The following is a 57,671-nucleotide window of genomic DNA, read 5'->3' on the forward strand; positions in this document are numbered from 1 at the left end:
CAAACAATTTATATTAATGAAAATTAATATCCGAAGATTTCTTCAAGTGTCACTTCTTTGAATTCTCCCATTTTATTAATAGAATCCATATTCAGATTTTCTTTTTTCCCGATGATAGCAGTATTATATTTCAACGGTTTAATATCTGAATTGTAAAAGCCTGTCAGCTGTGGCAAACTTAAATTCTGAATCTCTGCATACACATCCTTTCTGATATCATAGTCAACACCCAGTTTTTTCAATGCCAGTTGGTTGTAGAAAATATTTGTCCTGTTAACTCTGTTAGAAGCAATCTGCTTTAAAGCCGAACCTTTAGAATTCTCAAACTGTGCAGGAATTTGTGGAAAATCTGCCATCAGATCATTCATCGCATTTACAGCAAGAGGCAATTTATTAGCCTGGGTTCCTATATAATTGGTCACATAATTGGGGTGATCCTTTTCAGAAGCATTAGCGTAAGAAACATAAGCAGAATAAGCCAGTGATTTACTTTCTCTGATCTCCTGAAAAACAATAGAAGACAGACCACGGCCAAAATACTCATTGAATACATTGGCTTTACCGAAGTTTGAAAGGTTAACATTGCTGCCTTTAGCCACTTTAGCCATTTCCATCTGCACCATATCATAACCCGTAAAATATACTTTCCCTTCCGTTGCAGGCTCTGCATATATTTTCGCTATTACAGGTTGTAGTTTTGTAGTGGCAACAAAAGGTTTTACTGCTTTTTCAAGACCTTTCTGATTTTCTCCATAAAGGAAAATCTCGTAAGGATATTGGTTTAACGTTTTTATTTTAGACATGAGTTCGTTGACATTGATACTTTCCATACGCTGTCTGGAAATAATATCCGTCAATCTTGAATCCTTCCCATATTTCGCATAATTGGAAAGTGCGGCCATAATTCTTCCTTTATCCTTTTTCGCTACCTCTCTTGATTCAAGGATTGTTTTTACTGTCTGATCATAGATGGCTTGATCAGCTTTCACATTCGTCATCCAGTGATTCAACAATTCAACTCCTTTTTTCATATTGTTTTCAAGTCCGCTCAGAGAGATAATGGTCTGATCGTTTGAAGTTCTGAAGCTGTTTGAGATTCCCAGTTTGTAGAATTCTTCTTTCAGCTGTTCCGGAGTATACTTATCGGTTCCTAAATACTGTAAAACGCTTACCCCTAAGCTTAGCTCTTTATCATTATCGGTTCCGAAAGGAAAGATATAATTCACCTGAGCAACTTTGTTGTATTTGTTTTCAACGAAACTCACCTTCTTGTCTTTTATTTCAGAAGTTGTTATTGCTGTTTTATAATCAATAAACTGAGGTTTGATGTCTCCCGCTTTTGTGCCTAAAATATCTTTAAGGAAGGGAGATTGAGCTTCTCTGTTAAGTTTAATTGGGGTGATTGCAGGATTTTGTACACGTACTAATTTATCATTCACTCCTTTTTCTTTATAGACCACAACATAATTATCTTTAAAAAACTCATTCGCAAATTTTACGATGTCTGCTTTGGTGATTTTTTCGTAATCATTGATCTCATCCAATTCCTGCTGCCAGGTTCTTTCGTTGATGTAAGCACCATATAAAGTAGTCGCAAGGCCGTCCGCTGTTTCCCAGCCTTTCATACGCTGAACTTTCATATCATTAACAATTGCATGCAGCATCCAATCCGGGAACTGACCTTTTTTAACTAAATCGATCTGTCCAAGCAGTAATTTTTTAGCCTCATCAAAGCTTTGTCCCTCTTTCGGTACAACGTATAGGGTAAATGCTCCATAAGTTTTGTAAGGAGATTCATAAGCTCCTGCGCTTAGGACTTTCTGCTTTTGGCTGATATTTAAATCAATTAAACCTGCATCTCCGCTGTTGCTTAAGATTTCACCAACCATGCTTGCGAGTCTTGCGTCTTTTGTTCCGTACGAATCAGATCTCCAAGCCATCGTCATTCTTGGTGCAGACGGACTTTTCACAGTTCTTGTCACTACCTGAGTCATCGGCTCTTCAGAAACCATTTTCTTCACCGGAAGTTCTTTGTATTTGAACGACCCGAAATATTGGTCAACTAATTTTATCGTTTTATCGAAATCTAAATCTCCAACCAATACGACCGCCATATTATTAGGCACATAATAAGTGTCAAAATATTTGTGAATTGCCACCATTGACGGGCTCTTCAGGTGTTCTGAAGTACCGATTGTTGTCTGCTGTCCGTTCGGATGTTTTGGAAAAAGCGCTTCCATTAAAGCATAATTTACCAAACGCCCGTCGTTATCCTGCGCTCTGTTGTATTCTTCATAAACCGCCTCCAATTCTGTGTGGAAAAGTCTCAGAACCAATTCAGAGAAACGTTCTTTTTCTACTTTCAGCCATTTTTCCAATTCATTAGCCGGAATATTGTTTTTGTAAACCGTTTCGTCTAACCAGGTGTGAGCGTTGGTTCCTGTTGCTCCTAAAGATGAAATTGCTTTGTCATATTCATTAGCTATGGCAAATTTTGAAGCTTCCTGAGAAACCTCATCTATTTTTTTGTAAAGTGCTTTCTTCTTTTCAGGATCTTTCTCCGCTTTGTGCTGCTCATATAGATCAGAAATCTGCTGCAGCAAAACTTTTTCTTTGGCCCAATCCTGAGTTCCCAAATGAGAAGTTCCTTTGAAGACCATGTGCTCAAGATAATGGGCCAATCCTGTATTATCACTCGGATCGTTGTTTGAGCCAGTTCTTACAGGCACATACGTCTGGATTCTGGGAGCATCATCGTTCTTTGCGAGATACACTTTTAATCCGTTTTTTAAAGCATAGACTCTCACTCCTGTCTGATCATTTTTCACAGTTTCGTACGTATAACCCTGACCGTCAGTCACTGTCTGCGTATCAAATTTCTGTGCCACTGCATTGATCATAAAAAAGAATGAAAGAGAAATAAAAACTTTCTTCATAGTAGTATTATATAATTATGTTAAATAGGTAGGATTATAAAGACGTTTGTTACAGTCCATTAATATTATATTAAATCTAACAGAAGATCCAACGAACTGACAAGCTTTTTCTTTAGCGACAATAATTTTTTACATTTTTTCCTCACAGATATCTTATAGAAAAATACAAAAGTCGCATTTTCAAACAATCAAAATTCCAATGAAATTATTTTCACTCTCTCCGCAGACACGACAGATGAAGTTGAGGAATGGGCAAAACCGGTGAGACAAACTGGCGGAAAAACAGAGTCTGGACTAAAAAAATTTGGCGATAACCGTTATGGTTTTGTATTTTCAGATCCAGATATTCATACGTTTAACGTATTTATGATGTGATGAATAAAATTCACAATGATTCAGATAGAATTCTATTGAATTTTAAACAATTACGGCCTTTACATTTCATTATCCTATGTCCTGCATTTTTATTATTTTAGCGCATTGAAAAATCAGCTACAACAGATGCATAAAATATCATCTGTTTATTTTAACATCAATCTTTTCGGGTGAAAAAACAAGACATTCCACAAGACGAAAGTAATCTTCAATCAGCAAATATGACCGAAATGTTATATGTAACTGATGAAAATAACAATTACACCACTGCTCAAAGTATCGGGTGGGAAGCTAAAAAAGCTGCCCTTGACGAGTCCATGGAGCTCATCAATGAAAGAATTGAGGAGGCAAAACAAAACGTCGCCAACAACACTGTGAGTCCTATCATGTATTTCATGGAACTGAATAAGATGGATTTACAGGTTCTCGCAGCCTATGTTGGAAAATGGCAATGGACAGTCAAAAGACACGCAAGACCGAAAATATTTAAAAAACTCAGCGATTCCACTTTGAAAAGATATGCCGACACATTCGGAATTTCGGTAGATGAACTCAAAAACTTCGACGGTAAATAATGAAGATCAACTTTGAACACCACCAGACAGCCCACTGCGAAAACGGTGTTGCCTCCAATCTACTTCTCAACAGAGGTTTAAAACTCAGCGAACCAATGATTTTCGGAATCGGTTCCGGATTATTTTTCGTGTACCTGCCTTTTTTGAAAGTGAATTTTGCACCGGGGTTCAGTTATCGTCCGATGCCTGGAGCTATTTTCAGCAAAGCCGCAAAAAGACTGGGAATAAAAATAAAAAGAGTTAAATTTTCAAATCCTAAAGATGCTCAGGCTGCTTTGGAAAAAAATTTAGAACAGAATATCCCTACAGGCCTGCAGGTAGGTGTCTTTAACCTGACGTATTTTCCTGAAGAATACAAATTTCATTTCAATGCCCACAATCTTGTGGTGTACGGTAAAGAAGACGGAAAATTCCTAATCAGCGATCCGGTAATGGATTTTGCAACAACATTGACTGAAGCTGAACTCGAAAAAGTACGTTATGCTAAAGGTGCACTTGCCCCGAAAGGTCACATGTATTTCCCGATTCACATTCCGGAAAAGGTTAATCTGGAAGAAGCTATTAAAAAAGGAATCAAAGACACCTGCAAAAATATGCTTGCTCCCGTTCCGATTATCGGTGTGAAAGCAATGCGTTGGGTAGCAAAAAGCATCCCTAAATGGGCTGAGAAAAAAGGCACGAAAGTAACCAATCATTACCTTGGACAACTGATCAGAATGCAGGAAGAAATCGGAACCGGCGGAGGCGGATTCAGGTTTATTTACGGAGCTTTTTTACAGGAAGCAGCGGTTATTCTTAAAAATGATGAATTAAAGGAATTATCTAAAGAAATTACTGCAATCGGTGACCTTTGGAGAGATTTTGCAGTAGATATTGCAAGAGTCTACAAAAACAGAAATTCTAAAAGCGACATTTACAATCAGCTTTCAAAATCAATGTTGCATATCGCTGATTTGGAGGAGGCTTTTTATAAAAAACTGAGAAAAGCGATATAGTTTGGAGAATATCATCGAAATAAAAAATCTCTACAAGAAATACAAGAACTCGGAAGACTTTTCGGTTAATGATATTTCTTTGAACATCGGTAAAAACGAAATCTACGGAATTCTCGGCCCTAACGGAGCGGGAAAAACCACGTTGATTTCTATGCTTTCAGGTTTGATTAAACCGACCTCAGGAAGTTTCACCATCAATGGTTTGTCGCCAAAAAAAGACAGTTCAAAAATCAAACAAATTATCGGTGTCGTTCCTCAGGAATATGCACTCTACCCGACTTTGACCGCAAAGGAGAACCTTTTGTTCTTTGGAAGTTTATATGGTTTGAAGAAAGATTATCTTCATAAAGCAATTGACGAAGCTTTGGAATTGATGGGCTTGACAAAATTTGCCAATAAAAAAGTCGACCAGTTTTCAGGCGGAATGAAACGCCGTTGTAACCTGATTGCCGGGACTCTTCACAATCCGAAAGTTCTGTTTCTGGACGAGCCGACCGTTGGCGTTGATGTTCAGTCGAAAAAAGCGATTATCGACTATCTTTTAGATTTAAATAAAAAAGGAACGTGCATTATTTACACCTCGCATCATTTATCTGAAGCTGAAGAATTCTGCACAAAAATCGCTATCATCGACCACGGAAAAATTCATGCGACAGGAACACCCGAAGAATTGGTGGAAAGAGTTGCGAATGCGGAAAACCTTGAAGATGTTTTTATTTCATTAACCGGAAAAGAATTGAGAGATGTTGTATAAATTGTGGAGAAGTTTCATTAAAGAAATTCAGTTATTGAAACGTGATTCAGGCGGGATTGTCATTATTTTCCTGATGCCGCTGCTGTTGATTATTACCATCACTTTAATTCAGGATTCGACCTTTAAAAATCTGGAAGGATCTAAAATCCCGATTATTTTCATTGATAATGATCAATCTGAAGTTTCAAAAGTCATCAAAAAAGAACTGGAAACCAGCAAAACATTTGAACTCGTTACTGATTACACCGAGAAATCAGCTGAGCAAGCGGTATTCACGGGAGATTATCAACTGGCCATCGTCATACCTGAAAATTTATCGAAAGATTTAAATTCAAATATAGATTCGAAAGTTCAGACCATTATAAGTTCGTTCGGTTTGGAAACTGATTCGGCTTCCACTAAAACTGTGGCTTCAAAAACTAAAGACATTCATCTCTATTTCGATCCTGCAACCAACGCAGGTTTCAAAAATTCTGTAATGAATGCCATTAATAAAATGGTCTTTGAAATCGAGAATAAAAAAATATACAAAGCCTTCCAGGATCAACTTGGAACAACGGAAGATCTTGAAAATAAAAGTTTGATTACCTTCAAAGAAATCACACCAAACCAAGGTAAAAAAGAAGAGATGCCGAATTCGGTACAGCACAACGTTCCTGCCTGGGCACTGTTTGCTATTTTCTTTATCGTTGTTCCATTGTCAATAAATCTGGTAAAAGAAAAAAGTCAGGGAACGAGTGTAAGAGTTCGGGTAAGTCCAACGCCCTATTATATTCATATTTTAGGGAAAACATTCACCTATCTTATCATTTGTGTCATTCAGTTTCTGTTGATGGTGGCTGTAGGCATCTGGCTCTTCCCGCTGATGGATTTGCCTCAGTTTGATGTTTCAGGAAAAATGTTCCACCTCCTGATTGTTACAATATTTGCAGGATTGGCAGCAATTGGATTTGGAGTTTTAATCGGAACGGTCTCTGATACTCAGGAGCAGTCAGCACCTTTTGGAGCGACTTCAGTGGTGGTTTTGGCAGCGATTGGCGGAATCTGGGTCCCTGTCTTCCTGATGCCTGAATTTATGCAGAAAATTGCGCAGTTTTCTCCCATGAATTGGGGACTAAACGCATACTATGATATTATTCTAAGAAACAGTGACATCGACGGAATTGCGAAGGAACTGATTTTTTTATTTTTATTTTATATCGCAATGGTAACGATCTCTCTGCTCTACGAAAGAAAACAAAATAGCGTATAATTTGTTTAAGGATTAGGAACAGATAGATTTCTAATTTGTGACCTTTGTGAATACCTTTGTGCACTTTGTGGTTTTTTAAACACTAAGAACACTAAGAACACTAAGATTTTTCACTAAGAGCACAATAATAATGAACCCATTAATAGTATGATTTTAATTGGTGATCTTTGTGATTACCTTTGTGCACTTTGTGGTTTTTTAAACACTAAGAACACTAGGGTTTTTCACTAAGAGCACAATGATGAACCCATTAATTCATTAACAAAATGATTTTAACTGGTGTACTTTGTGAATACCTTGGTGCACATTGTGGTTTTTTAAAAACTAAGAACACTAAGATTTTTCACCAAGAGCACAATGATGAACCCATTATTTCATTAACAAAATGATTTTAATTGGTATACTTTGTGAATAACCTTGGTGCTCTTTGTGGTAAAAAGTTAAGCATTATAGAAAAATAATTTCTAAAAAACACAAATAATATGAATGAGAATGAAATTTCAAAGATTGTATTTGATGCAGGATTGAAAGTTCATCGTCAGCTTGGAGCAGGGCTTTTGGAAAGCGCTTATGAAGAATGTCTGTATTTTGAACTAAAAAAATCCGGATTATTTATAGAAAAACAGAAGCCAATGCCACTAATCTACGATGATGTAAAACTTGATATTGGTTATAGACTCGATCTTTTGATTGAAAGAAAAGTTGTTATTGAAGTAAAATCAGTCGAATCTTTAAATGATATTCATATCGCTCAGGTTTTAACATATTTAAAATTAAGTAATTGCAAATTGGGTTTGCTTATCAATTTTAACTCGGTTTTATTTAAGAATGGAGTTAAGAGATTGATTAACGGAACAATTTGATTTGACATATCAAGAAGTAATTAAAAAAAACTCTCTTTAGTGAAAACTCCTGTTCTCATTGTGTTTTTTTTAAACACTAAGAACACCAAGATTTTTCACTAAGAGCACAATGATAAACTAATTATTTCATTAATAAAATGATTTTAATTGGTGTACTTTGTGAATACCTTTGTGCACATTGTGGTAAAAAAAGAAAATAAAATGCAGTCTAAAAAAAATTTAACCTGTACCGAAGAAATACGTGTACGATTTAACGAAACAGACCCGCTGGGAATTGTTTGGCACGGACATTATATCGTTTATTTTGAAGATGGGAGGGAAGCTTTTGGCCGGCAACACGGTCTAACCTACCTCGACGTTCAGAAAGCCGGGTTTGTAACCCCAATTGTAAAGAGTACGTGTGAACATTTTCTTCCGCTGAAATATGGGGAAACAATTAACATTGTAACAACTTTCGTGAATTCTGTTTCGGCGAAACTGATTTATAAATACGAGATTTTCAATCAGCAAAATCAATTGGTTTGCAGTGGGGAAACCATTCAGGTTTTCCTGGATTCTGACAATAAATTATGCCTGTATAATCCTGAGTTTTTTCAGGCTTGGAAAGATGCGATGGGATTATAGTTGGCTTTTTGCTTTTCAAGAAAGATTCAAAAATTTCAGCAATTAATGAACAAAGAAATTTACATTACAGATTACAGCTGCGTCACGCCTTTGGGTTTTGATGTGGAATCAAACTGGAAAGCTCTTCTGGAGGGAAAATCAGGTGTTGCTTTACATAAAATCACTGAAAATCACGAACCTTTTTTTATTTCTAAAATTGATTGTGAAAAACTGGAAGAAGAATTCAACAGACACTTTAACAATCAGAACTTCACGAGACTTGAAAAAATGTTTTTGCTGAGCTTGAAACCTCTGGTGGAAAGACATCATATTTCAGACAAAACGGCTTTTATTTTATCAACAACGAAAGGAAATATCAGTTTATTAAAAAACGAAACTACTTTACCGGAAGGGGTCTACCTTTCAAAATTAGCTCAAAAACTCGCGGATTTTTTTGGATTTAAAACCAAACCGATTGTCGTTTCCAATGCTTGTGTTTCCGGAGTCATGGCGATTTCAGTTGCGAAAAATATGATTCAGACAGGAAAATACAAAGATGCTTTTATCGTTGCCGGAGACGGAATTTCTGAGTTTGTGATTTCTGGTTTTAATTCTTTTCAGGCCATAGGAAGCGAACCGTGTAAACCTTATGACAAAAGCCGTAATGGAATAAATTTAGGCGAAGCGACCGCTGCAGCGTACATCACTTCAGAATTAGATCATAACGAAAAATTTAAGTTTAAAGTCCTGGGTGATTCTGCAATCAATGATGCCAATCACATTTCCGGACCATCTAGAACCGGCGACGGATTATTTACCAGCGTTCAAAATGCAATGAAAGAAGCAAAAGTTTCAGCAGAGCAGATCGATTTTATTTCCGCCCACGGAACGGCAACACTTTATAACGATGAGATGGAAGCCATTGCTTTCAACCGAATGAATCTACAAAATGTTCCTCTGAACAGCATGAAAGGTTACTACGGACATTGTTTGGGGGCTTCAGGACTTTTGGAAAGCATTATTTCTATGGAATCTGCTTTGAACAATACGTTAATTCCATCCAAAAACTTTGAAGAAATGGGCATTTCTCAGGATTTAAATATTATTAAAGAAAATCAGTCGGCAGAAATTAAGTATATTTTGAAAACCGCTTCGGGTTTTGGTGGTTGTAATGCAGCTATTGTTTTGGAAAAAGCATAGAATAATTTTGTAATTTTGATAGAGTTAAAGTTTTAGGAAATGAAATCTACTTTAGAAATAAGAAAAAGAATTCACGACTACATAAATATTGCAGATGAGAGAATCCTTCGTATTTTAAATGGAATTATCAATGCTGAAGAGCAGGAAGATAATTATCCTGCAATTCCAGATTGGCATTATGATGAAATAAATGAAAGACGAGAAAAATTCTTAAGCGGAGAAAGCAAATTTTACACTTGGGAGGAAGTCAAAGAGAAAGCAAAATCAGCTTTGAAATGACTTATGAGTTAGTGTTACAGGAAGATGCACAAAAAAGTTTGGAAGAAAAATTTATGTAACATATGGAAGAATATTTACGTAGAATTCAAAACAATCCAAAACATTTTCAGCTTAAGAAAAATTACAGAGCAGCTTTCATTCAAAAATTTCCTTTCTTCGTAGTTTATGAAATTATTGATTATAAAATCATCATACTCTCTGTTTTCAACACATATCAAAACCCAAAAAAAGCCTTAAAATTTTTGAAAAACCTCAATGAAGAAAACAGACATTTGCACCATAGAAAACTCAAAAATAACGGTCAACAAACAAATTATTTTTGAAGCTGAAACTGAAAATTTCGCAAATTTCGCAAAAGAAGCTTATAAAAGTTTAGAACTGAATTATTCTAAATTTCATAAAATGGATCATCTGAGCAAACTGGCTTTTCTTGCTTCCGAAATGATTCTAAAAAACGATGATCACAGTAAAACCGCATTGGTTTTTGCCAATAAATCGTCAAGTCTTGACACCGATTTCAAATACCAGGAAAGCATCAATTCTGAAGAAAATTATTTTCCCAGTCCCGCCGTTTTTGTATATACCTTGCCAAACATCTGCGTCGGTGAAATCAGCATTAAACATAAGATGCAGACGGAAAATGCATTTTTTGTTCTGAATGAATTCGATGAAGATTTTCTAAACACTTATGCGGCACAGATTCTGCAGTCAGGAAAAGCTGAAAAAGTCTTATGCGGATGGGTCGAACTATATCAGGAAAGTTATAAAGCTTTTGTATATTTGCTGACTTTGTAACATAATAATATAACAGTGTGAAATATGGAGGTATGATAATGTAACAATTTTAAAAAGTATAACAATACAGCTATTAAGTTTCAGCTGTTTTTGGTAACCATAAGCCATAGTAAATTGATCATTAATACATTTTCACATTGTTAAACTGACACCTATTGATACATTGGTACATTGAAACATCGAAAAACCGATACATAGATAAATATAAAAAAATGGAAGATTTAAAATTAGAATTAAAAAACAAAATCATAGAAGTTCTTAATCTTGAAGACGTTGCAGTAGAAGAAATCAAAGACACAGACCCTCTTTTCGGTGGTGGTCTTGGTTTGGATTCTATTGATGCGCTTGAATTGATTGTTCTTCTTGACAAAGATTACGGAATCAAATTATCTGACCCTAAAAAAGGAAAAGAAATCTTCCAGTCCATCGAAGTTATGGCAAAATATATTGAGGAAAACAGAACAAAATAAAGTTAATTTACCAATATAACAATGTTACAGTCTGGCAATAATCGGTAAACTTCTACATTGCAACATTACTAAATTGATACATTGCTACATTGTTAAATTGATACATTATTATCATTGTTACATTTATAAAAGATGAGTCAAAAAATTGCCATCACAGGAATAGGTATCATTTCCTCCATTGGTAACAATGTTGAGGAAAATTTTATTTCTTTGACATCCGGTAAGCACGGCATCTCAGATATTCAACTGTTTGATACCCGTCATGCAGGGAGCATCAAGACAGGTGAGATAAAACTTTCCAATGAAGAACTGGCGCAACAGCTTCAGCTTCCTGAAGACAACAATGCGACCAGAACTGCCTTATTGGGAATGGTTGCTGCAAGAGAAGCCGTAGCAAGTGCAGGAATTTCGGATATTAACGAATATAAAACGGGACTCATTTCTTCCACGAGCGTAGGTGGAATGGATATCACCGAAAAATTTTTCTATACTTACGAAGATTTTCCTGAAAAGCAAAAATATATTGATGTTCACGATGCCGGAAATTCATCGCTTGCCATTGCAGACCTGCTTGGTCTTAAAGGAATGGTCTCTACGATCAGCACAGCATGTTCTTCAGCAGCCAATGCCATTATGATGGGGGCAAAACTCATTAAAAACGGTATTTTAGACCGTGTTATCGTTGGTGGGACTGATTCCCTTTCAAAATTCACTTTGAATGGGTTCAATACACTGATGATTCTCACCGACTCATATAATACCCCCTTTGACAACGACAGAAAAGGCCTGAACCTTGGGGAAGCTGCTGCTTTCCTTGTTCTGGAATCTGATGAGATCGTTAAAAAACAAAACAAAAGGGTTCTTGCTTACCTTTCCGGTTACGGCAATGCCAATGATGCGCATCATCAGACTGCTTCGTCAGAAAACGGACAGGGTGCCTATCTCGCAATGGAAAAGGCTCTTAAAATTTCAGGTCTGGACAAAAAACAGATCGATTACATTAATGTTCACGGAACTGCTACCCCTAATAATGATTTATCAGAAGGTATTGCAATGATCAGAATATTTGGAGAAAACGAAGTTCCGGACTTCAGCTCCACGAAAGCGTTTACCGGTCATACCCTGGCGGCGGCGGCAGGAATTGAAGCGGTTTATTCGATTTTAGCCATGCAGAACAATGTGATTTTTCCAAATTTAAATTTCAGAACAAAAATGGAAGAATTTGATTTGACTCCGGTCACTGAACTGAAAGAGAAGAATATCAGTCACGTTCTTTCCAATTCGTTCGGATTTGGAGGAAACTGTTCAACCTTAATTTTTTCTAAATAATGAGTGTTGTTTACATCAACAGTGCAACCTGCATCTCTGTTCAGGACACTTTAAATGAAAATTTCTTTGGAAATCTTAAATCTCAGAATTCAGTTCAGGTATTGAAAGCGATCGAACCTAATTACAGAGAGTACATTCCACCGGCCATGAGCAGAAGAATGTCTAAGACTGTAAAAATGAGTTCGGTAGCTTCTACAAAAGCATTACAGGAGGCTGGGATTGAGAAACCTGATGCCATTATTGTAGGAACCGGCATGGGATGTTCTCAGGATTCTGAAAAATTCCTGAAAAATGTTTTGGAAAATAATGAGGAATTTCTGACACCCACATTTTTTATTCAGTCAACACATAACACGGTTGCGGGACAAATTGCTTTGGGCTTGCAGTGTCATGGATATAATTTCACCTATGTCAACCGTTCATCTTCATTGGAATTTTCAATGCTGGATGCCAAACTTCAGATTCTTGACGGTGAAGCGGAGAACGTTTTGGTTGGTTCCACAGATGAACAGACCGAGAGAACAATGCAACTGTACAAACTGAACAATTCTATTAAGAAAAAAGAAAATCTGCCTGTTGATTATTTAAATTCAGAAACCGAGGGTGTTATTTGGGGCGAAGGCTCTGGCTTTTTTGTATTGGGAAAAGAGAAAACAGCAAACTCTTACGCTCAATTGAAAGATATCCAAATTATTAATACATTAGATTTAAATGAAACTCAACAATTCATTGAGGATTTTTTAGCTAAAAATAATTTAAAAAATGGAGATATTGATGCTGTTATTTTAGGTTTCAGCGGAGATGCAGATTCTGATGTTTACTATCAAAAAGTGTCTGAAATATTTCCAGACTCCTCATTACTCTATTACAAACATTTAAGTGGAGAATTCAATACTGCAAGCAGTTTTTCGACTTTTATGGCGTGTCACATCCTGAAATCCCAACAGATCCCGGAAGTAATGATGATTAATTCTGTAAAAAAAGAAAATATTTCAAATGTCCTCCTGTACAATCATCTGGGAGGTAATGATCATAGTTTGGTTTTACTGAAAAAAGCTTGATTTTAAATAAAAACTCCATAAGAAAGATGAAACATTATCCATTTATTATCTTTTTTCTTTTTTTAAACCTTTTGATTTTTGCATTTCAGGGAACAATTTGGGTTTACTTGTTTTGCTTTGTTTTGTTTTCAGGGGTTATCGTCTGGGGCTCATTTGATATTCAACTGGGATACTTTGTCAATAGTTTTACCCATAAACGAACAAAAATCAAAGAAGTGGCTCTCACTTTTGACGACGGACCTACAGAATTTACGCCTAAATTTTTAGATATTTTAAAAGAAAACGATACAAAAGCGACATTTTTCTGCATTGGAAAACAGATTGAAAAATATCCCGAAATATTTCAGAGAATTATCGCAGAAGGTCACACGGTTGCAAATCACACCTATTCCCATTCTAACAGTACAGGGTTTTTACCGGCTTCAAAAATGACCGGAGAGATTGAAAAGTGCGACGAAGTTATTTCTAAATACGGAAATATAAAGACTGATCTTTACCGACCGCCATTTGGAGTCACCAACCCCAATATTGCGAAAGCCATCAGAAAAACAAATAAAAAAAGTATTGGCTGGAACGTTCGTTCACTGGATACTGTGATAACTGATGAAACGAAAATACTAAAAAGAATAATGAGAGGCCTGAAAAAAGGAAGCATTATCCTGCTTCACGACACGTCAGATAAAACGCATCGGGTTTTGGTCGAATTATTGTTATTTTTGGAACGTGAAAAATATTCAACTTTCACTATTGATTCAATGATTAAATCTAAAAGTAATGATTAGAAATATAGCACTGGGAACTCTTTTATTGATTTCAAATTTGCTTTTTGCGCAAAATACAGCAATGACAAACGCTGAGGCAAAAACATTCGTAACTAAAGTATCGTCTGAAACACAGCAGATCAAAACTTTGCAAAGTGATTTTGTTCAGACCAAAAAAATGGATTTTCTGGATAAAAACATTGTAACCCAGGGGAAGATGTCTCTGAAATCGCCAACCACGCTGAGTTGGAAATATACAAAACCTTATCAGTACAGCATTATTTTTAAAGACAATAAAATTTTCATTAACGATCAGGGAAAAAAATCTTCGGTCGATGCGAAAAGTAAAACATTTGAAAAAATCAATAAACTGATTGTGGGAAGTTCAAACGGAAAAATGTTTAGTGATCCTGAATTTTCTGTTATTTATTTAAAAAATACAAACTCAAATATTGCGAAATTCACCCCTAAGTCTACACAGTTACTGAAATACATCAAGCAGATCGAGCTGTATTTTCCTAAAAATCAATCAACTGTATCACAGGTCAATATGACAGAGGCTTCAGGTGATACTACCAATATTGTTTTCAAAAATACAAAAATCAATGCGCCGATCCCTGCTTCTGAGTTTTCTTTATAGTTCACTTTTTTTGCATGTTATGTCATGTACATCTTATCAACTCAAAGATGTAACATCTGTTTCAAAGATTCAGAAGACTGCTGAGAATCTGTACTTTTCATCCAAAGCAGATTATGTCTATAAATGCCAGATGGACATTTATAAAAATCATATCAGTGGAATTGTAATTATCAAAAAAATCAATGATACGACCCACAGGGTGGTTATGACTTCCGATTTTGGCAATAAAATGATTGACTTTGAAATTTCTGAGAATGATTTCAAACTTCATTATGTTTTGGCAGATCTGGATAAAAAAATGGTTATTAATTTTCTGAAAAACGATTTTCAGGAACTGCTGAAGCAAAAATATCCGGTAAGTGAAAGTTTTGAAAATAATGATTCTGTTATCCATCTTTCAGATAACGGCAAGAAGAGATATTACCTGTTTTTTGATAAAGAAACAGGAACGCTCAGTCAGATCATCTATACGCTGAACAATAAAGAAAAAATTGATTTTAGTTTTGAGGCAAAAAAACATACTTTTGCAGAGACCGTAAATCTACAGCACAAAGATTTTAAGATCAACATCAAACTATTTCAAATTACTGAAACTGAATAAATCATGCAAACGATCCTTACCGATTTTTATACTTTAGAAAACTGCGAAAAAACAGAGAACGGAGGTTTTATCGCAAAAATACGTCTCAATAAAGATCATGACATATTTAAAGGTCATTTTCCCGGAAACCCGGTGACTCCTGGAGTCTGTATGATGCAGATGGTAAAAGAACTGACAGAAGAAGTGACCGGTAAGAGATTATTTTTAAAATCAGCCTCCAACGTAAAATTTATGGCTATTATCAATCCTTTTGAAACGCCGGAGCTATCTCTGAAACTGGAGCTTAACGAAACGGAAAATGAAATCAAGGTAAAAAATACGACCTATTTTGGCGAGACAATTGCATTGAAAATGTCAGTTAATTATACTAAAATATGAAACTTTTATTATCACTCCTGACCGTTCTATCTTTATTTTTCCAAGGTGATCTTGAAACTTTGAGAAGCAGCTATTCAAAAGCAAATCAATCGGTTGAAGGTGCAAAAAACTTTATTGCATCAGCAGAAAAGAAAACATCTTCCGACCCTGTCATCAGCGCTTACAAAGCAGCAGCAGAGATTCTTGAAGCTAAAGTTACTACCGAGAAAAACAAAAGAAAATCATTTGTGAAATCCGGGGCAACACATCTTGAAAGCATCATAAAAAACAATCCAAATAATACAGAACTGAGGGTAATCAGAATGAGTGTTCAGGAAAACATTCCTAAAATTGTAGGATATTCAAAAAATCTGAAAGAAGACAAAGTTTTTATCCTCACCAATTATTCCAAACAGAATCCGGCACTGAAAACGTACATTAAAAAATTTGCCATGCAGTCTAAAACCATGACGGCAGCAGAAAAAAACAGTCTGAAATAAATGATGATTCTCTCAGAAGTTCAAAATGCAATTGAGCAAAAGAAAATCTGTGTACTTATTCCCACCTACAACAATGAAAAGACACTCAGAAGAGTTATTGACGGTGTCGGTGAATATACCCAAAACATTATTATTATCAATGACGGGTCTACTGACTCTACTGACGCTATTTTAGCAGCCTACCCTCAACTGACCATCATCAGTCTTCCTCACAACAAAGGTAAAGGAAACGGCCTGAAAACCGGATTCAGAAAAGCAAAGGAACTTGGCTATGACCATGCCATTACCATCGATTCTGACGGACAGCATTATCCTGATGACATCCCGGTTTTTGTAGATGCCTTATCAGAAGAAAAAGAAGACGTCCTTCTGATTGGCAACCGGAATATGTCTCAGGAAGGAATTCCGAAAAAAAGCAGTTTTGGAAACCGTTTTTCTAACTTCTGGTTTTGGTTTGAAACTGGAATTAAGCTTGAAGATACTCAATCCGGGTACCGTCTCTATCCACTACATAAAATACCAAAGAAATATTTTACCCCAAAATTTGAATTTGAAATTGAGATCATTGTAAGAACAGCCTGGAAACACATTCCTGTAAAAAATGTTCCTGTCAGAGTGCTTTATGATCCAACAGAAAGGGTTTCTCATTTCAGACCTTTCAAAGATTTCACGAGAATCAGTATTCTAAATACAATCCTGGTGCTGATTACTTTACTCTACATCGTCCCCAGAAATTTCATCCGTAATTTCAGAAAGAAGAGTTTTAAAAGATTTATTAAAGAAGATGTTCTGGAAAGCGATGGAAATAACCGCACCAAAGCATTTTCGATTGCTCTTGGAGTTTTTGTAGGCTTTTCGCCTTTCTGGGGATTTCACACATTGCTTGTTATTTCTCTGTCAGTTCTGTTCAAACTGAATAAAGTTTTGGCTTTTGTGGCTTCAAATGTCAGCCTGCCTCCTTTTATCCCATTTATTATTGCAGCATCCCTGTTCCTAGGATCCCCTTTTATTGCCGGACACGGAGATATTTTCAGCCAGGAATTCAATTTTGATCTGATTAGAAACAATCTTTTTCAGTATGTTATCGGAAGTTTGATTTTAGCCAGCACAATGTCTGTACTATCCGGTGTTGCAACATTTTTATTTTTAAATAAAGTAAGTCCTGATCAAAATTGATTTTTAGGTTCAACAACGAAGCGGACTGATTGATCATCTCAATTTCTTCAAAGTTTTCTTAAGATATTTCTCAATATTCTCTCTGTCCGGGACTGTTGTAATTTCCTTCGTCAAAGCTTTTAGAAATTCATTTTTTGCTTTGGAATATTCTTTCCGTTTAAAAAAATATTTCCCGGACTGATAATAGACCAGCCAGAAATCAGGGTTTAAAGATTGATAATGCGGAAGAAAGTCATCTGCCAAGATGGCGGAATCATCGTCAATAACTCTCTGTATATATTCATTGGCAGCCTTAAATTCTTCATACCCTTTAAACGCTTCAGATTCACTGAAAGGATCTTTGGGAATGTTGAATTCTGATCTTGAAAAACTGCCGTCTTTCAGTCTTTGATCCGAAAAAATTTCATTCAGGTCATAGCAGACAAATTCACCCAGTTGATAAGGATTTGAAGAAACCCAAACCCGTTTTTTTTCAGGCGAAAAGATAACTGCATGATGAGCCAGGAGCTGATTGATTGCTTTTTCGTTACCTAACCCTATACTCTTGTTTTCTATACCCGATCGATCTCTCAGAATAGCAGCCATTTTTTCAGGATTGAGTTTTTTATTTTCTGCTAAAAGTTCCTGAAGTTTTTCATAGCGGTATTCTGAATGGCTTTCTGCGATATGCTTTTGATTTCTTTCATCCCCTTTATAAGCGTCAGATTGAAAATGATTAGTACAGATCACCCTGCCTGAATTGGGAGCATCATAAACACCGAAATTATTTGGTGAAACCTCAATAATGACCGCTTTATGATCCTTTGCGCTTCCTATCAGAATGGATTCAGAGACAAAAACCTTTCGCTTTTTCGCAATAGTTATGGCCTCATCAACCGTTGAAGCATACTGCAAAATCTCTCTTGTAACAAGGGAAATCGGAGTTTTTGCAGTCAGAGGAATTTTAGATTTTCCGGCATTGATCGTTACCGAAAGTCCTTCTTTATTCATCCCGGAAACGACTCCAATCATGCCCGGCCAGCTGACTGACAGGTACGGAATACCGCTTTCGGGTTCTACAAATTCTATTAATTTATTTCTTGCAAAATCTTCACCGACAGAAAAGTCAAAATTTCTTCCGATTAATAAATCCCCATCTTCTGTATTTTCGTTCCAGACTGCCAGCGAACTGCAGCCGACAACCATAAGATCCTGCATCGCATGGCCTATATCATGGGCACCATGGAGATACATACTTCTGCGGAATTTCGGCGCAATAAAATCATAAGCATCCGAAGAATACCGAGACATTCCGTATAATTCTGCCTGAAAATCATTATTCACATTCAGATACATTTTACGGTTGTACCATTTCAGAAAACCGCGCAGAAGATTCTGCCTGAATTTTGACGGAACAAAACCTTCTACTTTTGAGAAGAAAATTTCTTCCTGCTTCTGCATCAGATCCTTTGTCAGCGCACCATTGTTGTAGCCCAGCTGCAGCGGATTACCTTTGATATACAATTCCCAAAGCTGCTGCCTGTTTTTGGTTAAATAATTTTGTTTAAATCTAAATGTGGAATCATTCACTTTAGTGACCTGCGGAACTTCCAGAACGTACTGTTCGATATCAGGAATATGTTTAATGGATTTTCTGACTCCACAGGAGGTGAGTTGAAAAAAAACGGAAAGAATAATAACTATATACAGCTTATTATTCTGACAATCCGGTAATCTCCATTCAACAGATTCTTTATGCTTTGTCTGACCAGGAATAACAGGTTTCATATCAATTACAGCTTTTCGATTTGATCTTTCTTTATGACCTGCTTCAAACGCTCATCCATCAGCTCTTTTCCCAAAATTTCCGCGCAGGTATTGAAAGCACCGATAGTACATCCTAAAATCCCGTGCATATTCACAGACTGCCCTGTCAGAAAAAGATTTTCAATTTTTGTTCTTGGAGACACCATTGTTTTTAAAGGATTTTCTGAACTCTTAATGTATCCGTACATATTTCCCTGATAACTGCCGATATAATCGCGATAGGACAGTGGAGATGAAGTATATATACTTTCTATAGAGTTCCTTACATGTGGTATTTTCTTTTCAAGTGCGGTAATCATCTTTTCAGCCTTTTCATGTTTGAATTTTTCATATAATTCATCTCTTCTATTATGATCTGTAAACGTGTTGAATGTATTTTCCCAGTCTTTGACTTCTTCAAAATCCATGTAGGAAATTGCAGTTAAGCTCTCTGCAAATACAGGATTATGCTTTGAAGGCGTTGAAGAAAGCATATAGGTTGAAGGCCAGCTGTCTCTTTGATAACGGTATGCCTTCCAGACTGATTCTGATGAATAATGATAAACATTATAATTAAAATTGGGAACAGACTGAGGCTTTAAAACCAAATACACACTGAAGCATGAAGAAACGGGCTGCCAGCTTAAAATTCTGTTGAGAAAAGATTTTTTAAGCCTTTTTTCGCCAATCAGCCGGATGGCAGTACGGATTTCTATATTGGAAATAAACTTTTTGGCAGTATATTCTTTTCCTTCTTTTGTTTTTACTGCTGTCAGGGTATTGTCATTATTGAAAATAAATTCAGAAACTTCGGAATGCTTGTAAACATTAGCTCCATATTGTCTTAATTTTTTAATGAGCAGCTTCGAAATCTGGCTGCCTCCTCTGACACACTTATAAGCACTCTGGATATACGAATTAATCGTCAGGGCATGAACGTAAAACGGAGTGTTCTCAGAATCCCCTGCATACAGGAAATTTGATCCTAACAAAACGGCCTGAAGTTTTTCGTTTGAAGTAATGGACTCGATAAATCTTCTGGTATTGAGATGCAGAATCTCTTCTTTATAATTGTCTTCCCCTATAACATGATATCTTGGAAAAAAACTGCATATTCTCTGAACTTCTTCACAATAGTTTTCCAGGTTTTCTTTTTCATCCGGGAAAAATGCTGACAGCTGCTTTATAAAATTACGGTATCCCTGAGCATGAGGATATTCATTTTCATCATCTGCAAAAGTGATTTTATCATAACCGTCTTCATCCATTTTCTGAATTTCGAGGTCATCCATAATTTCTAAATAAGAAAAGAACTGATGCAGATTCTGCCCGTCCGACAGTCCTCCGAGATAATGAACACCGGTATCAAAAATCAATTTGTCTCTTGAAAAGGTCTGAAGATTACCGCCATATTGATTGTTTTTCTCAAGCACGCAGACCTTAAGGCCTTCCTTTGCCAATATAAGTGCAGAAACAAGACCGCCGAGACCGCTGCCGATTACCAATATGTCGTATTGTTTGTTCAATTTCTGATTATCGTTTTAACGGCAAAAGGTACAAAAGTTTATCAAACAGTCTGGAATAAATGTTTTTAAAATTACATCGTAAAAAACAAACTCCACGTAGCTTTTTAAAAATTTGTATGTGTTTTTTTATGATTGCAATCGTGTCAGGCTTTGCTTCGCCAACCAAAATTACTTTCCAAAGACAGCACGGATATCGCAGATTTTACAGTCTTATTAATACCCCTGAACTGCTCGCAGCCCGACCTAAGTGAAGCTCTTTTTATTTGGAAGGGTTGGGGATCGGGAAATAAAAAAGCGGGAACGGAGGGCGGAAACAGCTGCCCAAATCTAACTCTGCAGCATAATCAACTAAAAAAATCAGTCTGCATCATCCCAAAAATCGAAGTAATTGAACCATTGCAATGGATATTTCTTAACCATCGATTCCAGATTTTGAGTATATGAATTGAGAAGTCCCTGTGCATCTCGCTTTTTGACGTGTGGGGCGACTCTTGCGTACAGGTGATAATGTAGATTTTTTTCTTTCATTACGTAAACATATACCACGGGAACGCCTAATCTTGAGGCTATAAGGAACGGTCCGGCCGGAAATTTTGCATTTTCACCTAATAAATCTGCTTCCAGAAATTTCGAACCCTCAAAATACCGGTCACCGGTGAAACAGATAAGCTCGTTTTTTGAGAGCGCTTCATTGATATCGAAAATATGGGACATATCATCTTTCACGTAAATGAATTTGATATTGGTCTGCTTGACAGAAACGCTTTCGAGATATTCTTTGATGACTGTAACTTCCTGGTCTGTCGTAACCAGATTAATCTGACAGTCGAAATCTATATCTGCAAAGAAATGTTCTGCAATTTCAAAATTACCGATGTGGGCACTGATCAGGACTCCTCCTTTTTTCTCCGCTAAAAGATTTCTCAGATTTTCTATTCCGTCAAATTCATAGGTATACTGATCCCTCAAGCCTGCAGAAATCGCAGTTTTATCAATTAAAACAGTCCCAAATGTAAAATAGCTTTTGAATATTGAGAATTTGGTCTTCCAATAACTATATTTCAACCTTTTCTGAAAATAATAGGAGATATAATGATTGCTTCTTTTTTCGAAGATAAAATAATAGGCCGCAACAAAATACAGAACAAAATAAGAACTCCGGATTCCTGCATTTTTGATGCACCAAACGAAGATTCTGTAACCTAAGATTGTGCCTTTAGACCTGCCTTTCCATTTGTTCATATTTCTAATTTAACAATATTCCAGCATAACAGTATAACAATAACCTAAAATTGGTAAAATTATAACATCGATCCATTGGTACATAGACATATTGATACATTGTTACATTATTACATTGATACACTATTAAATTGGTACATTAATACATTAGTTCACCGTTACATTTTTAAAGAGACCTTATTTTCAATTGCCGTGTAAAAATCGTTGAACGTGATGATGTTTTTGAAATCTGTTTCACCTAACTTCACACCAAAACTGGATTCGATCACTACCACCAGATCGATATAATCTAAACTGTCTAAGCCCAAAGTCTTTTTAAAATGGGCATCATTGCTGATTTCGTCACCATCTACTTCAAATTCATTGATTAAAAAATCATTAGCAATGGCAACAATTTTTTCTCTTTCCATGTTTTTACTCAAATTTTTTAACAATTAATGCAGAATTTGTTCCTCCGAATCCGAAAGAATTGGACAAAAATACGTCAATTTTTTGATTTTTTGTTTCTGAGATTAAATTAATCATTTTAGCGTCTTCATCAGGATTTTCCAAATTAATATTGGGTGCTATAAAATCATTCTGCATCATCAGGATTGAATAAATTACTTCACTTGCTCCGGCCATCCAGCACTCATGTCCAGTCATTGATTTTGTAGAACTTACAGGAACTTCACTGCCAAAAATTTCATGAATTGCTTTTGCTTCATTGGCATCGCCAATTGGTGTGGAAGTTGCATGAGCGTTGATATAGTCAATATCTTTCACTTGTAAACCTGACTGTTGCAGAGCACGGTTCATTGCTAATGCAGGACCGTCAATATTAGGAGTGGAAATATGTCCTCCGTTTGAAGAAAAACCATATCCAACAATCTCCCCTAAAATGGTTGCTCCTCTTCTCTGCGCAGATTCCAGGCTTTCAACAATTAATGAAGCTGCTCCACCACTTGGAATTAAACCGTCCCTTTCAGCATCGAACGGTCTTGATGCTTTTGCCGGCTCATTTTCCCTGACAGAAAAGACACCTAATCCATCAAAACTTGCCATCGCATATTTATTGGTTTCCTGGGCACCACCACAAACGATCATATCCTGAAAACCATTTTTTATCATCATGTAAGCCAATCCTAAAGAATGAGAACCGCTGGCACAAGCTGCGCTGATCGTCAGATTAATTCCCTTTAGCCTGAAAATGGTTGAAAGATTCATGGTAACGGTAGAATTCATTGATTTGAAAATCGCTCCGGATCCCATTAAAGCCGTGTCTTTCTTTTCTCTTGCAATGTCTATAGATTCTACCACTGCTTTAGAAACACTGTCATTTCCATATAAAATACCTACCTCATTCCGGTCTAAAAAATCCTGATCTACATCTGCATGTTTTAATGCATCAAGTGTTGCTAAATACGCGTACTCACTTTCCTCGCCCATGCTGATACGCTGGCGTCTGCTGAGAAGATTTTTCAGATCCGGTTTTGGAACAACGCCCGACAAACCTGACCTAAAGCCAAATTCTTTTCTTTCATCCACTAAAACGATTCCTGATTTTCCTTGATACAGGGATTCTTTCACCTCTTTCAAAGAAGTTCCGATGCAAGAATAAATTCCCATTCCGGTAATTACTACCCTATTTTCCATTTTTTTTTAATTTACCAATGAACAAGATTGACAGTGTAACAATACAATTAATGTAACAGTTTAACAATGAGGAAAATGTAACAGTTTAACAATGGGATAAATGTAACAATGATGCAAATGCAATAGTTTAGCAATGATATAAATGAAACAATTTTACAATATGTAAATTATGAATGACGCTTTTAATGATGTATTGGGTACCAATTATTAGTTTATCATTCTGAACGAACATTTCTACAATATCAAACAGTTACATTGACAAATTATTACATTTTTACATTTAAATCATTGGTAAACTGCTACATTTATCCCATTGGTAAACTGTTACATTCCTCCCATTATTACATTGTTACATTTACATCATTATTACATTGTTACATTAAACTACTGTTACATTCCTACATTAATACCAACTTACGAATAAATTCCCCCATTGATATTGATCACTTCCCCTGTGATGTAAGAAGATTTTCGTGAAGCTAAAAATGCCACCAGATCTGCTACCTCTTCTGCTTCACCAAAACGGTTGACAGGGATCATTGCTTTCAGCTCGTCTTCATTGAAATCCTGGGTCATATCTGTTTTGATAAAACCCGGTGCAACAGCATTTACCGTAATATTTCTCTTAGCTACTTCCTGTGCAAGAGCTTTTGTAGCTCCCACTAAAGCGCCCTTCGCTGCGGAATAATTCGTTTGTCCTGCTGTACCTTTCACTCCTGAAACAGAAACCATATTAATAATTCTGCCATATTTGTTTCTTAACAATTTCTGAATGAAAAAGTTAGTAACATTATAAAAACCGTTCAGGCTCGTATTGATCACTGAGTTCCAGTCTTCACTAGGCATCCACATGAATAATCCGTCTCTTGTGATTCCCGCATTGTTGACAATAACCTCAACAATTGCTTTTGGATTGTTTTCCTGCCACTCCCCTAAAACTTTCAATGTTTCCTCAGCATTTCCTACATCAAACTTAAGGATTTCACCTGTTGCTCCCAATGCCTCAACGCCAGCCAGCGTTTCTTTTGCTGCAGCTTCGTTTGAAGTATAATTGATTAAAATATGGTATTTTTTATCCTCTGCCAGTTTTATACAGATTGCTCTGCCGATACCTCGGGAACCTCCTGTTATGATTGCACATTTCATCTGTTGTAACTTAGTTTTTGATGTTTTAAATATAGGATTTTCATCCTTCTGTCTGTTAATCCCCTCAGGGACTTGTAAGAAGTAGGTTAATGATTTTCTGCCCCTAAAGATTTCACCTGTTCATCTCGTCAGACTTCTTAGACGTCTTATTTTTTCAGATAGTCCTTCACTTTCTGAAGATACGGATACATCACCATATCTTCAGAGAATACAGGAACCAGGTTTCTGATGTCATCATACAATTCCTTTGTTTTTGACGAAACTTTATCCTGGTAGCCAAAATATTCTATTGCCTGAACCACTGTTACAGCTTCAATTGCCAGAACTTCAAATGCATTTTCGATGACCTTTCTGCAGATAACCGCAGCATTGGTTCCCATGCTTACAATATCCTGGTTATCATTGTTATTAGGTATACTGTGAACATACATCGGATTGGAGAGCATCTGGCTTTCTGCCGTGGTAGATGTTGCGGTGAACTGCACGCCCTGCATTCCGAAATTAAAGCCTAATTTCCCTAAATTTACAAACGGAGGAAGAATCTCATTAATTTTTGAATTCAGCAGATAATTCAACTGTCTTTCAGCCAGCATTGTCAGTTTTGTCACTACAATTTTCAGCTTATCCATTTCAAGAGAGACATAGTCTCCATGGAAATTTCCACCATGATAAACATGTTGGTCTGCAACGTTGATGATAGGATTGTCATTGGCTGAGTTAATCTCATTTTCGAGGACTTTCTCAGTATATTCCAGCGTATCCAGAACAGGTCCCAGAATCTGAGGAATACATCTCAAAGAGTAATATTCCTGCACTTTTTCTTTAAAAACCTTTTCCTGCTCTTCAAAATGCGTATACAGATGATCAGCTCTTTTTCTGATCAATTTGCTGTCCGACAGGTGAGCACGCATTTTCTCTGCAATCTTCTGCTGACCTGTGTGAAGTTTTGTTCCGTTCAGTACTTCTGAAAAATGGTCATCATATGCCTGAACAATTTCGTTAATAGCACATGATAATTTCAGTGAAATCCCGGTTAACTGACTTGCTTTGTAAGCATTAACGATACCAATCCCTGACATAACAGAAGTTCCGTTCATCAAAGCCAGACCTTCTCTTATCTCAACCTGAATAGGCTCTAAACCTTCAATTCCAAAAACTTCCTTCGTTGACTTTCTTTCCCCTCTGTAAAAGACTTCTCCTTCACCAATTAAAACTAAGGCTAAATGAGCCAGCTGAACGAGATCTCCGCTTGCACCAACACCGCCATGCTCAAAAATCAAGGGCGTAATATTTCTGTTGATCAACTCTTTAAGTAAATTTACTACAGATTCATGTACGCCGGAATTTCCCAGTGACAAAGTATTCAGCCTGGCCAGCATACATGCTTTTACCTCATCCGCAGGAAGCGGATTTCCAATACCTGAGGAATGACTTCTGATTAAATTATATTGCAGCTGATGGGTATCTTCATCACTGATTTTAAATTGCGCCATCGGCCCAAAACCTGTATTGACACCATAAATTACTTTGTTCTTTGAAAATTCTTTAAGAAAAGAAAAACTTTCATTCACCCTGTCGAGAAGTGAAGGATCCAATTCTATGCTTTCATTTTCGATAATTATTCTCTGAAAATCGCTCAGTTCTAAAAAGTTATTTATTTTCATCAATTAAAAGTAATAGTATATAATTTTGTAAAATATGATTAATTGTCACTAATTTTGCGCAAAGATAAAAAGTTTTATTAAACAAATGGACAAAGAAATTGTTGATGTTTTAGTAATTGGAGCCGGACCTTCCGGATGCGTATCTTCTGCCTATTTAAAGAAGAACAACATCAATGTGAAAGTGGTTGAAAAAACTAAATTCCCGAGATTGGTTGTTGGTGAAAGCCTGATCCCAAGAGTAATGGATCATTTTGATGAGGCCGGATTATTTCCGGCTTTGGACAAAATGGGTTTTGAAAAAAAACTGGGGGCCCGTTTCATGCGGGGAAGTGAGGTCTGTATTTTTGATTTCAGCAACAAGTTCGGTGATGGCTGGGACTGGACATGGCAGGTTCCGAGAGCTGATTTTGACAATATATTAGCACAGGAAGTCATCAACAAAGGAATTGACCTTGAATTTGAAACGGAGGTGATCGGTATTGAATTTAACGGTACTGATTCTGTAACCACTGTAAAAAATAAAAACGGAGAAACGAAGGAGATTCACGCAAAATTTGTCATTGACTCCAGTGGATACGGAAGAGTTTTACCAAGACTTCTCGATTTAGAAAAGCCATCCAAACTTTCACCTCATTCTGCAATATTCGCTCACGTAAAAGATGTTAACCGGGAAGAGGGTGAAGAGGGAACCCTCATTTCATTTGATATTATTGAAACCGAAGTCTGGCTTTGGGTAATCCCTTTTTCAAATGGAAATACCAGTGTCGGAATTGTAGGGCCCACTGATTATATTGAAAAACTGTCTGAAAGCGGAGATCCCGCTGAAGCTTTGAAAAAAGCCATTTCACTTTCTGATTATTATGTAAAACGTTTCGGAGATGTAGAGTTTCTTTTTGAACCGAGACACCTGAAGGATTATTCCTGTTCGGTAAAAAGTTTATTCGGAGACGGATTTGCTTTGACGGGAAATGCATCTGAATTTCTTGATCCGGTTTTCTCATCAGGAATGGCTTTCGCCACAGAATCCGGAATGCTGGCTGCAAAATTAGCGATCCGGCAGCTGAACGGAGAAACCGTAGATTGGCAGAAAGAATACGCGGACTATATTTTATACGGAGTCAACGTTTTTACAACCTATGTTAAAGAATGGTACACAGGAAATCTTCAAGAACTGTTTTTTCATCAACCGGAAAATCCTGATGTCAAAAGAAAAATATGCGCCGTTTTAGCCGGATATGTCTGGGATAAAAAAAATACATTCGTGAGAATACACGATACTGCGATAAAGAATCTTGCCGATTTTATAAAGCTGGAAAAGAAGCAGGCATAAAAAAAATCGGTCTGAGAATTTCAGACCGATTTGTATTTTATTGTAAAGCTTTTTTAATTTCTTTTCCTAATTCCCTGCCTGTTTTCTCATAAGCAGCAGAAATCCTTCCATATTCCATTCCGTAATCCACTTTACTTCCAATTCCTTCAATTTTATCCACCTCCACTGTTGCCAGGACATTTGAAGGGTTTGCTGTTTCCACAAAGCTCAAATCAGCCGACAGTTTTCCCGGCTGCAGGATAAAACCACTCCATCCTGCATACATCCATTTAGGCTGAATGATCACGGTATATCTGGCATCAATATTCTGACCAAATTTTATTTTCTTTGATTTATTCAGTCCAACAACAAACTTTTCTGTCCAGATTGTTTCAGCATGCTGTTCCCAGGCCTCTATCCAGTTTTTCCAGGCTTCTTCGCCTTTCTTAGCGACCGTTTCAGTATGTCGCCGTTCAATATACTGAGTTTCTGTAAAATTCTCTGCCTGAAAAAGAGGTTCTCCGTAGATACGCTGAACATTAACTTCAGTCTGATCTTTTAAAAAATTTAAATTCCCGGATTTTACAGTCAGTTTGTTTTGAGCAAAGATTGCAGTGTTCATTGAGACAATGAGAAAAAGAAACACTTTTTTCATAGTTTATCAAAATTTTCAGCAAAGATAATATTCAACATCAATAAAATTTTAATGGAGTAAAAATATTTCCATTTAATTTGAATAATTAATTCTGCTTATCTTAAATCTAAAAAGTTAATTGGCTTTCTGCTATTGGGATTAAAAACCGTTTTAGACAAGATATCAAAATCTACCATTTCAATTTTTGGGCTCACTCTTAGTTTTGCTCTAAAATGATCTCGCACTTCACCTTCAAAACTTTCTTCAGTTCTGTCGGTACTGATCCTGATAATAATTTCATCAAGACCAATTTCGTTTGCCTGGATCACAATCTGATAACACTGAATGCCTTCAAAGTCATTGAGGATATCATTCATCGCAGGTGGATACAACGTCGTTCCTTTATACTTGATCATCTGCTGTTTCCTTCCGACAACCGGACCTAATCTCATTGTATTTCTTCCGCAACGGCAAGGCGTGTAATGTGCTTTAACTAAATCTCCCGTTTTAAACCTTAACAGAGGAACCGCCTCAACCCCTAATGTGGTAATAGTCAATTCGCCGCTTTCCCCGTCCTTTACAGGATTTCCATTGTCATCAAGAATTTCGGTAATAATTAATTCCGGGTGTTGGTGACCTCCAGCCTGAAATTCACATTCGGTAAAGGCAGTACTCATTTCTGTAGACGCGTAGGTAGAATAGAGTTGAATATTCCACTTCTCTTTAATTTTCTGCGAAAGAATATTATCTGTAAAATCCTGATTCTTGATACTTTCACCAATACATACCGCTCCATAAACACTGCAATTCTTATAATCAATCCCGTGTTTCTCAGCATAATCAATCATTTTTAATAAAAATGAAGGAACAGTGATCAGATATTTAGGTTTATACCTGAAAATAGAATCCCATTGAAGTTCAGGGATTCCCGGCCCCATTCTTACCACGCTGGCCCCCATTTTTCTCAAGCCTAAAAAATAAGCAAGACCTGCCATGAATCTTTTATCAATCGTAGTTATCATTTGTACGACATCGCCCTTCCTGATGCCGGCACAGGCAAAAGAAACGGCTTCGTTGTAAGCCAGTCTTTCAAGATCATGATCTGACAGCCCAAAAGTCACGGGATCACCTAAGGTTCCTGAAGTTGTACTGTAATCGACGATTTGATCTTGAGGAATGCAGAAAAAATCATCATTATTCTGCTGGATATCATTCTTTGTCGTTGCTGGTATTTTCCACAAATCTTCCAACGTCTGAATATCAGAAATCCGGATATTGTTTTCTTTGAATAACTTCTGATAGAAAGGTGATTTGTTTTCAAGATACTGTAAAAGCTCCCGAAGTTTTTCCTCCTGAAAACTTTTTATTTCCTGAATGCCTGATTTTTCGATAGATGGGAAGAGTTCCAATTAGTTTAAATTTAGACAACAAATTTATTTAAAATGAAATGAATGAAGCATTTCATTTTAAAAAATCTTTTGAAATCTCCTGTTACAATTTAACGGCCCCTGATTCAACAGATTTGTACCGGATGGCTTATGTAAAATTAATCTGTATGAGCCAAGGATAAGCTAATAATCATAACTGCTAAAATGATGACTGAAAACCATTACTAACGAAATGAAATCTAAAGTTTCCATTGATAAAAAGTGCTCATTATTACCATTGAAAATTTATTCCATCAATTCATATTTACTCCTGATCATTCGTGAGGTAAACATTTGTTTTTGTTTCAATCTTTCCATAGACCGAATCAAAATAAAACATATCTTATAAACCGACAAAAATCACTAAATTTGCCAACTTGATTAATCAACGAAATTGAGAAATTACAAATGAGCCAATTTAAAGAATATAAAAACCTCAACCTTATAGATGTAGCCGAGAATGTTTCGGAATTCTGGAAAGCTAACGACACTTTTGCAAAAAGTGTGGAAACACGCCAGGGAAATCCTGAGTTCGTATTTTATGAGGGTCCCCCTTCAGCTAACGGAATGCCTGGAATCCACCACGTTATGGCAAGAGCGTTGAAAGATATTTTCTGTCGTTACCAAACGCAGAACGGGAAGCAGGTTTTCCGTAAGGCGGGTTGGGACACGCACGGACTTCCGGTCGAATTAGGAGTTGAAAAAGAACTCGGAATCACAAAAGAAGATATTGGCAAAAAAATTTCGATTGAAGATTATAACAAAGCCTGTCGTGAAGCAGTAATGCGCTACACAGATGTCTGGAATCACCTGACCGAAAAAATTGGTTACTGGGTTGATCTTGAAGATCCGTACATCACGTACAAATCAAAATATATGGAGACGGTTTGGTGGTTGTTGAAGCAATTGTACAGCAAAGAACTGTTGTATAAAGGGTACACCATTCAGCCTTACTCCCCGAAAGCAGGAACCGGACTTTCTTCACATGAATTGAATCAGCCCGGCACTTACCGTGACGTAACCGATACAACGATTGTTGCTCAGTTTAAAGTTAAAAAGAATTCTTCTGAATTATTCAACGATATTGACGGAGATATAAACATTCTTGCATGGACGACAACCCCATGGACTTTACCATCAAACACCGCTTTGGCAGTAGGTAGAGATATTGAATATGTTTTGGTGAAAACTTTTAATCAGTATACTTTTGAACCTATAACAGTCGTTCTGGCAAGAGTTTTACTTGAGAAAAATTTCGGTAAAAAATTCGTGGAGGGAACAGACGAAGATCTTGCAAATTATACTTCAGACAACAAAACCATTCCCTACAAAATTGTAAAAGAATTTACAGGAGAGAAATTAGCAGGAACTCAATACGAACAGTTGATTCCATGGTTTAAGCCTGACGAAACTCCTGAAAAAGCATTCAAAGTAATTATTGGTGATTTTGTGACTACGGAAGATGGTACAGGTATCGTTCATATCGCTCCTACTTTCGGTGCAGATGATGCGAGAGTTGCCAAAGAAAACGGAATCCCGCCAATGCTGATCAAGGATGAGAATGACAATCTGGTTCCGTTGGTTGATCTTCAGGGGAAATTCATTAAGGGAAATAATGTTCCGGAGACATTCTCAGGAAAATATATTAAAAACGAATACTACGACGAAGGAACTGCACCGGAAAAATCCTGGGATGTAGAGCTTGCTATCGTTTTAAAAACAGAAAACAAAGCCTTTAAGGTTGAAAAATATGTCCACAGCTACCCTCACTGCTGGAGAACTGATAAGCCGGTTTTATATTATCCGCTCGACTCATGGTTTGTAAAAATGACCGCTGTCAAAGAACGCCTGGTGGATCTGAACAAAGAAATCAACTGGAAGCCAAAAGCTACCGGAGAAGGTCGTTTTGCCAACTGGTTAGAAAATGTAAACGACTGGAACCTCTCCCGTTCAAGATATTGGGGAATTCCTTTACCAATCTGGAGAACAGACTCTTCTATCGGTTCAGGGCAGGCTGAAGAGAAAATAATCGGTTCTGTAGAAGAATTATACAATGAAATTGAAAAATCTGTTGCGGCAGGTTTAATGAAAGAAAACCCGTTTAAAGGTTTTGTGACCGGTGATATGTCTGAGGAAAATTATTCTTTGGTTGACTTACACAAGAATATCGTAGACAAGATTGTTTTGGTTTCAGATTCAGGAAAAGCAATGAACCGCGAAAGCGACCTGATCGACGTTTGGTTCGATTCAGGATCTATGCCTTATGCACAGCTTCACTACCCTTTTGAAAATAAAGAACTGATTGATAATCATAAAGCTTTCCCGGCAGACTTTATTGCGGAAGGGGTAGATCAGACGAGAGGCTGGTTCTATACACTCCACGCCATCGGAACAGCAGTTTTTGATTCGGTTGCTTATAAAAATGTGATGAGCAACGGACTTGTTTTGGATAAAAACGGTCAGAAGATGTCAAAGCGTTTAGGAAATGCCGTTGATCCGTTTGAAACACTTGCAATATACGGCCCCGATGCGACACGTTGGTACATGATTTCAAATGCCAATCCATGGGAAAACCTGAAGTTTGATATTGAAGGAATTGATGAGGTTAGAAGAAAATTCTTTGGAACCCTTTACAATACCTACTCATTTTTTGTTTTATATGCGAATGTTGACGGATTTAATTATTCTGAAAAAGATATTGAAAACCGTCCGGAAATCGACCGTTGGATCTTATCGGAACTGAATCTTTTAATTAAAGAAGTAAAGGCATTTTATGAAGATTATGAACCGACAAGAGTGGCAAGATCGATCAGCAATTTCGTGAATGACAACCTGAGTAATTGGTATGTAAGACTATGCAGAAGACGTTTCTGGAAAGGAGACTATTCTGATGACAAAATTTCTGCTTACCAGACTTTATATACCTGTCTTGAAACAGTTGCCAAATTATCCGCTCCGATCGCTCCGTTCTTTATGGATCAGCTTTATCAGGATCTAAACAAAGTAACAGGAAAAGAAAACTGTGAATCTGTACATTTGACAGACTTTCCGGTTGCTGATGAAAATTTAATTGATCAGGATCTTGTTGAGAAAACCCATCTGGCACAAAGCATTACAAGTATGGTGTTCTCCTTGAGAAAAAAGGAAAATGTAAAAGTACGCCAGCCATTACAGAAAGTTCTGATCCCTGTTTTGGACAAAAAGACGGAAGAACAGATTTTAGCGGTTGCAGACCTGATCAAACAGGAAGTTAATGTTAAAGAATTACAGTTAATCAATGCTGAAGAAGCATCCCACTTAATTGTAAAACAAATAAAGCCCAATTTTAAGACTTTAGGTTCAAGACTCGGGAAAGACATGAAAACCGTTGGCAGTGAAATTACCAATCTTTCAGCCGAGCAGATCTCCCTGTTAGAAAAAGAAGGTAGTTTAGAAATTCAGGGCTATGAAATTACAACTGGTGATGTGGAGATTTCAACGAAAGATATTCCGGGATGGACGGTAACTTCTGACGGAAAAACAACTGTGGCATTAGATTTGAAGATGACTGATGAGTTAAAATCAGAAGGAATCGCAAGAGAGTTTATCAACCGGATCCAGAGTCTGAGAAAAGAGAAAGATTTTGAATTAACAGACAGAATAAACATCATTTTGGAAGAAAACAGCCCTTTTTTGGAGCAAATCAGACAAAATGAGGAATATATTTCATCAGAGGTCTTGTCGAATAAAATAGAAATTGTATCTTCACTTTCAGATTTTAACGAAATCGACATAGATGAACTAAATTTCAAGGTAAATGTTGAAAAAAATTAATATATAGTTATTGTTTTTTCAAAATCCATTTCATAATTTTATTAAAAAAGAAAAAGACCATGCAAGACGAAAGAGTAAGATATAATGACTCTGATTTACAAGAATTTAAAAAAATAATCAGAGAAAAAATAGATAAAGCAGAAAAAGATCTTCAATTGATCAGAGAAAGTTTTATCAACGATCAGAATAACGGAACCGATGATACCTCACCTACTTTCAAAGCTTTTGAAGAAGGTGCAGAAACATTGAGTAAAGAGCAAAATTCAATTTTGGCAGGAAGACAGGAAAAATTTGTAAGAGATCTTAAAAATGCCCTGATCCGAATTGAAAATAAGACCTACGGAGTCTGCAGAGTAACAGGAAAACTAATTCCTAAAGAAAGACTTTTAGCAGTTCCGCATGCTACTTTGAGTATTGAAGCTAAAAATATGCAGAGATAATTATTTTTATCTTATTTTTGTAAATAAATAATTGGGTTTATATGGTGTTTCTAAACATTATATAAACCTAATTTTTAATTATATCTATGAGCGAATATTTGATTTTAGGTATTATCCTCTTGGCAGTTTTATGGTATTTTAATAAAGATAGGATCAAAAACAGATTCTATCCTGATAAGCCTGAAAATCTGACTATAGATCAAAAATTCAATTCGGACAAAAGAGAAAGAGAAAAGGAGATCGACAGACTTCTCAGCAAAATGGGAAAGAATGGAGTCAATGACCTGTCTGCAAAAGACAGAAAAAGACTGGATGAACTTTCCAAAAAATAAAAAATTTAAATAAACAGAAGATGGAGGCATTAATTGTACACCCAAAGAACCAAATGGAGCTGAATGCGCTGAAAGGTGTAATGAAAGAAATGGGAATTCGATACGAAAAATTTCATACCAGAGGAGCAAAAACTCAAACCTTTGAGCCAAGGACTCCTGCAAAAAAAGAACACTCTGCAAAAAACAGTAAAGACAAACCAAAGACGAACCTGTAATGAAGAAGATTGCACTTATCACTTTTCTTATTTTATTAATTGATCAGGTTTCTAAAATCTATGTGAAAACGCATTTCGAACTGAATGACAGCATTGCTGTAATGCCAGGTTTTAGATTGACCTTCGTGGAAAATCCGGGTATGGCCTACGGTTTTCATTTTGGCGGTATGCTGGGCAAATATTTTCTGGTCATCGTACGTGTTTTTCTTATAGGCGGAATGATCTACCTGTTTAAAAAATGGTTATCCAGAGGCGAGTCTAATTATCTCATTATTCCGATGGCTGTTATTTTCGCCGGAGCAATAGGAAATCTTCTGGACGGGATGTTTTACGGTCTGATTTTCAACAGTGGGATGGTCTATGATGAGAGCGTTAATCAGTGGATAGGATATGGAGGAGTTTCAAAACTAGTTCCTTTTGGTGAGGGTTATTCTGCGTTCATGAAAGGATGTGTAGTTGACATGCTTCATTTTCCATTAGTTGACTGGACTGTTCCTGAAAGCTGGCCTTTGATCGGCGGCAGACACTTTGAGTTCTTCAAATATATTTTCAATGTTGCAGATTCTGCAATTACGGTGGGTGCTGCATTTTTATTGATTTTCAGAAAGAAAGCATTCCCAAATGGCTTAGAATTTTAAATAATGAAAATTTTAAAAAAAATATTGTACATCGGACTGGTATTCTTAGGAATATCAGCCCTTTTTATTTTATGGGCAAACCTCAAAATAAATAGTGAGTCCGAAGATTATATTACCTCAGAATTATCCAAACTTCCTAATGAGAAAACGGGGCTGTTACTGGGAACCGGCAAGACACTTTCAAACGGAAATCCGAATGCATACTTTTTCAACAGAATTACTGCAGCAGCTGCACTTTATAAATCAGGAAAAGTAAAAAATATCATTGTCAGCGGCGATAATTCTAAAAAGAATTACAATGAACCTGAAGAAATGAAGAATGAGTTGATCAGGTCAGGGGTTCCTGCTGAAAAAATATTTGAAGATTTTGCCGGTTTCAGAACTTTGGACTCTGTTGTGCGGGCAAAAGAAATTTTCGGGCAGAATTCCTATATTATTATCTCACAACGTTTCCATAACGAGCGGGCCGTTTATCTCGCAAGGAAAAATGGCATCGAAGCATTTGGTTATAATGCAGAAGATGTTAACAAATATGCAGGGTTTAAGACCAATGCAAGAGAAAAACTGGCGAGAGCAAAAGTTTTCTGGGATTTTATTTTTGGTGTTGAACCAAAATATGGAGGAGATAAAGTTCTGATCCCGTAATACAATCCACAGACTTGAATCTATTATCCAATTTAAATACTATTCAGACTCTGTTATTTTCGTCTTTAGAAATCATTGTCTCTATATGTTCTACTGGTAATACTAGAAAACTTATTCAGCCAAGCTTCGAATCTGAATGGGATTTACTTAAATTTGCAATTCAATAATTTTAAAAATTAATTTAAAAAAAATGTCAAGAATTCTTACCGGCATACAAGCCACCGGAACCCCACATCTTGGAAATCTTTTAGGTGCTATTATTCCTGCAGTTGAGCTTTCAAAGAAAGCAGGAAACGAATCATTTTTATTCATTGCGAACCTTCATTCGCTTACTCAGATTAAAGATGCAAAAGAACTGAAACAAAATACGTACGAAATTGCTGCAGCCTGGCTTGCCTGCGGACTGGATACCGAAAAAACATTCTTTTACAGACAGAGTGACATCCCTGAAACCTGTGAACTATCTTGGCATCTATCATGTTTTTTTCCATACCAGAGACTAACTTTAGCACATTCTTTCAAAGATAAAGCAGACCGGTTACAGGACGTTAATGCAGGACTGTTTACCTATCCTATCCTGATGGCTGCTGATATTTTATTATACGATGCTGAAATCGTTCCTGTAGGAAAGGATCAGCTCCAGCATCTGGAATTTGCCCGTGATGTAGCTTCAAGATTCAATAATCAGATGGGTGAAGTCCTGGTTTTACCTCAGGCTGAACTGCAGGAAGACACCAAATACGTTCCGGGAATTGACGGCCATAAAATGTCCAAATCAAGAGGAAACATCATCAATATCTTCTTACCTGAAAAGCAATTAAAAAAGCAGGTCATGAGCATAGAAAGTGATTCCAAATCTTTGGAAGAACCCAAAGACCCTTCTACTGATAAAACTTTTGCCATCTACGAATTGATTGCGACTCCTGATCAAACCGAAGAACTGAGAGCAAAATACCTGGCCGGTAACTTTGGTTACGGTCATGCAAAGAAAGAGTTATTAGAGTTAATCTTAGCAAGATTTGAAAGAGAGAGAGAATTGTTTTCTTATTACATGAACAATCTTGAAGAACTGGAAGCAAAACTTCAGGAAGGCGCTTTTAAAACAAGATCAATTGCCACAAAAACAATCAAAAGAGTCAGAGAAAGTCTGGGAATTTAAGTATAGAACCTTAATCCCTCTCATTTTTGAGAGGGATTTTTATAAATATTCTTTAATCTGTAAAAGGTGTTTAATAACTTTTAAGTTTTCCTGCTTCGGATTTTCATTCAGAACATCAAAGAAAATAACATCCATCCCGAAATCCTGTGCGCCGGTAACATCTGCGATCCAGTCATCGCCTATCAGAATACTTTCTTCTTTTTCTGCTCCGGCAAGACCCAAAGAATAGTTGAAAATGGCCGGATTCGGCTTTCTTACACCTACAGAATCTGCGCTGGTAATTGTTGTGAAATAATGAGCAATTCCCGATAAGATACACTTCCTTTCTGTAACTTCCTGAAAACCATTTGAAATGATATGCAAAGTATATCTTTTAGCTTTCAAATAATCTAAAATATATTCTGCACCTTCCACCAGGTGATTGTAATTAAGTATTTTATCTAAAAAGTGTTCTTCAAAAAACATAGACAACTCAAGGTCATCAATTCCAAAATGGTTGAATGTCCCATAAAACCTGTGTTTTCTCAAATATTCCTTATCAATTTCACCATCTCTTATCTGTTCCCAAAGCTTTTCGTTAATCTCATGGTACACAGAATGAAACTCTTCAAAATCTATGTTATATTTAAGGGTAATTTCTTCTTTGCCGAAAAGATCTTTAATGGTTAGATAAGCGTTTCTACGGTGATCCCAAAGCGTATTGTCAAGGTCAAAAAAAATGTGCTGAATTTTCATACAGCACAAAATTAATAATTAATTTTTTGAAAGTTGATAAGGTTGATCCTTAATCCTGACCACCTCAAGACTTTTTGAGAAACTCAGCAAAAAATCAATGGTTTGTTTTTTGGGTTTCAGACATTTCATTTTTAAAGAATCGTTATTTTTCATAGGCAGAAAAGTTTTTTCTTTAAAACGTGAAACATGGTGAATTATTATCTCGTCAATACAATATTATTTTCTTCCATTATTTTCCTTAGATTAATAAGTGCATAGCGCACCCTTCCCAAAGTAGTATTGATACTCATGTCCGTATGATCTGCAATTTCTTTGAAACTAAGTCCGTCAAAAAACCTGAGTTTTATCACCTCTTGCTGATTTGCGGGTAAGTACTGCAACATTTTCAGTAAATCTTCCTGAATCTGCATGCTTACCAACTGGTCTTCAATATTCTCTGAAGGCTCTCTGATCAGATCAAAGATCGAAAACTCATCATTTTCGAAGGTAGTTTCAGAAACCTTAATGTTTTTGGACTTTGCTCTGAAATGATCAATAATAAGATTCTGGGCAATTCTTTTTGCCCACAAAATGAATTTACCCTCCTCATTATAACGTCCTTCTTTGAGCATGATGATGATCTTGATAAAAGTATCCTGAAAAACATCATTCGCCAAATCTTCATCGTTGATCTTATACAGAATAAACGAAAAAAGATCTTTTTGATGACGGTGGATAAGGGTTGATAATGCTTCTTCGTCTCCTTTCTGATAAAGAGATATTAATAGGCTATCTGTTGATTTCATGACTTCTTCTCAGTATTTAACTGTATGCATGCAGTCTCCAAACATTCTGTCGGGTTTTTGCGTACTACAGGTTTGTATTAGAGTAGAGTCTTATCATTAAGCATTAAAATTATGCTGTAAATATAAATAAAATTTTAATAACTGTTAAGAAATTATAAGAAATTTTGATTGAATACGTAAAAAAATCTACTTAAACATATCATGTAAGAATGCCGTAGGAATATTTAGTGTGAAATTAATATTCAAGCCTTTCATTTCTTTACCATTTAATCTTGAATCTGCAATTGGAAATGCATATCCTCCGGTAAGATCAAGAAGCCCAAATAAAGAAACCCCTATTTTGGGAGCAACATATTTATTTGTCCCCTCTACTCCTGCCAGGAAATAATAGGAATGTTTGAAATCAACATTTTTTTCAAAATTCAGTAAGAGGTCAGCATTCACTTTCGGCATGATAGCAAACTCTGAATTGGCAGAGCCCATCAGTGCAGAAGCCCCAAGTCTGTAAATAACATCATCCGTCTTCAGGAACAGCAATTTACCGCCTACTTCCCCAAAACTCTGATTCTGGTACACATATCCTACATTAATCATCTTATGAATGGTGATTTGGGCATTGCTGTAAGCACCAAGAAACAAAATACACATTAATACAGCTAAGCCGCGAAAGTTCTTCATCTTTATTTATTTAAAACGTAAATTTAAAAAAAACTGCTTTATCTCATAAAGATAAAGCAGTTTTAATATCTAAAAGAAAAGATTAAATTCCAAAAGCGGATTTAACGTCTTCTACTTTGTCTAATTTTTCCCACGTAAAAAATTCCAGGCCTGTAAGAGTAAGTTCGTTTTTATGACCTTTATTAAACGTTTTATCAGCTGTAAATGACTCTCTTCCCATGTGGCCGTACGAAGCGGTCTCCTGATATATAGGGTTTCTTAATTTAAGATTCTGCTCAATAGCATACGGTCGCAAATCAAATATGGCGGAAATTTTTCTTGCAATTTCACCATCATTCATACCTACTTTTGAAGTTCCATAAGTATTGATGTATAAACCACATGGCTCAGCGACACCAATTGCATAAGAAACCTGTACCAAAACCTCATCTGCAACACCTGCAGCGACTAAGTTTTTAGCTATGTGTCTTGTAGCATATGCAGCACTTCGGTCTACTTTAGAAGGATCTTTTCCTGAGAACGCACCACCACCGTGAGCTCCTTTACCGCCATACGTATCTACGATGATTTTTCTTCCTGTAAGGCCAGTATCTCCGTGAGGACCTCCGATGACGAATTTTCCGGTTGGATTGATATGGTACTTGATCTGGTCGTTGAATAAAGCTTTAATTTCTTCCGTCTGCAGCGCAGTAACTCTTGGGATCAGTATATTTTTTATATCTTCTCTGATTTTGCTCAGCATTTCTTCTTCAGCAGCAAAATCATCATGTTGCGTAGAAACAACAATTGAGTCAATCCTCACCGGTTTATGATCGTCAGAATATTCAATAGTTACCTGGCTTTTAGCATCAGGACGAAGATAAGTTATTTCAGAATTTTCTCTTCTTATTGCTGAAAGTTCTTTAAGGATCGTATGTGCAAGGTCAAGAGCTAAAGGCATATAGTTAGCCGTTTCATTGGTTGCATAACCAAACATCATCCCCTGATCCCCTGCACCCTGCGCATTGGCTTTAGTCTCAAAAGTCTCATCAGAGGCTATTCGGTCAACACCCTGGTTGATATCCGGTGACTGTTCGTGGATTGCAGAAATAACTCCGCAAGAATCTCCGTTGAACATATATTCGCCCTTTGTGTATCCTATACCGTTGATTACCTCTCTTGCAATGGTCTGTACATCAAGGTAGGCATCTGATTTTACTTCACCTGCCAACACTACCTGTCCGGTAGTTACCAAAGTTTCACAAGCTACTTTTGAATTTTTATCGTATGCTAAAAAATGATCGATCAGCGCATCGGAAATCTGGTCGGCAATTTTATCCGGATGCCCTTCTGAAACGGATTCAGATGTAAATAAATAAGACATATTATTCTTTATTTTTTTAGATTAAAATGTTGAGGAAAAAATTGAATAATTGCCGGAAAAAGCTAAAAAGAATATACTGTTTTAGCATTTTTTTAGAGAGGTTGCAATCAGGTCAAATTTTTCCTCGTTATAAACGTCAGCAAATTTAAGTACTATTTTGGTAATACTCAAACCTTTTACCGGGTATTTATATTTTTCTTTACATTAATGAGATTTATCAATAATGAGATTATTGTGGTTTTATACTCACAAAATCCTTAGGATTTTCATTAAAATTCAATTTCGCAGCAAGTGATGTTTTAATAAATGATCCCAATTCATCGATAATTTTCTGTTTGAAAGTGGGTTTGTAATAAATAACACTGATTTCCCGGTAAGGAAAAGGTTTTTTGAATCTGAAAACCTTACCTTTCTGTTCTTCAGACAACTGATTTAAAGCAAGTTCTGGCAAAATACTGATTCCGCCTACTTTATCTACCATGTGTACGAGAGTCTGAATATTGGAAGCTAAGAAATCAAGATTTTTAGGTTTTAATCTGTTTTCTTTAAGATGACAGATATTTTCGAATTGGTTTCTTAAACAGTTGCCTTCTTCTAAAAGCCATACTTTTTCTACATTCAGTTCGTCAGGAACAACAAATGTATTCTTTTTGTTTGCTTCTGTATCTGAACTGTAGATCATCAGCTCTTCATTGAAAAGAAAATCCTGATAAAATTCGTTTGCATTATCATAGGGAGTGGAAATAATACCTGCATCCAGTTCTCCTGCCTTTAATGCTTTAATAATATTATCAGTAGTCATTTCCTTTACATTCATCAAAATTTTAGGGTTCTCTTCAAGGAAATGAAAAATTTCGGTCGGAAGAATAAATGATGACACTGTAGGAATAATTCCCAGATTAATAGTACCGCCTAAAATATTATTTAATAAATTAGCTTTGTTTTTTAGCTCATTGACCGCCTCTATAATGACTTTTGCCTGATCGATAATCTGCAATCCCACATCAGTTGTCCGGATGGGGTGAGTCGTTCTGTCAAAAACCTTTACATCCAGCTCATCTTCGAATTTTTGTATCATCGCACTCAGAGTTGGCTGAGTGATAAAACAGGCCTGAGCGGCTTTTCCAAAATGTTTATACTTATCAACAGCGATAAGATATTCCAATTGCTGAATGTTCATCTGATTAATATTATCTATTACAAAGATATGATGTTTTTAGTAGAATCAATTAAAAAAATCTACTAATTTTGGGGTAGCAAAAATGATAATAAGAGAAAAAAATAAATTAAATTAAATGATATGGATTCTAAAAAACTAACGTCAAGCAGCGGTGCACCGTACTTCGAACATCAAGATTCTCAGACAGCAGGTCCCAGAGGACCGGTTCTTTTACAGGACTTTATTTTACAGGAAAATCTTGCTCATTTTGTAAGAGAAAGAATTCCGGAAAGAATTGTGCATGCCAAAGGAAGCGGTGCATACGGAAAATTTACGGTGACCCATGACATCTCACAATATACAAAAGCGAAACTGTTTTCCCAGGTAGGAAATTCGTGTAAAATGTTTGCCCGTTTTTCTACAGTAGGTGGTGAAAAAGGAAGTGCTGATACAGCAAGAGACCCGCGCGGTTTCGCATTGAAATTTTATACTGAAGACGGAAACTGGGATCTGGTTGGAAACAACACACCGGTATTTTTTATTAAAGACGCAAAAAAGTTCCCTGACTTTATCCACACCCAAAAGAGAGTTCCGAAAACGAATCTGAAGAGCGCGACAATGATGTGGGACTTCTGGAGTTTAAACCCTGAATCTCTTCATCAGGTTCTTATCTTAATGTCAGAAAGGGGAACTCCTTACGGCTACAGACATATGCACGGATTTGGTTCTCATACATTTTCAATGATTAATTCAAACAATCAGAGAACATGGGTTAAATTTCATTTTAAAACAAAGCAGGGAATTAAAAATTTCACCAACGAGGAAGCTACAAAAATGGCAGGAGAAAATCCTGATTTTGCTCAGGAAGACCTATGTAATGCGATTGAAAACGGTGATTTCCCAAAATGGACAATGTACATTCAGGTGATGACTGAAGAACAGGCAAAAGAATTCAGATGGAATCCTTTTGATATTACCAAAGTATGGTCCCAGGGAGAGTTTCCCCTGATCGAAGTAGGAGAAATGGAATTAAATGAAATTCCGAATAACTTCTTTGCTCATGTAGAACAATCTATTTTTTCACCAAGTAATCTGATTAACGGAATCAGCTTTTCACCTGATAAAATGCTTCAGGGAAGACTATTCTCCTATCCTGACGCCCACAGATACAGGGTGGGTGTAAATGCTCACCAGCTGGAAGTAAACAGGTGTCCGTTTGCTGTCAACAATTACCAGAGAGACGGTTTCATGGCAGATTCAAGTGAATATCAGGACAAGCCTAATTACCATCCTAACAGCTTTGATGATATCCAGCCTGATTCAGCTTATAAAAATTTTGAATATGAATTAGACAGCAATCACGTTGCCAACTACAGCCGTAACGAGAATGATGATGATCATTATACTCAGCCAGGTTTACTTTACACAAAAGCTATGAATCAGGAAGACAGGGATCATCTTGTTAAAAACATCATAGACAATATGAGTGGTATTGACGGACCTAAAAGAGATGAAATCATCAACCGCCAGCTTTGTCATTTTTTCAGAGCAAATATAGAGTTGGGAATGAAAGTAGCCTCAGGATTAAACATCAATATTGATTCAAATATGATGAATCATTTAAAATAATTTCCGGAAAGATAAGCTAAAAAGGGAAAAAATTCACTTTTTCCCTTTTGTTTTTGCCAAATATTTTTTAATTTGCAGATTATTAAAGATATAGACGGCGAATGAGTTACGAAAACATAACCTTAGACAAGGAAGACAAAACTGCAATCATCACCATAAACAGACCTGAAAGTTTAAATGCACTGAACGCAAAAACAATAAAAGAAGTCAGTTATGCGTTAGATGAATTAGCGTCTGACCAGGAGATAAGAGTTATCATTATAACCGGAAGCGGAAATAAATCATTTGTAGCCGGTGCAGATATAAAAGAATTCAGCAACTTTAACCAGGTAGAAGCTGAAGAGCTTGCAAGAAGCGGACATGAGATTCTTTTTAATAAGATTGAAAATCTTTCTAAGCCTGTCATTGCAGCAGTAAATGGCTTTGCTTTAGGCGGTGGTCTTGAGCTTGCAATGTCATGTCACATAAGATATGCATCTGAAAATGCAAAATTGGGTCTTCCTGAAGTTACTTTAGGTTTGATTCCGGGATACGGAGGCACCCAAAGACTTCCAAAACTTGTAGGAAAAGGGATTGCCAACGAGATGATTTTCTCAGCAAAAATGATTTCTGCACAAAAGGCTAAAGAAATTGGCCTTGTGAATGAAGTATATTCATCGGAAGAGTTATTAGCCAAAACCAGGGAATTGGCTAAAGTAATTGCTTACAACTCTCCAATGGCAATTTCAAAAGCAATCCACGCTACCAATATGTCTGATACTGACAAAGGATTCGAGACCGAAATTAAATATTTCGGTGAACTTTTTGAATTAGAAGATAAAAAAGAAGGGGTTTCTGCTTTCCTTGAGAAAAGAAAGCCTAACTTTTAAGATTATTATATCACAATTATTTCGAAAAACAAACGATGAAGATGTATAATAAGTTTGACAAAGCTTATCTAAAAATGGCTCTGGAATGGGCAAAACTCTCCTACTGCGAAAGGAAACAGGTGGGAGCTCTTATTGTAAAAGATAGGATGATTATTTCAGATGGCTACAATGGTACCCCTTCTGGATCTGAAAACTGCTGTGAGGACGAAACAGGCAAAACACACTGGTACGTTCTGCATGCAGAAGCTAATGCGATTTTAAAACTTGCAGGTTCTACACAATCAGCACGGGGAGCTACCCTTTATCTCACGCTCTCTCCCTGTAAAGATTGCAGTAAATTGATATTACAGGCAGGGATTGAAAAACTCGTCTATATCAATGCTTATTCTGATGATGAAGGAATATCATTTTTAAAAAGCCACGGTATTGAGATAATACAGGTTTCCGAGAATGAATTACAAATTTAAAAAAAACACAACACAATGACTTGGGATGAAAAAATTAAAGATTTTGAAATTTTTCTGAGATTTGAAAGAAACTTTTCCGAAAATACGCTTGACGCTTACATAAGGGATATCAGAAAATTAAGAGATTATGCACAAAACGATCTTGAAAACGTTGGGCCGGATATAATCTCTTACGAAAATCTTCAGGAGTACATTTTTACTCTTTCCAAACAAAAATTCAGCGAGAGATCACAGGCTAGGTGGATCTCTTCCATCAAAGCATTTTTCAGATATCTCGCTGAAGATGAAATTCGCGAAGATAATCCTTCTGCACTTCTTGAAGGTCCAAAACTGGGTCTGTATCTGCCTGATACGTTAAGCCTTTCTGATATCAATAAAATAATTGATGCCATTGAGATACAGACTGACATTGGAAAAAGAAACCATTGTATTATAGAGGTTCTCTACGGCTGCGGAATCCGTGTTTCTGAGTTGATTGATATAAAGATATCAAATATTAATTTCAAAGAGAACTATATTAAAATTGTAGGAAAAGGAAATAAAACACGTTTTGTCCCCTTAGCAGACTATACTGCAGATTTACTGCAGACCTATATTCATGAGGTTCGGTCACAATGTAAGGTCAACAAAAAGCATGAGGATTCACTGTTTTTAAACAGCAGGGGTACATCCATGTCACGCGTAATCGTATTTGTCATTATCAAAGAACTTACTGATAAAGCAGGTATAAGCAAAAAAATATCTCCACATACCTTCAGACACTCATTTGCCACCCATTTATTACAAAACGGTGTAGATTTGCGGTATATACAGGAGATGCTGGGACATTCAAGCATTACAACCACTGCCGTTTACACTCATTTGAAAACTGAGGAACTGCGGGATGTCATTTTACATTACCATCCGAGAAACAAGGCTAAAATTATTGAATGAAAATATTAAAATACTGTCCGGAATGCGGCAAAGAAACATTGGATTGGGATGGCGAAAAGAAATGGAGCTGCCCCAACTGCAATTTTCGATTATATAACAATGTTGCCGGTGCAGTAGCAGTAGTGATTCGATGTGAGAATGAGATTTACCTTACACGAAGAAATCAGGAGCCGAAAAAAGGAAAGCTTGATCTCGCAGGCGGTTTTGTGGATCCTAAGGAAAGTGCAGAGAATACTTGTAAAAGGGAACTTTTTGAAGAGCTTAAACTCCCCATTGATATTGAGAGTCTCAAATATCTTACAAGTCTGCCCAATGTATATCAGTACAAGGAAATTGACTACAATACGATCGATTTATTCTACGAATATACTGTTTCAGAAAAATTTGAAGTCAGTCTGGAACTCTCGGAAATTTCAGAAGCTCAGTGGATTCATATGTCAGAAGTCAATCTTGATGATATCGCGTTCGATTCACAGAAAATATTTTTTGAAGATTACTTGAAGAACATTTAAGTTATTATACTCCCGCATATCGTAAAAATACCGAACAGGTGAAATTTTACAGTATGTGGGATTTTTTTTAACTAACATACTGAGAATAAGAAAGAAAATTCCTCCTTATTCACTCAAGATAAAATCAGGAAGATGCTTAATAGGATTTCGATTCTAAAATATTTTCAAAATATTGGATTAATACCGTTCTTTCAGCATCAGAGATATTGGCTTCATCATGATAGACCACATATGCAGGCAGCGGCATTGATTTATCCTGAAGTGTTTGCACTGCTTTTTTGAGCATACTTTCTTTCAGTTCTTTATTATAGCTGTTCCACAAAGAAAAATTTAAATGCTCACGTCCTTCATTCACATGATCTTTAACTGACCATGAAATGGGTGCTATATAAGCATATTTTGGATAAACTGTCTCATTGGAATGACAATCATAGCATGCACTTTTCAGCAATCCTGTTATCTTAAGCGGAGTTTTTTTTACATCAGTAAAATTGACTGACCGATTAACCGGCTGATTGATCTTATCGGTCGGAATAAACTGAATCAATGCAAAAAGTACAAGGGACCAGAAAACTATTCTTTTTACTGTCTTCATTATCTGCTACGTTGTAAAGTGTTGGTACCGGACGTTGTAGAATTATTAAAGGAGCCGTTATTATTAAAACCCTGCTGTGGCTGAGCCTCATCTTCCTTGTTTTCTTTTGGAGCCGTTTTAATCCCTTCAAATGTCCTTTTGTCATTCAGATCCCAATCTTCTTTAGATTCCCATAATGGTCTCGCAACAACCATTTTATAATAGACATAAGAGTCTTCAGCAAAAACCTGATTGACAAAATCTGCTTCATCCCAACGTTTGTTATTATTGTTGTCTACTAAAATCCTTACAATATATTCACCGGGTTTTACAATATCAAACTTAACAGCATTTCCGCTGGTATATTTTTGATATACTGCTTTTTCAGAAGTATCCAATAACTGAATCCAATATTTTGAGGTGGGAGCGTTCGTAAGGCTGAATGCCAAACTTCCATAGTTTTCTATTTTATCCGCTTCAAAATCAAATCTTTTGGACTCTGCATTTTTATCATAAAAAGATGAAACAGTAGTTTTCGGAATCGTAAGCTGATATTTTTTACCCGCAATAAAATCAGATTGGATTAATATCTGGTAAGGATTTGATTCTGATATTTTTGCTGTAAAATTCTGAGTCGTCAGACTGTCGCTTTTTAAAATCCATTTTTCAGGGCTTACCTTATCAACAATGTAATTTGAGGTAATTTTAAAATCTGTCTTTGGAGGAAGCAAATTTCCGTCCTCATTCGTCAGTGTCATTGTATTTTTTGCATTGTACTTGTAAAAAACGGAAGTTGAATCTTTTCTGTCATCCGCCTGATAACCGAATTTAAGATTTTCAGTAATTTTTTGGCCAACATCACTTTTTACGGCATCAAACCAAATTCTTACCGAATCTGACTTTGGGGTATGCGTTACTTTCAGATCCTGAAGTTTTTGATTTTTAGAAAAAACCTTTACATCGGTAGGATTGCCTTCGAAGGTCATTAGGATACCGCCCGGGATTTCTTTTAATTCCGGCTTTTTATATGGTTTTTTTGAAGGATACAGTTTTAAGTTCAAACCTGAAATTGACTTTTCAATTGTAACGGTATCTTTCTGAAATCCAATTTTCTCTTTCCCTGGATCATAAACCGAATTACCGTTTTCGTCATCGAAGGCGATAATTTTGTATTTGCCCGTCGCAAGATAATTGAGTTCATAATATCCATCGTCATCTACTTTTGTGATATAATATGGCTTTTTCCTGTAATCAATAGTGTCTTTCAGCTGATAGAGTCCCACGACCATCTTATTCTCGCTGCTGCTTTGTTTTTTTATGGTAAAAGCATCTTTTACTTCACCGCTTATGTAAAGATCATCCAGCTTTTCACCTGTAGAAAAGGCAAAATTAAAATATCTTAATATATTCGATTCACTGTTATCTGCAATCGAATTTCCAAAATTAAAATTATAGGTCGTATTTGCCTGCAGAGTATCTGACCATTGAATGACCAGAAACTTATTGGCAATATTTGAAGGAAGAATCCTTGTAATATTCTCTATCGGAGGGGAGATATTGAGATTTTTATTGATATCTTTCAGCGTGATGTATTCATCAAAATCGATTCTTAACTCTTTAATATCTCTTCTTACATTAACTCTTGTCGTATCAATATTTGAACTTAAGAACTTCGGAGCCAGCGTATCTTTAGGGCCTCCGACAGGCGCACCGACCCTAGCACAGGAATGTACCAGAAAAACAAAAACCAGTAAGAGGAAAATTCTTTTCATGAATATATTTGAGCAAAAATAAACATTATTCTCCAAAAACTTCGGTTCCTGACTTTAATGTGTCTTTATTATCATTCATAAGATGATGGAGCTTATCTTTCTGAGGTGGAAAATCTTCGAATAACCCAGATAGTGCCAATGCAGAATAAACTTTTCCGGAATATCTGTTTCCAATGGCCACAATGGTTACTTTTGATTTTAGAAGATGGGCAAATACAGAATTGGTTCCGTGCCACCAGCCATTATGATAAGTCAGTTTTTCACCGTTATCAAAAATTTTCATCCTGAACCCTAAACCATAATTATTCTGCCCTACCTTTTCATTACTGTAAGGAGCAAAGACCATCTGCATCAGCTGGGGTTTTAAAAAATCTTTTGAAAAAAGTGCTTTGGAAAAACTGTAAAGATCCCTGGGTGTTGTGTATACATTTTTATCACCATAGATCAGATCCAAACGGTCCAAAGGATATAATTTTTTTCCTCCATAGTAAAATGACTGTGCTGCAGTAGGAATGTCTTTTTCCTGAAAAATATATGTATTGGACATCTTCAATGGAGTGAACACCATCTCATTCATTGCCTGCGGAAAAGGAGTCTTTGTGATCTTCTCAATTAAAAGTGCAAGAAGTGCAAAATTGGTATTGCAGTACATAAAACCGGTATCAGTGTCTCTTGCCAGATCAGGTTTGTATTTGATGATCATATTCAGAACATCCTGATTGGTAATATATGTTTTTGTAAGTTCTGCCGGTGCGGGCTGAATTTTCGTTATAAAATATTCATATTTAGGAAGACCGCTTCTTTGATCCAATAAGGTCTGCACCGTTACTTCAGGATATGGAAATCCGGGAAAATGCTGCGTTAAGTGATCTGAAAGTTTAATCTTTCCGGCTTCGACCAACTTCAACATTGCCATTGCCGTGAGTGTCTTAGAAACTGATGCTACATGCAACGGAGTATTTTTATCGATCGGCATCTGATTACCCTCTCTTGCAAAACCTCTATAATTTTCAAATAAAATATCATTTCCTTTTGCCACTAAAATCCCGCCGCTTAAATCACTTCCTTCCCAGACTTTTTTATAATACTGATCAATATAATTGACAATAAAATCTTTATTCGAAAGAACAGCATCCTGAGGGGAAAATACTTTACCCAAATCAACATTCCCATAATTAGGAAGATTGGTACTGTTATCGGTGACAGACTCTTTATTTTCGGATTTGTTTTTGCAGGAAAAAAGAAATAAAAACAGGGTTGCAGCAAGTACAAAAGTAAGCTTCTTCATGAGTTTCAAAAATGAGTGGCAATTTAACAAAACTCAAAATAAATCATGAAGCATCCTTGCAAATTATGAATTATTTAACACAATAAACCCTTTCTAATCGGAAAAAGAAAAAAGTATTTTATCCACAATGACCTGGGCCAGTTTCTCTTTGCTCTGATGAGTCCATCCTGCAATATGCGGTGTGACAATTGTTTTTTCGGAATCTAAAAGGTATTGCAGATCTTCATTTTCGGTGTCAAGATTTTCAAAGGAAGCCTTTTCATATTCCAGGACATCAAGACATGCACCTCTCACTTTTCCAGATTTTAAACCTTCCACCAGGTATTCTGTTTCCACATTTTTCCCTCTCGCAGTGTTCACAAAATAGAAATCGTTTTTCATCTCAGAAATAAACTGAGCATTGATTAGATACTTTGTTGAATCCGTTAAAGGAATATGCAGACTTAACACTTCAGCTTTTTCTTTCAGTTCTTCCAAAGAAACCTGCGTTGCAAATTCATCCGAAAGATCAGGAATAATATCATGAAAAATCACCTTACAGCCAAATCCCGAAAGTCTTTTTGCAGTAGCTTTGCCCATATTGCCGTAGCCGATAAGACCTATTGTTTTACCCAACAATTCATCACCACGATTCTCCTCACGGAGCCAGACCCCATTTTTAACTTCAGCTGAAGCAATGAAAAGTCTGTGCATTAAAATAAGAAGCATTCCGACAACATGTTCGGCAACAGAATCCCTGTTTCCTTCAGGAGAATTGATTAGCTGAATTCCCAACTTCTCTGCTGCAGGAATATCAATATTTTCCATTCCGGCTCCTACCCTGGCGATAAATTTGAGGTTTTTTGCTTTCTTTAAAAAATTTTGATCTAAAGGAATCCGACTTCTGATAATCACTCCATCGTAATGTTGAATTTTTTGACAAACCTCATCATAAGAAGAGGTAAAATCTTCTTCCAGCGAAAAGTTTTTTGCCAAAAGCTGATCGGTAATGAGTTGATGGTTTTTATCTAAAAGGAGAATTCGCATATCTTTTAAACACTGATTATACTATTATTTTTTCATGAAGACCGCATCAATAGCTTCATCAATTACTCAATAATTATTGTGTACAAGTGCAGTCCATTTGAGTTATCTATATCTAAGAAGGTTCCTGAAACAGTTTCTTCAGTTCGACAGATTCCAGAGGCTTCATTCTGCCTGAAAGAATCAGAGAAAGTTCTTTTCTTCTGAGAGCTGCAGCATATCTTTCTTTCTCAACTTCTGTTTCCGGTTCCATGTCAGGAATTGGTATCGGTCTGTTAAATTCATCTACTGCTACAAATGTGTAGATTCCTTTATTGGTCTGTATTTTTTTGTGATTAATCGGGTCATCTAACCAAACATCAACATATATTTCCATAGAAGTGGAAAATGCACGGGAAACTTTAGATTCCATTACAACGATTCCTCCTTCCGGAATTGGATGATCAAATGAAACATGATTTACAGAAGCGGTCACCACTCTTCTTTCGCAATGTCTTGTTGCTGATATAGAAGCACATCGGTCCATTCTTGCCAGTAACTCTCCTCCGAAAAGATTTCTGAGTTGATTGGTATCATTGGGAAGTACGATATTCGTCATGATCGTCAGCGATTCTGAAGCTTTTTTTATTTTTGCCATCTTGTTGTTTTTTTGTTGGAATTGGATCTCCAGTTTTTTGCAGCCTGCTTTATAGAATCTTTGTGTAAGGAATCCGCTTTAAAAGCTTTTACAGAATCTGCTTTTTTGATCTGTGCAGAGTCTGGTTTTACAGGAATCTTCTTTTCAATTCTTCTCGTTTTTGTCTGTACCGAAACATCATCAAAAGATTTCTTTCCAAAAATAAGCTCCTGCTGCGTATAGGCTAAATATAACATTCCTAAGACAGGAATAATGAAAAGAAAAATCCAAAGAATCGATTTGTTGAATTTATAATCTTTTTCGGTATTTTTCGGGCTTTCGAAAGTCTGACCTTTATTGATATCTGAAAAGTGAATCTCTTCCAGACCATAAAAATCGGGGTGATCAGATTCCAGGCGGTTTCCTCTAAAATGGAGCTCTCCGTCTTCAATAAAAACAGTTCCCAGATCCTGAATCTCCAAAATCTGCTCTGCCTGAAGTTTTTTCTTCCAAAAATCGGTCTGTACCTGCAATTCATTTTCAGCAGCTTCTTTTGAAATTGCCTTTTGATCGCTGACAAACCGGGTCAGATCGTCGGATAAAACCTGATAGTCAGAATGAAAAGAAATTTTTGTAGAGGGAGGAAGGATACTTCCGTTTTCTGAATTGATGACTGCTTTAGAATTTTCCAGAGAAAATACACCAAACTTCGGCACGGTTACGGTCCCGAATTGTTTCAAATAGTCTAAAATGTAAGCTGAAATATTCATTTGACGGCAAATTTATAACTTTTTCACGACTTTTAGGGAGATTTGTTTTTACTAAAACAGACCTCATGGAAGACAAAAACTCTTTCATTCTTAAAAACGCTGTAATCACACAGTTTTTTTTTAAGATCATGAAAATTTATTAGTTATCTAAGGCGTTCCACTCAGATAAGATGACCATAGATTCTAAATATATACCGTCGTTTTAAATAAATCCCTTAAAGAATTTTACATGCAGAATCTTTGATGAATACAGAATTACAGAGATTCTGTTGGGTGCTCACGCTGTGATCACACAGGATTTTCTGATTATTACTGAGAAATTTTCTTTTCACAATAGCATCCTGTTCAGCTCTGTTCACAATGAGCTTATGTTTGACCTAGCATACCATAAAAAAAGACTGCCGAAGCAGTCTTAAAAAAAATTAATCTGAACTTACTGAATATATTAATGTGACCGGTATCTCGTTTGTTTACTGAATTTTCCAGCTGATTCCAAACATAAAATTAGTTCCTGCCTGGGAATAGTAAAGAGGATCTCCTTCCCAGACCGCCCCGTTGTTTACGTATTTTTTATTCAAAAGATTATTGACCAACAGTTTCAAAGCAACATCATTTCCTGCAACTTTAAAGTGATACTGCGCATTAAAATCAGTCAGAAAATAATCTTTGAGCTGTAAACTTTTATTTTCTGTATTATCTAAATACTGTTTTCCAACATACTGGTTCATTAAAGAAAATTCGAAATTTTTATCCGGATTAAATTTCAATCCTAAATTGGCAATCACATTTGGAGAAAAAGAAATTTCAGTATTCCCCAGTTCAGTCACTACGTTATTGTTTTCTGTATTAAAATCCAGGTTACTATTCTGACTTAAACTTACATTTCCTGATATTTCAAATTTCTTTGAAAGTTTTGCCAGGGCACCAACTTCAATTCCTCTCCTGTAGCTTTCCCCGGAATTGGTTCTGATAAAGGCTCCCACATTATTCAGTTCGCCATTTAAAACCAATTGATTTACATAGTACATATAATAAAGATTGGCTGTTAAAGACACTGCCCCTAACTGTTTTTCCAGACCGGCTTCAAAATCGTGCAACTTTTCAGCTTTTACATTACTGTCTGCAATAAGATCATCCCGATTGGGTTCGCGTTGTGCATGGGCATAAGACAGGAAAACTTTTCCGCTTTCTATTCTATAATTAACGCCCGCTTTTGGATTAAAGAAAAGCCAGTTGCGTTTAATATCGGCACCTTCTTCGTCGCCTGCTGTTAAAATTTTTGTATCGTAATCGATATTTCTAAGCTGAAGATCTCCGAAAAATTCGAAATCATTTACTTTAATCAAAGCTTTGGCAAAGCCGGAGACTTCATTTTTCACAGAACGGTTCCTGTAATATTCGTGCTCATCAATCTGTGGGAAGAAAACTCCCGTGACATTTCCAAAATGCCTTCCGTAGTATTGATTAGCTACAGCACCGAAATTGACATCCAGATTTTCAAATTTGCCGTACAAAGTAGATACAACTCCATAGAAATCATTATTCAGCCATTTTTTTCTGATAAAATCAGATCTTTCCAAAAGTGTGGATCCTTCCGTGATATTCGGAAGGTTATATCGTGAAAAACGGTTGTCCTGACGGTAATTTTCGTAATATCCTTTTCCTTTTGTGTAATGGAATGTTGTTTCAAGATTCCATCTGTCATTCAATCCCTGCTCCCAAAGTAACTGGTAGTGATTTTGTCTGTAGTTATCGGTCTCATTACCGTAAAAACCGGAAATATCTCCTGTGCTGTTATAAATCGCACCTGAAGGATTGAATCTTGGGTTGGTTTCCCATGTCTTTCTGTCGATCCCGTTCCAGGCCTGGTAGGTTTTTTCTTTTCCGCCAAAAGCCATCAGCCGGATTTTGGTATTTTTTTCTTCAAACAGAGCCGTAAAATTATATGAATGTAAATCTGAAAAAGCCCTGTCAATATATCCGTCTGAATGAATGTTGGTATATCTTCCCATAACGGAAAGGCGATCTTTCCAGAATTTCCCGGAACCTACCTCTGCAGAGTATTTATACGTATTAAAAGATCCATAACTGTCATCTGTTTTAAAGTAAAACTTTTCTTCAGGTTCTTTGGAAATCACATTAATACTTGCCCCAAAAGCAGAAACTCCGTTGTTAGACGTCCCTACTCCCCTCTGAATAACAATCTGTGATGCAGAACTTGTAAGATCGGGTACATTGACAAAGAAAGTTCCCTGACTTTCAGAATCATTAAAAGGAACCCCGTTCATCATTACATTGATTCCCCTACCTGCCACTCCACGAATTCTGAAGCCGGTATAGCCTACCCCGTTTCCTGCATCTGAAGTTGATATGATGGAAGTTTGGTTTTTCAGAAGAATAGGTAAATCCTGTCCTAAATTTCTTCCGTCTAAATCTTTCTGTACATTAATGATTTCTTTGGCAACGGGAAGCCGTCTGGTAAAATTGATAGCTTCGATTTCTCTGATTTTGATAGAATCTGAAGTTTGAGCCTGTACAAAACTTATAGAACCTGCGGTAAGCCCTAAAAAAAATAATCCTTTCATTCTTATAAACTTTAAAATTTAATGGAATAAAAGGGGCGGATTATGATGAGTGATTAGTCATCGGTACTAAGTAATATTTGAGAATTGCTTATTACTTCAATACCTATTGCTCATTTTTAAGTTCCCTAAACAGCATTACCTGTTCCAGGTTCGTTGGGTATAATCTCAGCCCCGTCGGAGCACCCCTTTAATTTCAGCGCAAAATTACAAAAATTTAATGATCTTTCAAATTCAGTATGATTTATTGTTAGAATCAATATAATAATAGGTTTTATCGTCTTTTGTCACTTCAAACATTTTTCCCAGTTTCCAACTGTAATTTCTTTTGATATCTGAATATTCGAAAGGAATGATGATATTATTGTTGACATCAATAATACCGAACTTATCTTTATGTGAAGCAACAATCATGGGATTTGCCAAATCATCTCCTTCTAAAATATGCAGATATTCATACTTGGGATAAATTTTAAATTGAGAACGATCCGAAGGATTACTGAATGTTGCATCTTCGATAATCCCATAATGACTATTTAAAATGTAGGCATGATACAATTGTTTTTTAAATTCAGCCTTACACTTACCCAGGTCTTCATTTTTAATTTGATATACTTTTTTACCTGCTTTGTCAATTCTGTAAGAGATATTATTCTTTTCAACCGTAGCAAACTGAGCAGTTCCAAATTTCTTTGCTTTTGGATTCGGCGAGTTCAGAAGATTACAATCTTCCGCAAAAAACATTGCAATATGGTACTCGGGCTTGATCACAAGTTTACCATTTTGATTAACATAACCAAAATTATCATTTGATTTTTGCGGAATCAATAAAGGAAGATTTTCATTCAGAACACCAGGATTATTCCCTGATTTTTTTTCAACAGCCTGTACTTCCGCCTTTTTCTGATAAACTAACTTATTACTTTTCAAGTTTTTAGACTGAGCAGATAGACTCAGGAATGAGATGACAGCGATAGCATTAAAAACTTTCTTCATGTTTATTTGTGTTCAAAATATCTGCCAAAAATAGAAAAATATAAAATACATATTTATATACAATCTAAATAATTTTTTACCTGAAAAAAATTAAAATTCCGTATTTTTGGGAACATTTTTAAATGTTTGATAATCGTAAAGCGTTTTCAGGACTCAAGATTGATATTCTCCATCAAAATTCTCCAGACGTTTTATCAGAAAAAAGTTTTCGCTGCGAAACAGATCGCAGGTAACCACTTCCATTTACAGAAAAGTCCTTGGAAGCCTGTCCATCGGGACAGATTATTATCTTACATTTTCAAAATGATGTAGATTGTATTTTATTTCTGTGCTGTTGATGATTCAGAAACTATTCCGCCAATCTGCATTTAACAATAAAAAGAACTTCTATTTATGAACATTTATCAGGATTACATCCAAGAAATTGAGGAAAGAAAAAATCAGGGGCTTCACCCAAAACCAATTGATGGTGCTGAATTACTCAGCGCAATCATTACACAGATTAAGGATACGAATAACGAGTACAGAACTGATTCTTTAAAATTCTTTATCTACAATACTTTACCGGGTACAACGAGTGCTGCCGGTGTGAAAGCTCAGTTTTTAAAAGAAATCATTTCAGGTGAATCCGTATTAGAAGAAATAACCCCTGCATTTGCATTCGAATTATTATCACATATGAAAGGCGGGCCTTCTATTGAAGTGCTTTTGGATCTAGCCTTAGGTAATGACGCTCAGATTGCTAAAGAAGCGGCACATGTTCTTAAGACCCAGGTATTCCTTTATGAGGCAGACACGGACCGTCTGAAAAATGCATTCAACAGTGGGAATGAAATAGCAAAAGAAATTATTGAAAGCTACGCTCAGGCTGAGTTTTTCACAAAACTTCCGGAAGCGGCTGAGGAAATTAAAGTCGTAACCTATATCGCCGGAGAAGGTGACATCTCAACAGATTTACTGTCACCGGGTAATCAGGCACACTCAAGATCAGACCGTGAACTGCATGGTAAATGCATGATGTCACCTCAGGCACAGGAAGAAATCCAGGCTTTACAGGCACAGCATCCTGACAAAAGCGTTATGCTTATTGCGGAAAAAGGAACCATGGGTGTAGGCTCATCAAGAATGTCCGGAGTAAATAACGTGGCTCTCTGGACGGGTAAGAAAGCAAGTCCTTACATTCCATTTGTCAATATCGCACCGATCGTTGCAGGTACTAACGGTATTTCCCCAATCTTCCTTACTACAGTCGATGTAACCGGAGGGATTGGGATTGATCTTCAAAACTGGGTGAAAATCCTGGATGATAATGGAAACCCAATCCGTAATGAAAATGGTGAACCGATTCTTGAAGAAAAATATTCTGTAGCAACCGGAACAGTTCTTACAATCAATACAAAGACTAAAAAATTATACAACGGCGACCAGGAATTGAAAGATATTTCCAAATCATTTACGCCGCAGAAAATGGAATTCATCAAAGCTGGTGGGTCTTACGCTATTGTTTTTGGTAAAAAATTACAGACCTGGGCATCAAACATTTTAGGAATTGAGATCCCTGCGGTTTATGCTCCGTCAAAAGAGATTACGAAAGAAGGAGCCGGCCTTACTGCTGTTGAAAAAATATTCAACAAAAATGCGGTGGGCTTAACTCCCGGAAAAGTTTTACACGCCGGATCCGATGTACGTGTGGAAGTTAATATCGTTGGTTCTCAGGATACAACCGGTCTGATGACCGCTCAGGAACTGGAATCGATGGCTGCAACGGTTATTTCACCAATTGTCGAC

At 36.4% G+C, this 57,671-nt stretch carries 56 protein-coding genes (1 of these 56 running past the window's edge); 33 read left to right on the forward strand and 23 right to left on the reverse strand.

All coding sequences use genetic code 11. The features are described from left to right. Window positions 1–23: 23 nt before the first annotated feature. Window positions 24–2,936 carry a M16 family metallopeptidase gene (locus AC2A07_RS00005; RefSeq protein WP_484048658.1) on the reverse strand — a complete coding sequence of 971 codons (2,913 nt, stop codon included), beginning with the start codon at window positions 2,934–2,936 and terminating at the stop codon, window positions 24–26. 207 nt (window positions 2,937–3,143) lie between these two features. Here AC2A07_RS00005 and AC2A07_RS00010 point away from each other — a divergent pair, with 207 nt between their 5' ends. From AC2A07_RS00010 to AC2A07_RS00100, 19 genes are all read left to right on the forward strand, one after another. After that, a complete protein-coding gene (locus AC2A07_RS00010; protein WP_484048918.1) occupies window positions 3,144–3,311 on the forward strand; it encodes a VOC family protein in 168 nt (55 codons plus the stop codon). A gap of 170 nt (window positions 3,312–3,481) precedes the next feature. Next, window positions 3,482–3,886 (forward strand): flexirubin biosynthesis protein DarG, encoded by a 405-nt coding sequence (DarG, locus tag AC2A07_RS00015; protein WP_484048659.1) that lies wholly within the window; start codon window positions 3,482–3,484, stop codon window positions 3,884–3,886. Then, on the forward strand, window positions 3,886–4,881 hold the full coding sequence (gene darH, locus AC2A07_RS00020) for a BtrH-related acyltransferase DarH (RefSeq protein WP_484048660.1): 996 nt from the start codon (window positions 3,886–3,888) through the stop codon (window positions 4,879–4,881). Before DarG ends, darH begins: the two co-directional genes overlap by 1 nt. 1 nt (window position 4,882) lies before the next feature. Next, a complete protein-coding gene (locus tag AC2A07_RS00025; RefSeq protein ID WP_484048661.1) occupies window positions 4,883–5,635 on the forward strand; it encodes an ABC transporter ATP-binding protein in 753 nt (250 codons plus the stop codon). Further along, window positions 5,625–6,887 carry an ABC transporter permease gene (locus AC2A07_RS00030; protein ID WP_484048662.1) on the forward strand — a complete coding sequence of 421 codons (1,263 nt, stop codon included), beginning with the start codon at window positions 5,625–5,627 and terminating at the stop codon, window positions 6,885–6,887. Before AC2A07_RS00025 ends, AC2A07_RS00030 begins: the two co-directional genes overlap by 11 nt. A gap of 482 nt (window positions 6,888–7,369) precedes the next feature. Continuing rightward, window positions 7,370–7,750, forward strand: a complete 381-nt coding sequence (locus AC2A07_RS00035; protein ID WP_314492818.1) for a GxxExxY protein — start codon at window positions 7,370–7,372, stop codon at window positions 7,748–7,750. Between the two features lie 201 nt (window positions 7,751–7,951). After that, window positions 7,952–8,374, forward strand: a complete 423-nt coding sequence (locus AC2A07_RS00040; RefSeq protein WP_484048663.1) for an acyl-CoA thioesterase — start codon at window positions 7,952–7,954, stop codon at window positions 8,372–8,374. Between the two features lie 45 nt (window positions 8,375–8,419). Then, window positions 8,420–9,553: a beta-ketoacyl synthase N-terminal-like domain-containing protein gene (locus AC2A07_RS00045; protein WP_484048664.1), complete on the forward strand. Its 1,134-nt coding sequence runs from the start codon at window positions 8,420–8,422 to the stop codon at window positions 9,551–9,553. Between the two features lie 39 nt (window positions 9,554–9,592). Further along, window positions 9,593–9,832 carry an addiction module protein gene (locus AC2A07_RS00050; protein ID WP_484048665.1) on the forward strand — a complete coding sequence of 80 codons (240 nt, stop codon included), beginning with the start codon at window positions 9,593–9,595 and terminating at the stop codon, window positions 9,830–9,832. Between the two features lie 255 nt (window positions 9,833–10,087). After that, complete coding sequence (locus AC2A07_RS00055) at window positions 10,088–10,627, forward strand: 3-oxoacyl-ACP synthase (RefSeq protein ID WP_484048666.1); 540 nt, start codon at window positions 10,088–10,090, stop codon at window positions 10,625–10,627. Between the two features lie 212 nt (window positions 10,628–10,839). Beyond that, window positions 10,840–11,097, forward strand: coding sequence for a phosphopantetheine-binding protein (locus AC2A07_RS00060; protein ID WP_034963026.1), 258 nt, complete (start codon window positions 10,840–10,842; stop codon window positions 11,095–11,097). A gap of 132 nt (window positions 11,098–11,229) precedes the next feature. After that, window positions 11,230–12,426 (forward strand): beta-ketoacyl-[acyl-carrier-protein] synthase family protein, encoded by a 1,197-nt coding sequence (locus AC2A07_RS00065; RefSeq protein WP_484048667.1) that lies wholly within the window; start codon window positions 11,230–11,232, stop codon window positions 12,424–12,426. Further along, complete coding sequence (locus AC2A07_RS00070) at window positions 12,426–13,487, forward strand: beta-ketoacyl synthase N-terminal-like domain-containing protein (RefSeq protein WP_484048668.1); 1,062 nt, start codon at window positions 12,426–12,428, stop codon at window positions 13,485–13,487. Before AC2A07_RS00065 ends, AC2A07_RS00070 begins: the two co-directional genes overlap by 1 nt. A 26-nt stretch (window positions 13,488–13,513) precedes the next feature. Beyond that, on the forward strand, window positions 13,514–14,269 hold the full coding sequence (locus tag AC2A07_RS00075; protein ID WP_484048669.1) for a polysaccharide deacetylase family protein: 756 nt from the start codon (window positions 13,514–13,516) through the stop codon (window positions 14,267–14,269). Beyond that, window positions 14,262–14,888: a flexirubin biosynthesis/transport protein LolA2 gene (gene lolA2, locus AC2A07_RS00080; protein ID WP_484048670.1), complete on the forward strand. Its 627-nt coding sequence runs from the start codon at window positions 14,262–14,264 to the stop codon at window positions 14,886–14,888. Before AC2A07_RS00075 ends, lolA2 begins: the two co-directional genes overlap by 8 nt. Continuing rightward, window positions 14,854–15,489: a flexirubin biosynthesis protein LolB2 gene (gene lolB2, locus AC2A07_RS00085; protein WP_484048671.1), complete on the forward strand. Its 636-nt coding sequence runs from the start codon at window positions 14,854–14,856 to the stop codon at window positions 15,487–15,489. The genes lolA2 and lolB2 overlap by 35 nt, the downstream gene beginning before the upstream one ends. 3 nt (window positions 15,490–15,492) lie before the next feature. Next, window positions 15,493–15,867, forward strand: coding sequence for an ApeI family dehydratase (locus tag AC2A07_RS00090; RefSeq protein ID WP_484048672.1), 375 nt, complete (start codon window positions 15,493–15,495; stop codon window positions 15,865–15,867). Further along, complete coding sequence (locus AC2A07_RS00095) at window positions 15,864–16,346, forward strand: hypothetical protein (protein ID WP_484048673.1); 483 nt, start codon at window positions 15,864–15,866, stop codon at window positions 16,344–16,346. The genes AC2A07_RS00090 and AC2A07_RS00095 overlap by 4 nt, the downstream gene beginning before the upstream one ends. A gap of 3 nt (window positions 16,347–16,349) precedes the next feature. Further along, on the forward strand, window positions 16,350–17,522 hold the full coding sequence (locus AC2A07_RS00100; protein WP_484048919.1) for a DUF2062 domain-containing protein: 1,173 nt from the start codon (window positions 16,350–16,352) through the stop codon (window positions 17,520–17,522). A 33-nt stretch (window positions 17,523–17,555) separates the two neighbouring features. Here the strand turns inward: AC2A07_RS00100 and AC2A07_RS00105 are convergent, their stop codons facing one another. From AC2A07_RS00105 to flxA, 7 genes are all read right to left on the reverse strand, one after another. Next, window positions 17,556–19,289 (reverse strand): C45 family autoproteolytic acyltransferase/hydrolase, encoded by a 1,734-nt coding sequence (locus AC2A07_RS00105; protein ID WP_484048674.1) that lies wholly within the window; start codon window positions 19,287–19,289, stop codon window positions 17,556–17,558. A 5-nt stretch (window positions 19,290–19,294) separates the two neighbouring features. Further along, complete coding sequence (locus AC2A07_RS00110; protein WP_484048675.1) at window positions 19,295–20,833, reverse strand: phytoene desaturase family protein; 1,539 nt, start codon at window positions 20,831–20,833, stop codon at window positions 19,295–19,297. A 357-nt stretch (window positions 20,834–21,190) separates the two neighbouring features. Beyond that, window positions 21,191–22,075, reverse strand: coding sequence for an LpxL/LpxP family acyltransferase (locus tag AC2A07_RS00115; RefSeq protein ID WP_484048676.1), 885 nt, complete (start codon window positions 22,073–22,075; stop codon window positions 21,191–21,193). Between the two features lie 158 nt (window positions 22,076–22,233). Continuing rightward, window positions 22,234–22,485 carry an acyl carrier protein gene (locus AC2A07_RS00120; protein ID WP_484048677.1) on the reverse strand — a complete coding sequence of 84 codons (252 nt, stop codon included), beginning with the start codon at window positions 22,483–22,485 and terminating at the stop codon, window positions 22,234–22,236. 4 nt (window positions 22,486–22,489) lie between these two features. Continuing rightward, window positions 22,490–23,710 (reverse strand): beta-ketoacyl-[acyl-carrier-protein] synthase family protein, encoded by a 1,221-nt coding sequence (locus tag AC2A07_RS00125; RefSeq protein ID WP_484048678.1) that lies wholly within the window; start codon window positions 23,708–23,710, stop codon window positions 22,490–22,492. 414 nt (window positions 23,711–24,124) lie between these two features. Beyond that, on the reverse strand, window positions 24,125–24,856 hold the full coding sequence (gene flxB / locus AC2A07_RS00130; protein ID WP_484048679.1) for a flexirubin biosynthesis SDR family reductase FlxB: 732 nt from the start codon (window positions 24,854–24,856) through the stop codon (window positions 24,125–24,127). Between the two features lie 146 nt (window positions 24,857–25,002). Then, window positions 25,003–26,520, reverse strand: a complete 1,518-nt coding sequence (gene flxA, locus AC2A07_RS00135) for a flexirubin biosynthesis tyrosine ammonia-lyase FlxA (RefSeq protein ID WP_484048680.1) — start codon at window positions 26,518–26,520, stop codon at window positions 25,003–25,005. Between the two features lie 85 nt (window positions 26,521–26,605). Here flxA and AC2A07_RS00140 point away from each other — a divergent pair, with 85 nt between their 5' ends. Further along, on the forward strand, window positions 26,606–27,850 hold the full coding sequence (locus tag AC2A07_RS00140; protein WP_484048681.1) for an NAD(P)/FAD-dependent oxidoreductase: 1,245 nt from the start codon (window positions 26,606–26,608) through the stop codon (window positions 27,848–27,850). Between the two features lie 37 nt (window positions 27,851–27,887). Here the strand turns inward: AC2A07_RS00140 and AC2A07_RS00145 are convergent, their stop codons facing one another. Together AC2A07_RS00145 and flxY are read right to left on the reverse strand one after the other, a co-directional pair. Continuing rightward, window positions 27,888–28,484 (reverse strand): hypothetical protein, encoded by a 597-nt coding sequence (locus tag AC2A07_RS00145; RefSeq protein WP_484048682.1) that lies wholly within the window; start codon window positions 28,482–28,484, stop codon window positions 27,888–27,890. 95 nt (window positions 28,485–28,579) lie between these two features. Further along, window positions 28,580–29,872, reverse strand: a complete 1,293-nt coding sequence (gene flxY, locus AC2A07_RS00150; protein WP_484048683.1) for a flexirubin biosynthesis putative acyl-CoA ligase FlxY — start codon at window positions 29,870–29,872, stop codon at window positions 28,580–28,582. A 426-nt stretch (window positions 29,873–30,298) separates the two neighbouring features. On the opposite strand from flxY, the gene ileS reads away from it, so the two are divergent. The 7 genes from ileS to trpS all read left to right on the forward strand — a co-directional run bounded on the left by ileS (window position 30,299) and on the right by trpS (window position 37,132). Further along, entirely contained in the window at window positions 30,299–33,703 is a 3,405-nt protein-coding gene (gene ileS, locus AC2A07_RS00155; protein ID WP_484048684.1) for an isoleucine--tRNA ligase, read from the forward strand. 59 nt (window positions 33,704–33,762) lie between these two features. Then, window positions 33,763–34,143: a TraR/DksA family transcriptional regulator gene (locus tag AC2A07_RS00160; RefSeq protein ID WP_047443777.1), complete on the forward strand. Its 381-nt coding sequence runs from the start codon at window positions 33,763–33,765 to the stop codon at window positions 34,141–34,143. An 86-nt stretch (window positions 34,144–34,229) separates the two neighbouring features. Continuing rightward, window positions 34,230–34,475: a DUF6576 domain-containing protein gene (locus AC2A07_RS00165; RefSeq protein WP_314492873.1), complete on the forward strand. Its 246-nt coding sequence runs from the start codon at window positions 34,230–34,232 to the stop codon at window positions 34,473–34,475. Window positions 34,476–34,495: 20 nt separating this feature from the next. Then, a complete protein-coding gene (locus tag AC2A07_RS00170) occupies window positions 34,496–34,690 on the forward strand; it encodes a DUF2683 family protein (protein ID WP_484048685.1) in 195 nt (64 codons plus the stop codon). Then, on the forward strand, window positions 34,690–35,328 hold the full coding sequence (locus AC2A07_RS00175; protein ID WP_314492878.1) for a lipoprotein signal peptidase: 639 nt from the start codon (window positions 34,690–34,692) through the stop codon (window positions 35,326–35,328). Before AC2A07_RS00170 ends, AC2A07_RS00175 begins: the two co-directional genes overlap by 1 nt. Window positions 35,329–35,331: 3 nt before the next feature. Continuing rightward, window positions 35,332–35,973, forward strand: coding sequence for a SanA/YdcF family protein (locus tag AC2A07_RS00180; RefSeq protein ID WP_314492881.1), 642 nt, complete (start codon window positions 35,332–35,334; stop codon window positions 35,971–35,973). 190 nt (window positions 35,974–36,163) lie between these two features. Beyond that, window positions 36,164–37,132, forward strand: a complete 969-nt coding sequence (gene trpS / locus AC2A07_RS00185; protein ID WP_484048686.1) for a tryptophan--tRNA ligase — start codon at window positions 36,164–36,166, stop codon at window positions 37,130–37,132. Between the two features lie 39 nt (window positions 37,133–37,171). On the opposite strand, the gene AC2A07_RS00190 is transcribed toward trpS, so the two are convergent. The 5 genes from AC2A07_RS00190 to AC2A07_RS00210 form a co-directional block, all read right to left on the reverse strand. After that, a complete protein-coding gene (locus AC2A07_RS00190) occupies window positions 37,172–37,867 on the reverse strand; it encodes a YjjG family noncanonical pyrimidine nucleotidase (RefSeq protein ID WP_484048687.1) in 696 nt (231 codons plus the stop codon). Window positions 37,868–38,064: 197 nt separating this feature from the next. After that, entirely contained in the window at window positions 38,065–38,652 is a 588-nt protein-coding gene (locus AC2A07_RS00195; protein ID WP_314492889.1) for an RNA polymerase sigma factor, read from the reverse strand. A gap of 186 nt (window positions 38,653–38,838) precedes the next feature. Beyond that, window positions 38,839–39,300 (reverse strand): hypothetical protein, encoded by a 462-nt coding sequence (locus AC2A07_RS00200; RefSeq protein ID WP_484048920.1) that lies wholly within the window; start codon window positions 39,298–39,300, stop codon window positions 38,839–38,841. A gap of 112 nt (window positions 39,301–39,412) precedes the next feature. Beyond that, window positions 39,413–40,693: a methionine adenosyltransferase gene (gene metK, locus AC2A07_RS00205; protein ID WP_484048688.1), complete on the reverse strand. Its 1,281-nt coding sequence runs from the start codon at window positions 40,691–40,693 to the stop codon at window positions 39,413–39,415. A 229-nt stretch (window positions 40,694–40,922) separates the two neighbouring features. Next, window positions 40,923–41,873: a LysR substrate-binding domain-containing protein gene (locus AC2A07_RS00210; RefSeq protein WP_484048689.1), complete on the reverse strand. Its 951-nt coding sequence runs from the start codon at window positions 41,871–41,873 to the stop codon at window positions 40,923–40,925. Between the two features lie 120 nt (window positions 41,874–41,993). Here AC2A07_RS00210 and AC2A07_RS00215 point away from each other — a divergent pair, with 120 nt between their 5' ends. The 5 genes from AC2A07_RS00215 (at window position 41,994) to AC2A07_RS00235 (ending at window position 46,262) form a co-directional block, all read left to right on the forward strand. Continuing rightward, complete coding sequence (locus AC2A07_RS00215; protein ID WP_484048690.1) at window positions 41,994–43,481, forward strand: catalase; 1,488 nt, start codon at window positions 41,994–41,996, stop codon at window positions 43,479–43,481. Between the two features lie 101 nt (window positions 43,482–43,582). Beyond that, window positions 43,583–44,350 (forward strand): enoyl-CoA hydratase-related protein, encoded by a 768-nt coding sequence (locus tag AC2A07_RS00220; RefSeq protein ID WP_484048691.1) that lies wholly within the window; start codon window positions 43,583–43,585, stop codon window positions 44,348–44,350. 35 nt (window positions 44,351–44,385) lie between these two features. Continuing rightward, the gene (locus tag AC2A07_RS00225; RefSeq protein WP_484048692.1) at window positions 44,386–44,817 is read left to right on the forward strand and encodes a deoxycytidylate deaminase; all 432 of its coding nucleotides are present in this window, start codon (window positions 44,386–44,388) and stop codon (window positions 44,815–44,817) included. Between the two features lie 15 nt (window positions 44,818–44,832). Next, window positions 44,833–45,750, forward strand: a complete 918-nt coding sequence (gene xerD / locus AC2A07_RS00230; RefSeq protein WP_484048693.1) for a site-specific tyrosine recombinase XerD — start codon at window positions 44,833–44,835, stop codon at window positions 45,748–45,750. After that, on the forward strand, window positions 45,747–46,262 hold the full coding sequence (locus AC2A07_RS00235) for an NUDIX hydrolase (RefSeq protein WP_484048694.1): 516 nt from the start codon (window positions 45,747–45,749) through the stop codon (window positions 46,260–46,262). Before xerD ends, AC2A07_RS00235 begins: the two co-directional genes overlap by 4 nt. A gap of 136 nt (window positions 46,263–46,398) precedes the next feature. On the opposite strand, the gene AC2A07_RS00240 is transcribed toward AC2A07_RS00235, so the two are convergent. The 8 genes from AC2A07_RS00240 to AC2A07_RS00275 all read right to left on the reverse strand — a co-directional run bounded on the left by AC2A07_RS00240 (window position 46,399) and on the right by AC2A07_RS00275 (window position 55,883). Next, a complete protein-coding gene (locus AC2A07_RS00240; protein WP_314492912.1) occupies window positions 46,399–46,857 on the reverse strand; it encodes a heme-binding domain-containing protein in 459 nt (152 codons plus the stop codon). Then, window positions 46,857–48,608, reverse strand: coding sequence for an Ig-like domain-containing domain (locus AC2A07_RS00245; RefSeq protein WP_484048695.1), 1,752 nt, complete (start codon window positions 48,606–48,608; stop codon window positions 46,857–46,859). The genes AC2A07_RS00240 and AC2A07_RS00245 overlap by 1 nt, the downstream gene beginning before the upstream one ends. Before the next feature lie 25 nt (window positions 48,609–48,633). Then, window positions 48,634–49,896: a serine hydrolase domain-containing protein gene (locus AC2A07_RS00250; protein ID WP_484048696.1), complete on the reverse strand. Its 1,263-nt coding sequence runs from the start codon at window positions 49,894–49,896 to the stop codon at window positions 48,634–48,636. Between the two features lie 93 nt (window positions 49,897–49,989). Then, entirely contained in the window at window positions 49,990–50,922 is a 933-nt protein-coding gene (locus AC2A07_RS00255; RefSeq protein WP_484048697.1) for a 2-hydroxyacid dehydrogenase, read from the reverse strand. Between the two features lie 112 nt (window positions 50,923–51,034). After that, complete coding sequence (locus AC2A07_RS00260; RefSeq protein WP_314492924.1) at window positions 51,035–51,556, reverse strand: hotdog domain-containing protein; 522 nt, start codon at window positions 51,554–51,556, stop codon at window positions 51,035–51,037. After that, window positions 51,544–52,305: an HU domain-containing protein gene (locus AC2A07_RS00265; protein WP_484048698.1), complete on the reverse strand. Its 762-nt coding sequence runs from the start codon at window positions 52,303–52,305 to the stop codon at window positions 51,544–51,546. The genes AC2A07_RS00260 and AC2A07_RS00265 overlap by 13 nt, the downstream gene beginning before the upstream one ends. Window positions 52,306–52,775: 470 nt before the next feature. Continuing rightward, a complete protein-coding gene (locus AC2A07_RS00270) occupies window positions 52,776–54,890 on the reverse strand; it encodes a TonB-dependent receptor (protein WP_484048699.1) in 2,115 nt (704 codons plus the stop codon). 231 nt (window positions 54,891–55,121) lie between these two features. Further along, on the reverse strand, window positions 55,122–55,883 hold the full coding sequence (locus tag AC2A07_RS00275; protein ID WP_484048700.1) for a WG repeat-containing protein: 762 nt from the start codon (window positions 55,881–55,883) through the stop codon (window positions 55,122–55,124). A gap of 393 nt (window positions 55,884–56,276) precedes the next feature. On the opposite strand from AC2A07_RS00275, the gene AC2A07_RS00280 reads away from it, so the two are divergent. After that, on the forward strand, window positions 56,277–57,671 hold the 5' portion of the coding sequence (locus tag AC2A07_RS00280) for a bifunctional aconitate hydratase 2/2-methylisocitrate dehydratase (protein WP_484048701.1). It continues 1,386 nt past the right edge of the window; the window shows 1,395 of its 2,781 coding nt (coding positions 1–1,395); it begins with the start codon at window positions 56,277–56,279; its stop codon lies off the right edge, out of view.

The sequence above is a fragment of the Chryseobacterium sp. HNCC26DJ238 genome (assembly GCF_057180465.1).

Coding starts and splice junctions, on each gene's coding strand:
- AC2A07_RS00005 (WP_484048658.1), bottom strand. CDS start 2,936: ATGAAGAAAGTTTTTATTTCTCTTTCATTCTTTTTTATGATCAATGCA.
- darH (WP_484048660.1), top strand. CDS start 3,886: ATGAAGATCAACTTTGAACACCACCAGACAGCCCACTGCGAAAACGGT.
- AC2A07_RS00030 (WP_484048662.1), top strand. CDS start 5,625: ATGTTGTATAAATTGTGGAGAAGTTTCATTAAAGAAATTCAGTTATTG.
- AC2A07_RS00035 (WP_314492818.1), top strand. CDS start 7,370: ATGAATGAGAATGAAATTTCAAAGATTGTATTTGATGCAGGATTGAAA.
- AC2A07_RS00040 (WP_484048663.1), top strand. CDS start 7,952: ATGCAGTCTAAAAAAAATTTAACCTGTACCGAAGAAATACGTGTACGA.
- AC2A07_RS00045 (WP_484048664.1), top strand. CDS start 8,420: ATGAACAAAGAAATTTACATTACAGATTACAGCTGCGTCACGCCTTTG.
- AC2A07_RS00050 (WP_484048665.1), top strand. CDS start 9,593: ATGAAATCTACTTTAGAAATAAGAAAAAGAATTCACGACTACATAAAT.
- AC2A07_RS00055 (WP_484048666.1), top strand. CDS start 10,088: ATGAAGAAAACAGACATTTGCACCATAGAAAACTCAAAAATAACGGTC.
- AC2A07_RS00060 (WP_034963026.1), top strand. CDS start 10,840: ATGGAAGATTTAAAATTAGAATTAAAAAACAAAATCATAGAAGTTCTT.
- AC2A07_RS00065 (WP_484048667.1), top strand. CDS start 11,230: ATGAGTCAAAAAATTGCCATCACAGGAATAGGTATCATTTCCTCCATT.
- AC2A07_RS00070 (WP_484048668.1), top strand. CDS start 12,426: ATGAGTGTTGTTTACATCAACAGTGCAACCTGCATCTCTGTTCAGGAC.
- AC2A07_RS00075 (WP_484048669.1), top strand. CDS start 13,514: ATGAAACATTATCCATTTATTATCTTTTTTCTTTTTTTAAACCTTTTG.
- lolA2 (WP_484048670.1), top strand. CDS start 14,262: ATGATTAGAAATATAGCACTGGGAACTCTTTTATTGATTTCAAATTTG.
- lolB2 (WP_484048671.1), top strand. CDS start 14,854: ATGCGCCGATCCCTGCTTCTGAGTTTTCTTTATAGTTCACTTTTTTTG.
- AC2A07_RS00090 (WP_484048672.1), top strand. CDS start 15,493: ATGCAAACGATCCTTACCGATTTTTATACTTTAGAAAACTGCGAAAAA.
- AC2A07_RS00095 (WP_484048673.1), top strand. CDS start 15,864: ATGAAACTTTTATTATCACTCCTGACCGTTCTATCTTTATTTTTCCAA.
- AC2A07_RS00100 (WP_484048919.1), top strand. CDS start 16,350: ATGATTCTCTCAGAAGTTCAAAATGCAATTGAGCAAAAGAAAATCTGT.
- AC2A07_RS00105 (WP_484048674.1), bottom strand. CDS start 19,289: ATGAAACCTGTTATTCCTGGTCAGACAAAGCATAAAGAATCTGTTGAA.
- AC2A07_RS00115 (WP_484048676.1), bottom strand. CDS start 22,075: ATGAACAAATGGAAAGGCAGGTCTAAAGGCACAATCTTAGGTTACAGA.
- AC2A07_RS00120 (WP_484048677.1), bottom strand. CDS start 22,485: ATGGAAAGAGAAAAAATTGTTGCCATTGCTAATGATTTTTTAATCAAT.
- AC2A07_RS00125 (WP_484048678.1), bottom strand. CDS start 23,710: ATGGAAAATAGGGTAGTAATTACCGGAATGGGAATTTATTCTTGCATC.
- flxB (WP_484048679.1), bottom strand. CDS start 24,856: ATGAAATGTGCAATCATAACAGGAGGTTCCCGAGGTATCGGCAGAGCA.
- flxA (WP_484048680.1), bottom strand. CDS start 26,520: ATGAAAATAAATAACTTTTTAGAACTGAGCGATTTTCAGAGAATAATT.
- AC2A07_RS00140 (WP_484048681.1), top strand. CDS start 26,606: ATGGACAAAGAAATTGTTGATGTTTTAGTAATTGGAGCCGGACCTTCC.
- AC2A07_RS00145 (WP_484048682.1), bottom strand. CDS start 28,484: ATGAAAAAAGTGTTTCTTTTTCTCATTGTCTCAATGAACACTGCAATC.
- ileS (WP_484048684.1), top strand. CDS start 30,299: ATGAGCCAATTTAAAGAATATAAAAACCTCAACCTTATAGATGTAGCC.
- AC2A07_RS00160 (WP_047443777.1), top strand. CDS start 33,763: ATGCAAGACGAAAGAGTAAGATATAATGACTCTGATTTACAAGAATTT.
- AC2A07_RS00165 (WP_314492873.1), top strand. CDS start 34,230: ATGAGCGAATATTTGATTTTAGGTATTATCCTCTTGGCAGTTTTATGG.
- AC2A07_RS00170 (WP_484048685.1), top strand. CDS start 34,496: ATGGAGGCATTAATTGTACACCCAAAGAACCAAATGGAGCTGAATGCG.
- AC2A07_RS00175 (WP_314492878.1), top strand. CDS start 34,690: ATGAAGAAGATTGCACTTATCACTTTTCTTATTTTATTAATTGATCAG.
- AC2A07_RS00180 (WP_314492881.1), top strand. CDS start 35,332: ATGAAAATTTTAAAAAAAATATTGTACATCGGACTGGTATTCTTAGGA.
- trpS (WP_484048686.1), top strand. CDS start 36,164: ATGTCAAGAATTCTTACCGGCATACAAGCCACCGGAACCCCACATCTT.
- AC2A07_RS00190 (WP_484048687.1), bottom strand. CDS start 37,867: ATGAAAATTCAGCACATTTTTTTTGACCTTGACAATACGCTTTGGGAT.
- AC2A07_RS00195 (WP_314492889.1), bottom strand. CDS start 38,652: ATGAAATCAACAGATAGCCTATTAATATCTCTTTATCAGAAAGGAGAC.
- AC2A07_RS00200 (WP_484048920.1), bottom strand. CDS start 39,300: ATGTGTATTTTGTTTCTTGGTGCTTACAGCAATGCCCAAATCACCATT.
- metK (WP_484048688.1), bottom strand. CDS start 40,693: ATGTCTTATTTATTTACATCTGAATCCGTTTCAGAAGGGCATCCGGAT.
- AC2A07_RS00210 (WP_484048689.1), bottom strand. CDS start 41,873: ATGAACATTCAGCAATTGGAATATCTTATCGCTGTTGATAAGTATAAA.
- AC2A07_RS00215 (WP_484048690.1), top strand. CDS start 41,994: ATGGATTCTAAAAAACTAACGTCAAGCAGCGGTGCACCGTACTTCGAA.
- AC2A07_RS00220 (WP_484048691.1), top strand. CDS start 43,583: ATGAGTTACGAAAACATAACCTTAGACAAGGAAGACAAAACTGCAATC.
- AC2A07_RS00225 (WP_484048692.1), top strand. CDS start 44,386: ATGAAGATGTATAATAAGTTTGACAAAGCTTATCTAAAAATGGCTCTG.
- xerD (WP_484048693.1), top strand. CDS start 44,833: ATGACTTGGGATGAAAAAATTAAAGATTTTGAAATTTTTCTGAGATTT.
- AC2A07_RS00235 (WP_484048694.1), top strand. CDS start 45,747: ATGAAAATATTAAAATACTGTCCGGAATGCGGCAAAGAAACATTGGAT.
- AC2A07_RS00240 (WP_314492912.1), bottom strand. CDS start 46,857: ATGAAGACAGTAAAAAGAATAGTTTTCTGGTCCCTTGTACTTTTTGCA.
- AC2A07_RS00245 (WP_484048695.1), bottom strand. CDS start 48,608: ATGAAAAGAATTTTCCTCTTACTGGTTTTTGTTTTTCTGGTACATTCC.
- AC2A07_RS00250 (WP_484048696.1), bottom strand. CDS start 49,896: ATGAAGAAGCTTACTTTTGTACTTGCTGCAACCCTGTTTTTATTTCTT.
- AC2A07_RS00255 (WP_484048697.1), bottom strand. CDS start 50,922: ATGCGAATTCTCCTTTTAGATAAAAACCATCAACTCATTACCGATCAG.
- AC2A07_RS00260 (WP_314492924.1), bottom strand. CDS start 51,556: ATGGCAAAAATAAAAAAAGCTTCAGAATCGCTGACGATCATGACGAAT.
- AC2A07_RS00265 (WP_484048698.1), bottom strand. CDS start 52,305: ATGAATATTTCAGCTTACATTTTAGACTATTTGAAACAATTCGGGACC.
- AC2A07_RS00270 (WP_484048699.1), bottom strand. CDS start 54,890: ATGAAAGGATTATTTTTTTTAGGGCTTACCGCAGGTTCTATAAGTTTT.
- AC2A07_RS00275 (WP_484048700.1), bottom strand. CDS start 55,883: ATGAAGAAAGTTTTTAATGCTATCGCTGTCATCTCATTCCTGAGTCTA.